The 57,671-nt window shown below is 47.2% G+C and carries 48 protein-coding genes and 1 pseudogene (1 of these 49 running past the window's edge); 31 read left to right on the top strand and 18 right to left on the bottom strand.

What is annotated here, in order from left to right:
- Positions 1–116 precede the first annotated feature (116 nt).
- The 3 genes from NIES2104_RS32115 (at position 117) to NIES2104_RS29895 (ending at position 2,818) form a co-directional block, all read left to right on the top strand.
- Positions 117–656 carry a hypothetical protein gene (locus NIES2104_RS32115; protein WP_156427169.1) on the top strand — a complete coding sequence of 180 codons (540 nt, stop codon included), beginning with the start codon at positions 117–119 and terminating at the stop codon, positions 654–656.
- 193 nt (positions 657–849) lie between these two features.
- Positions 850–1,683, top strand: a complete 834-nt coding sequence (locus NIES2104_RS29900) for a hypothetical protein (protein WP_059002624.1) — start codon at positions 850–852, stop codon at positions 1,681–1,683.
- A 646-nt stretch (positions 1,684–2,329) separates the two neighbouring features.
- Entirely contained in the window at positions 2,330–2,818 is a 489-nt protein-coding gene (locus NIES2104_RS29895; RefSeq protein ID WP_059002623.1) for a helix-turn-helix domain-containing protein, read from the top strand.
- Positions 2,819–2,993: 175 nt separating this feature from the next.
- On the opposite strand, the gene NIES2104_RS29890 is transcribed toward NIES2104_RS29895, so the two are convergent.
- Entirely contained in the window at positions 2,994–4,055 is a 1,062-nt protein-coding gene (locus NIES2104_RS29890) for an IS4 family transposase (protein ID WP_059002385.1), read from the bottom strand.
- A 175-nt stretch (positions 4,056–4,230) separates the two neighbouring features.
- Here NIES2104_RS29890 and NIES2104_RS33890 point away from each other — a divergent pair, with 175 nt between their 5' ends.
- The 12 genes and pseudogenes from NIES2104_RS33890 (at position 4,231) to NIES2104_RS29850 (ending at position 10,860) form a co-directional block, all read left to right on the top strand.
- On the top strand, positions 4,231–4,578 hold the full coding sequence (locus NIES2104_RS33890) for a thioredoxin domain-containing protein (protein ID WP_370561232.1): 348 nt from the start codon (positions 4,231–4,233) through the stop codon (positions 4,576–4,578).
- Positions 4,526–4,786 (top strand): hypothetical protein, encoded by a 261-nt coding sequence (locus tag NIES2104_RS33695; protein ID WP_263971085.1) that lies wholly within the window; start codon positions 4,526–4,528, stop codon positions 4,784–4,786. The genes NIES2104_RS33890 and NIES2104_RS33695 overlap by 53 nt, the downstream gene beginning before the upstream one ends.
- A 101-nt stretch (positions 4,787–4,887) precedes the next feature.
- Entirely contained in the window at positions 4,888–5,244 is a 357-nt protein-coding gene (locus tag NIES2104_RS29880) for a helix-turn-helix domain-containing protein (RefSeq protein ID WP_059002622.1), read from the top strand.
- A gap of 113 nt (positions 5,245–5,357) precedes the next feature.
- Positions 5,358–6,272: a pirin family protein gene (locus NIES2104_RS29875; RefSeq protein ID WP_263971084.1), complete on the top strand. Its 915-nt coding sequence runs from the start codon at positions 5,358–5,360 to the stop codon at positions 6,270–6,272.
- Positions 6,273–6,376: 104 nt separating this feature from the next.
- Positions 6,377–7,102 (top strand): LLM class flavin-dependent oxidoreductase, encoded by a 726-nt coding sequence (locus NIES2104_RS29870; RefSeq protein ID WP_202815250.1) that lies wholly within the window; start codon positions 6,377–6,379, stop codon positions 7,100–7,102.
- Positions 7,056–7,397 (top strand): hypothetical protein, encoded by a 342-nt coding sequence (locus tag NIES2104_RS33690; protein ID WP_202815249.1) that lies wholly within the window; start codon positions 7,056–7,058, stop codon positions 7,395–7,397. The genes NIES2104_RS29870 and NIES2104_RS33690 overlap by 47 nt, the downstream gene beginning before the upstream one ends.
- 247 nt (positions 7,398–7,644) lie before the next feature.
- Positions 7,645–7,716, top strand: a pseudogene (locus NIES2104_RS33885) (AraC family transcriptional regulator); the annotation flags it as partial.
- A 30-nt stretch (positions 7,717–7,746) separates the two neighbouring features.
- Positions 7,747–8,706 carry a CPBP family intramembrane glutamic endopeptidase gene (locus NIES2104_RS29865; RefSeq protein WP_059002621.1) on the top strand — a complete coding sequence of 320 codons (960 nt, stop codon included), beginning with the start codon at positions 7,747–7,749 and terminating at the stop codon, positions 8,704–8,706.
- Positions 8,707–8,951: 245 nt separating this feature from the next.
- Positions 8,952–9,746, top strand: a complete 795-nt coding sequence (locus NIES2104_RS29860) for an alpha/beta fold hydrolase (RefSeq protein WP_263971083.1) — start codon at positions 8,952–8,954, stop codon at positions 9,744–9,746.
- 283 nt (positions 9,747–10,029) lie between these two features.
- Complete coding sequence (locus tag NIES2104_RS33880; RefSeq protein ID WP_202815255.1) at positions 10,030–10,248, top strand: nuclear transport factor 2 family protein; 219 nt, start codon at positions 10,030–10,032, stop codon at positions 10,246–10,248.
- Between the two features lie 34 nt (positions 10,249–10,282).
- Positions 10,283–10,570, top strand: coding sequence for a hypothetical protein (locus tag NIES2104_RS29855; protein WP_059002620.1), 288 nt, complete (start codon positions 10,283–10,285; stop codon positions 10,568–10,570).
- A gap of 17 nt (positions 10,571–10,587) precedes the next feature.
- On the top strand, positions 10,588–10,860 hold the full coding sequence (locus NIES2104_RS29850) for a hypothetical protein (RefSeq protein WP_192843688.1): 273 nt from the start codon (positions 10,588–10,590) through the stop codon (positions 10,858–10,860).
- Positions 10,861–11,370: 510 nt separating this feature from the next.
- Here the strand turns inward: NIES2104_RS29850 and NIES2104_RS29845 are convergent.
- The 4 genes from NIES2104_RS29845 to NIES2104_RS29830 form a co-directional block, all read right to left on the bottom strand.
- Entirely contained in the window at positions 11,371–15,018 is a 3,648-nt protein-coding gene (locus tag NIES2104_RS29845; protein WP_082690193.1) for a glycerophosphodiester phosphodiesterase family protein, read from the bottom strand.
- Between the two features lie 77 nt (positions 15,019–15,095).
- Positions 15,096–19,115 (bottom strand): phytase, encoded by a 4,020-nt coding sequence (locus NIES2104_RS29840; protein WP_072218279.1) that lies wholly within the window; start codon positions 19,113–19,115, stop codon positions 15,096–15,098.
- A 425-nt stretch (positions 19,116–19,540) separates the two neighbouring features.
- The gene (locus NIES2104_RS29835; RefSeq protein ID WP_059002618.1) at positions 19,541–21,577 is read right to left on the bottom strand and encodes a DNA/RNA non-specific endonuclease; all 2,037 of its coding nucleotides are present in this window, start codon (positions 21,575–21,577) and stop codon (positions 19,541–19,543) included.
- An 88-nt stretch (positions 21,578–21,665) separates the two neighbouring features.
- Positions 21,666–22,919 (bottom strand): Na/Pi cotransporter family protein, encoded by a 1,254-nt coding sequence (locus NIES2104_RS29830; protein WP_082690192.1) that lies wholly within the window; start codon positions 22,917–22,919, stop codon positions 21,666–21,668.
- A gap of 495 nt (positions 22,920–23,414) precedes the next feature.
- On the opposite strand from NIES2104_RS29830, the gene NIES2104_RS29825 reads away from it, so the two are divergent.
- On the top strand, positions 23,415–25,793 hold the full coding sequence (locus tag NIES2104_RS29825; RefSeq protein WP_082690191.1) for an alkaline phosphatase: 2,379 nt from the start codon (positions 23,415–23,417) through the stop codon (positions 25,791–25,793).
- Positions 25,794–25,901: 108 nt separating this feature from the next.
- Here the strand turns inward: NIES2104_RS29825 and NIES2104_RS31445 are convergent, their stop codons facing one another.
- Both NIES2104_RS31445 and NIES2104_RS33680 read right to left on the bottom strand, forming a co-directional pair.
- Positions 25,902–33,182, bottom strand: a complete 7,281-nt coding sequence (locus NIES2104_RS31445) for a choice-of-anchor I family protein (protein WP_082690190.1) — start codon at positions 33,180–33,182, stop codon at positions 25,902–25,904.
- A gap of 342 nt (positions 33,183–33,524) precedes the next feature.
- Positions 33,525–33,659, bottom strand: a complete 135-nt coding sequence (locus NIES2104_RS33680; RefSeq protein ID WP_263971081.1) for a hypothetical protein — start codon at positions 33,657–33,659, stop codon at positions 33,525–33,527.
- Between the two features lie 245 nt (positions 33,660–33,904).
- Here NIES2104_RS33680 and NIES2104_RS29815 point away from each other — a divergent pair, with 245 nt between their 5' ends.
- Complete coding sequence (locus NIES2104_RS29815; protein ID WP_059002616.1) at positions 33,905–35,050, top strand: glycosyltransferase; 1,146 nt, start codon at positions 33,905–33,907, stop codon at positions 35,048–35,050.
- Position 35,051: 1 nt separating this feature from the next.
- Here NIES2104_RS29815 and NIES2104_RS29810 read toward each other — a convergent pair whose 3' ends face one another.
- Positions 35,052–35,753 carry a hypothetical protein gene (locus NIES2104_RS29810; RefSeq protein WP_059002615.1) on the bottom strand — a complete coding sequence of 234 codons (702 nt, stop codon included), beginning with the start codon at positions 35,751–35,753 and terminating at the stop codon, positions 35,052–35,054.
- A 178-nt stretch (positions 35,754–35,931) separates the two neighbouring features.
- On the opposite strand from NIES2104_RS29810, the gene NIES2104_RS29805 reads away from it, so the two are divergent.
- On the top strand, positions 35,932–36,171 hold the full coding sequence (locus NIES2104_RS29805) for a hypothetical protein (RefSeq protein WP_059002614.1): 240 nt from the start codon (positions 35,932–35,934) through the stop codon (positions 36,169–36,171).
- Between the two features lie 16 nt (positions 36,172–36,187).
- Here the strand turns inward: NIES2104_RS29805 and NIES2104_RS29800 are convergent, their stop codons facing one another.
- Positions 36,188–36,946 carry a PIG-L deacetylase family protein gene (locus NIES2104_RS29800; protein WP_059002613.1) on the bottom strand — a complete coding sequence of 253 codons (759 nt, stop codon included), beginning with the start codon at positions 36,944–36,946 and terminating at the stop codon, positions 36,188–36,190.
- Between the two features lie 732 nt (positions 36,947–37,678).
- Here NIES2104_RS29800 and NIES2104_RS31440 point away from each other — a divergent pair.
- The 7 genes from NIES2104_RS31440 (at position 37,679) to NIES2104_RS29765 (ending at position 43,563) form a co-directional block, all read left to right on the top strand.
- Positions 37,679–38,227: a hypothetical protein gene (locus tag NIES2104_RS31440; RefSeq protein ID WP_059002612.1), complete on the top strand. Its 549-nt coding sequence runs from the start codon at positions 37,679–37,681 to the stop codon at positions 38,225–38,227.
- Positions 38,228–38,416: 189 nt separating this feature from the next.
- Positions 38,417–40,405 (top strand): NAD(P)-binding protein, encoded by a 1,989-nt coding sequence (locus NIES2104_RS29790; RefSeq protein WP_059002611.1) that lies wholly within the window; start codon positions 38,417–38,419, stop codon positions 40,403–40,405.
- Positions 40,405–40,653, top strand: coding sequence for a hypothetical protein (locus NIES2104_RS29785; RefSeq protein ID WP_059002610.1), 249 nt, complete (start codon positions 40,405–40,407; stop codon positions 40,651–40,653). The genes NIES2104_RS29790 and NIES2104_RS29785 overlap by 1 nt, the downstream gene beginning before the upstream one ends.
- 142 nt (positions 40,654–40,795) lie before the next feature.
- Complete coding sequence (locus NIES2104_RS29780; protein WP_059002609.1) at positions 40,796–41,104, top strand: AzlD domain-containing protein; 309 nt, start codon at positions 40,796–40,798, stop codon at positions 41,102–41,104.
- A gap of 79 nt (positions 41,105–41,183) precedes the next feature.
- Entirely contained in the window at positions 41,184–42,092 is a 909-nt protein-coding gene (locus tag NIES2104_RS29775; RefSeq protein WP_072218278.1) for a DMT family transporter, read from the top strand.
- 105 nt (positions 42,093–42,197) lie between these two features.
- A complete protein-coding gene (locus NIES2104_RS29770) occupies positions 42,198–42,824 on the top strand; it encodes a helix-turn-helix domain-containing protein (RefSeq protein ID WP_059002608.1) in 627 nt (208 codons plus the stop codon).
- Positions 42,825–42,966: 142 nt separating this feature from the next.
- Positions 42,967–43,563 carry a hypothetical protein gene (locus tag NIES2104_RS29765; RefSeq protein WP_225895350.1) on the top strand — a complete coding sequence of 199 codons (597 nt, stop codon included), beginning with the start codon at positions 42,967–42,969 and terminating at the stop codon, positions 43,561–43,563.
- 102 nt (positions 43,564–43,665) lie between these two features.
- On the opposite strand, the gene NIES2104_RS29760 is transcribed toward NIES2104_RS29765, so the two are convergent.
- The 3 genes from NIES2104_RS29760 to NIES2104_RS29750 form a co-directional block, all read right to left on the bottom strand.
- Positions 43,666–43,998, bottom strand: coding sequence for a GNAT family N-acetyltransferase (locus tag NIES2104_RS29760; protein ID WP_202815248.1), 333 nt, complete (start codon positions 43,996–43,998; stop codon positions 43,666–43,668).
- 212 nt (positions 43,999–44,210) lie between these two features.
- On the bottom strand, positions 44,211–45,239 hold the full coding sequence (locus tag NIES2104_RS29755; RefSeq protein WP_059002607.1) for an adenosine deaminase family protein: 1,029 nt from the start codon (positions 45,237–45,239) through the stop codon (positions 44,211–44,213).
- Between the two features lie 51 nt (positions 45,240–45,290).
- Positions 45,291–45,743 (bottom strand): MarR family winged helix-turn-helix transcriptional regulator, encoded by a 453-nt coding sequence (locus NIES2104_RS29750; protein WP_192843687.1) that lies wholly within the window; start codon positions 45,741–45,743, stop codon positions 45,291–45,293.
- A gap of 156 nt (positions 45,744–45,899) precedes the next feature.
- Between NIES2104_RS29750 and NIES2104_RS29745 the strand changes: the two genes are divergently transcribed.
- The 6 genes from NIES2104_RS29745 (at position 45,900) to NIES2104_RS29720 (ending at position 52,242) form a co-directional block, all read left to right on the top strand.
- A complete protein-coding gene (locus NIES2104_RS29745) occupies positions 45,900–47,066 on the top strand; it encodes an HlyD family efflux transporter periplasmic adaptor subunit (protein WP_263971080.1) in 1,167 nt (388 codons plus the stop codon).
- A 9-nt stretch (positions 47,067–47,075) separates the two neighbouring features.
- A complete protein-coding gene (gene devC, locus NIES2104_RS29740) occupies positions 47,076–48,257 on the top strand; it encodes an ABC transporter permease DevC (RefSeq protein ID WP_225895349.1) in 1,182 nt (393 codons plus the stop codon).
- A gap of 9 nt (positions 48,258–48,266) precedes the next feature.
- The gene (locus NIES2104_RS29735; RefSeq protein WP_059002605.1) at positions 48,267–48,758 is read left to right on the top strand and encodes a DUF2721 domain-containing protein; all 492 of its coding nucleotides are present in this window, start codon (positions 48,267–48,269) and stop codon (positions 48,756–48,758) included.
- A 27-nt stretch (positions 48,759–48,785) separates the two neighbouring features.
- Positions 48,786–49,535 (top strand): DevA family ABC transporter ATP-binding protein, encoded by a 750-nt coding sequence (locus tag NIES2104_RS29730; RefSeq protein WP_059002604.1) that lies wholly within the window; start codon positions 48,786–48,788, stop codon positions 49,533–49,535.
- 348 nt (positions 49,536–49,883) lie between these two features.
- Positions 49,884–50,819: a sigma-70 family RNA polymerase sigma factor gene (locus NIES2104_RS29725; protein WP_059002603.1), complete on the top strand. Its 936-nt coding sequence runs from the start codon at positions 49,884–49,886 to the stop codon at positions 50,817–50,819.
- Between the two features lie 367 nt (positions 50,820–51,186).
- The gene (locus tag NIES2104_RS29720; RefSeq protein WP_059002602.1) at positions 51,187–52,242 is read left to right on the top strand and encodes an AI-2E family transporter; all 1,056 of its coding nucleotides are present in this window, start codon (positions 51,187–51,189) and stop codon (positions 52,240–52,242) included.
- Here the strand turns inward: NIES2104_RS29720 and NIES2104_RS29715 are convergent.
- The 6 genes in view from NIES2104_RS29715 to NIES2104_RS29690 are tightly spaced (at most 36 nt apart) and all read right to left on the bottom strand, a layout consistent with a single transcriptional unit that may run on beyond the window.
- Positions 52,219–53,154: a sigma-70 family RNA polymerase sigma factor gene (locus tag NIES2104_RS29715; RefSeq protein WP_059002601.1), complete on the bottom strand. Its 936-nt coding sequence runs from the start codon at positions 53,152–53,154 to the stop codon at positions 52,219–52,221. The genes NIES2104_RS29720 and NIES2104_RS29715 overlap by 24 nt on opposite strands.
- 5 nt (positions 53,155–53,159) lie before the next feature.
- Complete coding sequence (locus NIES2104_RS29710) at positions 53,160–53,867, bottom strand: DevA family ABC transporter ATP-binding protein (RefSeq protein ID WP_059002600.1); 708 nt, start codon at positions 53,865–53,867, stop codon at positions 53,160–53,162.
- 8 nt (positions 53,868–53,875) lie between these two features.
- Positions 53,876–55,069 (bottom strand): ABC transporter permease DevC, encoded by a 1,194-nt coding sequence (gene devC / locus NIES2104_RS29705; RefSeq protein WP_059002599.1) that lies wholly within the window; start codon positions 55,067–55,069, stop codon positions 53,876–53,878.
- Entirely contained in the window at positions 55,066–56,244 is a 1,179-nt protein-coding gene (locus NIES2104_RS29700; RefSeq protein WP_059002598.1) for an ABC exporter membrane fusion protein, read from the bottom strand. Before NIES2104_RS29700 ends, devC (NIES2104_RS29705) begins: the two co-directional genes overlap by 4 nt.
- Positions 56,245–56,280: 36 nt before the next feature.
- Entirely contained in the window at positions 56,281–56,685 is a 405-nt protein-coding gene (locus tag NIES2104_RS29695; protein ID WP_059002597.1) for a hypothetical protein, read from the bottom strand.
- A gap of 13 nt (positions 56,686–56,698) precedes the next feature.
- On the bottom strand, positions 56,699–57,671 hold the 3' portion of the coding sequence (locus NIES2104_RS29690) for a cytochrome P450 (RefSeq protein WP_059002596.1). It continues 299 nt past the right edge of the window; 973 of the gene's 1,272 nt are visible here — the last part of the coding sequence; the start codon falls outside the window, past its right edge; it ends in the stop codon at positions 56,699–56,701.

Below are 57,671 nucleotides of genomic sequence, written 5' to 3'. Positions count from 1 at the left end.
TGAATCATCAGCAAAACTGTATTTACGAAACGAGAGAAGAGTAACGTGATGTCTTCTGCTACTCGCATCTCTAACGGATTGACTTCTCAACAAGTATTCAACAGGATTTTGGTACGATGAAACGTCGCTTAGCTTTGACCGGGGGGTTAGTCATTCTGTCTGCCCTTGTCTGCGCTCCCAGAGCATCTGCTCAATCTGTAAACGTTGATGCCAGTGGTACGATTGCTGCTTCCTGTCAATTTGGTACACCAACTACAGGAACATTGGGTGCCTATTACTCCAGCGGTGAGGGTAGGCTAACAAGTTTTTCAGGCGTGGCACCAGCCGCCGCCCACAGCACCGTCACTATTACCTGCAATGGTCCAACGAATTTGACAATCGCGCCCCCAAGTCTTGTTACAAAGCCAGCGGCTTACACAGGTTCGCTAACCAACTGTTCCGTTGCTGTAGTGCCTACATCTGGTACCTTTGGATCTAGTACTTACAATGCGTCCTCTTGTACTACTCCCACTACTACTAGTGGCAACTTTGTGACAAACGCAGCCGGAACAACAGGTGACTTGAAGGTGTCGCAGCAGGCTACGCTAACAACAGGAGGCGCACTACTCCCTCCAGGTGTCTACACCATGAGAACCACTCTGACTGCTGTGCCCTAACAGCCAGTTTTTCTGAATAACTACGAACGAATCAACCGTTTGCATTAACTACTCCCATGCTTCAGTGTATGGGAGTAGTTTTGCTACAAGCAGTAATCCATCTTCTCATGGTAGATTGCTACTACCCGTTGGGCATACTGAACTTGACAACTAAACACCCCCTTATTTCTCATCTTAACTTACGGCTGTTCTTATGCCTCAATCGCTACTCAAACAAACAACAGTTAACCTGATTCACTGGAGCCTACCCCTAGCAATTCTATGGGGAGGGGTTGCCAAAGCCCAGGTTGGGCTGTCACCAGTAATTATTCAGACCACCGCTAAGAACGGTCAAGCCCAAACCAGCCTTCTGGTAAAAAACAATGGCAATGAGCTGTTTCGTGCTCGTATCTATGTTGAGCCATTCACCTATAACAAAGAGCTAGGGTTTCAGACGCTACCCTCTAGCCCTAGTGATCTGACTCCCTACTTACAGTTTTCGCCCCGCGAACTGTCCATTCCCGCCGGAATTGAGCGCCGAGTTAGCTTAGTTCTTCGGCTTCCACCCAGTCTCCCCGACGGTGAATATCGGGCAGTTATTTTCACCGAAAATCTTAAAGAATCTGTTTTCACAGGTACAGATAATCAAGGCTCCACGTTCAAATCCGTTGTCGCTGCCCGTATTGGGTCAACAATTTTTATCCGCAAAGGAGATGTGAAACCGAACCTTGCGCTTGCAAGTGCTCAATGGAACAGTAAAGAGAAGAAAATTCAGTTGCTCATCAAGAATACTGGTAAAGCCTCTGCTTACACAGATATCAATTGGGGCGTGAATCAGGGCGGCAACATTCTTAAAGCAGGTGTCATTCCTTCAATTGGAATTGTGCCAGAAAGTGAACGGCTAATTTCAATCAAGAACACTCCCGACCAAAAATCGATCGACCTTGCTCCGGGCAAGTACCAAATCACAGGAAAGCTATCCTGGGGTGAGCCGAACAAAAAAAGCGAGATGCCTTTTAGCCTAGAGTTAGCAATCCCAGCTAATTAGGTGTTAGACGACGGCTACAATTTACGGTAGCTCTGCTTCATGAAGTGTTTGCGACAGCTCGTAGAAGCGTTGCCTTCAGCTAGGCAGAGCCACCGAAGCGTTTTGGGAGAGTTTGAGCAAGCGTTCTAGTTGGCTCCATTCTTTAGTCACATTTTTCTTAACAAGCTTTCGAGCTGTCGCGTCCCGCACTTTTTTGGCTCTTACGCACTTTAGGTGAAGTAGGGTGTTGAGCAGCCTGAAACTCAATAGGTGCGTCAAGGCAATCAGAGATCGCAACTTTGCTTCACCAAAACTGAGTATGAGCCACTTTTTGTCGTCGATCCCGCGCTTCGCGTCGCGTGGTTTGATCGGTTGAAACGCTTGCTGTGTTTGAGCTTAAGCGATGTAGTATGCTGTTTTCTCAGCGTTCCGCGCTCTGCGTCGCCAAGATTTTTCAGCCTCGTCCCGCGCTCTGTGTCGTGTGTGCCGACTTTTCGTGCTGAAATTTCACGCTCTGTGTCGTGTGAGGATTGATCGTCTGAGGTCGATCAGGATGTCAAACCGTTGAAGGGCTTGAGGTTGTGTAATTAATTTGCCACAAAAAGTAACGCGCTCCGTGTCGCATGAGGCGTAGAATCAGGCGTGTTCTGAGTTTGGGCAGAATCGGATGAGTGATTCACCCCCGGAAAAGTCAACGGGTCGATCGACCGCTTCCGCTGTGCAATTGTCACTGCCAATCGCCCCAATCTCGCTGCAAGAAGCTGAGGGGCAATGGGAGATTGTGTCCCCTGAGTTATCGATCGAGATGCAACAGCGAATCGAAGTGATTCAACAATTGATCGCAGCACAAGGGACTGAACGTTACGGCAAACTGCAACAACAATCGGCAAAGCAACTAGGGATTACGGTTCGCAGCCTCCAGCGATTGGTGAAACGGTGGCGAGAGCACGGATTGTCAGCGCTATCAAAACAATATCGCGTCGATCATGGTGCGGTCAGAATCAGTTCAGAGTGGCGCGACTTTATTCTCAGAACGTATCGAGAAGGCAATCGTGGCAGTTGCAGCATGACTCCAGCGCAAGTGACCCTGCGCGTCCGTGCCCGTGCCCAAGAATTAGGGGTCGAGGACTATCCGAGTCGTACCACCGTCTACTGAATACTCCAACCCCAAATTGAGAAACAGCAAGCGAAGCAATCTCTGGGATGGCGAGGCGATCGCTTATTAATTACGACTCGCGAGGGGATTGAACTCGCAATCGAGTGGAGCAACCAAGTGTGGCAATGCGACCATACGAAGATCGATGTTTTAGTCGTGGATCAAGGGAGAATTCCTAAGTACAGGACAAAAATTGTAGAACTTGCATAAACTCGCTCATCTTTTCATTCAAGTTGAGTACAATGTGACGGAGATGATCGAAGCCATAGCGAAAGATACTTTTGGCTTTGCGACCATGCTCTTTGAGCTTGAGCGGTGTGTGTTGATGCAACCACTCTCCAACTAAGAACGCCCAGCACAAGGCTAATGAGAGCAGCGCGAGTAGCTTGCTCAATCGCTCGGCATCGGTCAGGTGGGTCGATTCCAAGCAGAAGCCACGGGTCTTGAAAATGCCGAATAGCGTTTCAATTGCCCAACGCTTGGCGTAATCGGCAATCGCAGACTTGGGAGCGCTTTGAGTGGCAACGACAAGGAGTTCGCCATCGGCTAAACGGGTTGCCGCAATGTAAACCCAATGTCCCCACAGACGACGCTTGTGCCGCAGAATCTTCGTCTGACCGATTTGCACATCAGCAAAGAGAGTCCGAACCTTGCGACTGATGCGACCATCACTAAGCTTGTGATTTTCGCGAATCCGAATGCGAAATCGGGTGAGGGGGTCTTGCAAGAGATAGCCAAACCAAGCTTTGCCGATAAACTCTCGGTCTGCGGTGAGACAGGCAACTTCGCGATCTCCAAAGCGTTCAAGAAACTGATTGAACAGTTCCATGCGTTCAGTACTGTTTGAGTTGCCTCGCTTATCGAGACAACACCAGACCAATGGAAATGCGACTCCGTCATGGACGACTCCCAGCATCAGGATGTTGAACACACAAGTGCCAAACTGCCAATCGGTTCGGTCTATCGATAGCACCCACGGTTCTGGAATTGCCATCAGGGCGACAACGGCTTGGGCGATCTCGACATAGTCCATCTCGTAGTCTCGAAAAAACCGTTGCAGTCGCTTGTAATGAGAATCTGTCTGAGTCTTGCCACTGAAGGCAGTTGAGAGTTCGCTAAAGTTGACAGTCTTGACCCGAAACAACGCAATCAGAAAGGCGGCAACAAAGCTCAATCTTGCACCGTGCCAAGCGAGGTGGGGACGCAATTTTTCTCGAAGTGCAGTAACCCGATTCATAGGGGTTTCGTGTTTTGGAATGTGGTAATTCTCATGAAATCCCGCCCCGTCAACTATTTGCAAGTTTTTGTCCCGTACTTAGATTGAATTTATACAAATAGATAGGCAGCGATATGCAGTCAACTCATTCAGCAAGTTAATTACGGGGTTTCATGCCTGATACAGATTGAGAAAAATGAGCAACGATCGTGGTCACAGTTCCTTACTTATACCCCCTTCAACCCAGGATTGGATTCAAGGTGTGCTAAGTGCCAGGGTTGTGCTGGTGATGTATGGAGACTATCAAGACTCCAGAAGTGCAGACGTTTACAAGATGATTAAAGTCATCAAACAAGAACTGAGTGCTGCTGGAGAGGAGTATTTATCCTTCATCTTCCGTCATTTCCCGCAAGCACAGATTCATCCCCAGGCTCAACGGGCCGCCCAAGCCGCCCAAGCTGCCGCTGCTCAGGGACAGTTTTGGTCGATGCATGGATACTTTATATACTCATCAACAAAAGTTAGAGAACGGTTATCTGATTGAGTACGCCAATGATTTAGGGCTTGATATTCCTCAGTTTCTCAAAGAGTTATCTAAACAAGTGCATCGCGATCGCATCAATGAAGATATCGAAAGTGGATTGCACAGTGGAGTAACGACTGCTCCAGCCCTGTTTATCAATAACATTCGATATACCGGACGCTGGAAAATAACAGACTTGATGACAGCCATAATTGCTGCAAGTTACTAAGCTCTATTTATATCTGACTTGTTTGTTAGTGCTAGTCAGCGATCAAATGCGCGATCGCTAGCTTTTGCGTGTTTTGTTGAACAAATTCCCATTTTTGAACCATGCTAACAATCACAACGTCAACAACTGAATTCAAGCACAAAGGCTTAGCGCGCACCCAATTACAACAATTACTCGACTATATTCAGACTCACCTTGACCGGGACTTGTCACTGGTTGAACTTGCAGAAGTGATCAACAGTAGCCCGACTTACTTTGCCAGTTTATTCAAACAGGCGATGGAAATTTCACCGCATCAGTATGTGATTCAACAGCGAGTGGAACGGGCGAAAACAATGTTGTCGAAAACTAATTTGGCGATCGCAGATATTGCCCTACAAGTAGGTTTCTCCAGTCAAAGCCATTTGACGCAGCACTTCAAGCGATTCACGGGAAAGACTCCCAAGCAGATCCGCTAGCACCATAAGAGTCTGAAAATTTGTCCTAGGGATCTGAAAGAAGTCGAACCTTGGAACTCATTACATTTGAAACAGAACTAAGATTGTATCTTTGTCCACAACGTCAACTAAGAATGGATCGTACAAAAATGAGTATTCAGCAATTAATCACGCCCGAAAAGCACAACTTAGGTGGGTTTAGTGTACAGCGCATCTTACCGAGTGAAACCCTAAAAATGGTTGGACCTTTCATCTTCTTTGATCACTTAGGTCCAGCTATTTTCCCGGCTGGAAAAGGTGTCGATGTTAGACCCCATCCACACATCAATTTGGCGACGGTTACCTATTTGTTTGAAGGAAGCCTTCTGCATAGAGATAGTCTAGGTACAGTACAAGAGATTTTTCCGGGCGAGGTGAACTGGATGACAGCGGGCAAAGGTATTGTTCATTCTGAGCGATCGACCGAGAGCTTTAGAGAGAAAGAATCTACTCTTCACGGCATTCAGACCTGGATTGCCCTCCCCGAAATCGCTGAAGAAGTTGAACCCAGCTTTTCACATTATCCGGCGACTGATTTACTGAGGTGGATTCAAACAGGCACCAGCGCGACCTTGATCGCCGGTAGCTACCAGTCTCACCAATCACCCGTTAAAACCTACTCTGCTACCCTTTACCTAGCGCTCGTTTTTACGGAGGGTAGTCAATTTCAGCTAGCGCCAATGGAAGGTTTAGAAAGGGCAGTTTATAGCGTCACATCCGGCCTATTCGTAAATGGAAAGCCGTTAGAGCCATATCGTCTAGCCGTTTTAGCGCCGGATGAATCAGTAGATATCCGTGCAGGGGCTGAGGCAAAAGCAGTGATTATCGGCGGGGCACCAGTGGGCGATCGCACAAAGGACTGGAACTTTGTGTCGAGCCGCTCAGCGCGTATCGAGCAGGCAAAACGAGATTGGCAAGACCGCCGCTTCCCAGCAGTTCCCGGTGAAACTGAATTTATTCCGCTCCCTGATCATTCAGATCACGGTAGTAGCGCGACCCCTCTGAGTTGACGATGCTTAGGCGTTCTTTGCTGAACGAGAGAACAGCAGCTTAACTAGGCTTTCTACTGTTTTGGATTAAGTCTATTTCATTCGCAAAACGCTTGGGAAATGATATGGAAGTTGGAATTGACAGTTTTGCCTCGGTTGGAACGAGTGAAAATGGTGAAACGGCGGATGCTACGCGGTCTGTCGCTGAACTGCTGGAGAGAATAGAGCAGGCAGATCGCTCCGGCTTAGATATCTTCGGTATCGGCGAGCATCATCGGCATGAATTTTTAGATTCGGCAAACGCGGTTATTCTCGCCGCTGCCGCCGCACGCACCGAGCGCATCCGTCTAACCAGCGCGGTTACGGTGCTGAGCGCGGCTGACCCGGTGCGTGTGTTTCAACAATTCGCCACGCTCGATTTGATTTCAAAAGGTCGTGCCGAAATGGTTGTCGGGCGCGGCTCGTTCACCGAAGCCTTTCCGCTATTCGGATTTAGTCTCGTCGTAATCGCCGAGATTTTCGCTGAAAAGCTCGAACTCTTGCTCAAAATTCGGGACAATGAAACGGTCGATTGGTCGGGCAAATTTCGCCCCGCGCTGGAAAACCAAGCAATTTATCCGCGTCCGCTGCAAAAGCCGTTTCCCATCTGGATCGGGGTCGGCGGTACGCCGCAATCTTTCCGCCGCGCCGGAATGCTTGGACTGCCGCTCGTGGTTGCCATTATCGGCGGCGAAACGCACCGCTTTCGCGCGCTCGTCGATTTATACCGCGATGCCGGAGCGCGCCGGGTACGCGCCCGAAACGTTGAAAGTTTCATTGCATTCAATCGGTTATGTCGCCGACACGACTGAACAAGCCGTTGAAGAATTTTTTCCGGGCTACGCCGAAACCTTCACTAAAATTGGCAGAGAGAGAGGCTGGCCGCCCGTTACGCGCGCCGCTTTTGACGCGCAGCGCGGCGCAACCGGCGCGTTACTGGTCGGCGGTCCCGAAGAAGTGGCGGAAAAAATCCGTCGTCACAGCGAATCGCTCGGCGGCGTTTCGAGAGTAACTTTTCAAATGGACAACGCGCAGATGAACCACGCCCAACTGATGCGCTCTATTGAACTGATTGGAATGCAAATGTCGCCACTCTTGAACGATTAAAATATGCGGCATGGTTCAACTCAAGTTCCGACAGGGTAACACTAGCTCCATACGCCTGCTAGCGACCCTAGAACAGACGTGTTTATGCAGCACTGCTTTACCAGCTCACGCTGCGTTGTATTCCTGTATGACTTCGACAGACTGACGCAGCTTTTCAGCATAAGCATCACTACGGCGATCGCCATTTAGCTCAGCGTTAGGAACATCCCGCCAATCGAATCCGGTAGGCTCAGCAGCAGCAGATGGTTTCTCCCATCAAAGCCACTTAACCCAACAGTTTAAGCGCCTGACTGGAATGACCCCAAAACAGGTTTACTAACTCGATCGCGCATAAGTCAAGGAGACGAAGATGAAGTTTAAAGCAATCAAAGGACATCAGAGAAGCGGAACGGCAGTGAAAGACGCGACTTACGTGGATGCTGCCGGGTGGGGGAAGTATCGGTGGTGGCGGTATGTTCTGGGGCTGATGATCATCCTCTTTGCATGGATGATCGCCGCCAACGTCGCGAGTGCGCTCGTCGCGATCGCCCTCGGCGGTCAGGAGGGTGCTGCGGCACTCGGTCGGCTGGATTACGCTGCGTTCGGTCCCGTGGGGGGCTTCGTCGTGTCCATGGCGGGTTTTCCGGTGTTCCTCGCGGGAATTCTCATCGCCGTCACCCTCATCCACCAGCGTCATCCCCGAACGCTCGTCACGGCGCGGGAGCAGATCAGTTGGCGGCGCGTCGGTCACGGCTTCGTGGCTGGGTTCGTGCCCTGGGTTCTGCTCGGCGGGCTGGGGCAGTACCTCCTCTATCCCAATAGTTTCTCCTTCAACTCTGACCTCAAAACGTTTGCGCTCTTCGTGCCGATCGCACTGGTCATCACCGCAATCCAGACGACCATCGAGGAGCTGTTCTTTCGCGGGTACATCGTGCAGGGTGCGAGTTTGATTTGGTCGAACCGCGTGTTTCTGGCGATCGTCTCAGCCGTGATCTTCACCCTGCCGCACGCCACCAATCCAGAGTCACAGGAGGGTGGCTGGATCGGAATGTTCGTCGGCTACTTCGTCGGCACGGGTCTGCTGTATGCGATCGTTTCATTGATCGATGGCACTACCGAGCTGGCGATCGGCGCGCACTTCGCCAACAACATTGCGTACTTTCTCTTGTTCAACTGGTCTGGAAGCTTCTTTGCCGCGCCAGCCCTGTTCAGCATCAGCGAGTACCATGCGAGATTCTACGACATCATCTCTCTCGTGCTGAATCCCATTTTCTTAGTGATCGTTTTCTGGGTGTTCAAACGCGATAAGGCATCCGAACCCGTTTCCTAGAGCGATCGGATTGGTCGTCGGTGATCTTGTCAGTTCATAAAACTACCGTCAAACGTACTGAACATTTCGTCATTACATGCCCAACCACGCCCCACTTTGGACAGAGATAGGAGTTGCAGCTCTTGCACTTCCAGCGATGCGGATTGAGATCCGCGTCACTGCAATCACGAGCTAAAACCGATAAGGACGGGCTGGGAGAGAGACTGCTCCGTTAAATCATCCACTTGAACAAAGGAGCGATTCAAATGTCAGAGAAAAATAAAGCAATCTTGGAAGAGGCAAACACGGCGATCGCTTTGTGGAGGAATGATTCTATGTCAACTTTTGTCTTAGTTCATGGCTCCTGGCATGATGGTTCTGCTTGGAAACCAGTCATTGACCAGCTAGAAGCAAAAGGACATCTAGCTTTTGCTCCCACGATCGCGGGTCATGGGAAAGGCGTAGATAAAAATGTTAACCATGCTCAATGTACGCAATCGATCGTCGATTACATTGTTGGCAAAAACTTAACCGATATTGTCCTATTAGGTCATAGTTTCGGCGATACAGTGATTGCGAAAGTTGCCGAAGCGGTTAGCGATCGCGTTAAACGGCTCATCTTCTTCGATGCCTTTGTTCTCAACGATGGAGAGAGCCTTAGAGATAACTTTCCACCGCATCTTCAAACATTACTCGACGAGCTAGTTAGAGAGTTAAACGATCGGACGGTGATGCTACCTTTTGAGATTTGGCGAGAAACGTTTCTCAACGATGCTGACCTCGATTTGGCTAAATCCAGTTACGCACAATTATCGCCTGAACCGTATCAACCGTGGATTGACAAGCTGAACTTGAAGCAGTTTTACTCGCTGTCCATCCCTAAAAGTTACCTCTACTGCACAGAAGACAACGTTCTGCCTCAAGACGAGTGGGGATGGCATCCCAAAATGTCTAGCCGCTTGGGGCAATTTCGGTTCGTGCAAATGTCCGGTAGCCATGAGGTGATGTTTTCTAACCCGGTTGGTTTAGCCGAAAAGATTATTGTGGCAGGACGGGACTAGCAACAGGATGGTTTCATCTCAAAACAAACGAGTTGCCGTTCTTTGATAAGTAGAAAAATAGCTTGAACACCGTTGAGTGACTCAATTGACAACACGCAGAGAAACAAGGAGAAATTATGGAAACTAGACAAATCACCGTCCTAGAGCGACTGCAACAAGCACAAAACGCACAAGACCTGAAAGCGCTCTTAGCCTGCTTTGCACCCAACTTTCAGGGCAATCATCCACTCCATCCTGAGCGAGGGTTCGAGGGAATGAGGATGTCCGTAAGAATTGGTCTGGCATCTCCCACGCCATCCCAGACTTTCACTCAGAGTTGCTCCGTTCGGCAGTTGAGGGGGACATGGCTTGGGCTGAGTGGTTCTGGTTCGGCACCCATCGGGATGGGACGCAGTTTGGGATGCGCGGCGTGACGATTCTTGGTATACAAGCGGATCAGATCGAGTGGGCACGTTTGTATATGGAACCTGTATCAGCCCGCTCAGGCAACAATAAAGCGTAATGCTCAACTCTACAAATTTAAGGTGGTAGATAACATGATTCAGTACAAAGATTTTGCGCCTCGGATTACTGAGCGAGGACCTTTCGGTGGAGCTGCCGAGTATGAATCCTTCTCTGAGATTGTGAGTGCGGTCAATCAGTGGATCGACATGACGACGATTCAGGTGATCAGTGTTGAAACTGTTGTTTTACCTGATCGCATCGAAGGCACCAGTGATGATGTTTATGGTTTGACGAGCAGTAATAGTTTTCATCCAGTCATGCTCTCTCAAGGCGTGACAATCAATTGCTTTCAATGCGTGCGCGTTTGGTACAGAGAATGAGTTTGATCGGAGAAACCATGAAACGATTTATTTTGTTTACTTTTCTGTATCTGGCACTGGGAGTTTGTCTGAGTGTGATCGATACCAGCAATGAGCCAGCCCAGCGAATTTTGTCGCAGCTTTATCGATTCGACTATCTGCGGTTGAGGCACCAGTATCATCGGTGTTTTGCAGGGAATGAAGATGTCTACTGCTTGGTTCGCAATACTGGAGCGAAAGCGCCATTGCTATTTGCGAGTGGAGTTCTTTATGATCCAAACATGCACCAAATTTATCAAGCAAAAGGATAGAGACTGAACCGTTCAGTAAGCTGGCGATCAGTCAAAAATGTGCATCTGTGAGGTATTCGCTGAGCGATCGCGATCCGATCAATGCAGCCGTAATTGTCTACCTGTTCAAACAAGATAGAGAAAGGTAGGGTTAGTAATAGTCTTAAGAACGGACAGATAGAGTTCGGGATAGAGTTGGATCGCTGTTTCGTCTGCGTCTTCACTAGAAATGTTTGAGAAGGTAGATGTTGAAAGGAACTGAGCAATCCGCACTCGAATGGTGTGGTGTCGAAACTATTTCACACCTAACGAGAGACCAGGCTTTTTCGCCCGTCTCCGTCTAACTTAGATGATGAAGGGTGAACTGATGGAGAATCGCTAAAAGCTCTGCCAAGTTTGAACCACAGCAATTTGATTTTGAAAATTACAAGCGAGGTCAAAGATAGAGTTTGACATAGACCAAGATCCAGAATTACGCCGATGTAGAGATCGGCTAAACATGAATCGAGTTGAACCAGTCTCAAAAGCGATTTATGCGATAAGCAAGTTCGCGCTGGTCATCGAGCCTGTCTGAACGTTTGATAACGTCGTAAGTAATTCACTGCTACTTATTGCACGAACTAAAGGACTATCGACAGTCGCACCTCGGTTTTGCAACAGTGACCGTCCAAAAGTTAGTCCACCAGAGCCAGCGATCGCTGGCTCACGATCAAATCCGGCTGCACCGACCCGCGAATCGAGATTTAGGGGCTGGTCAAGTTCTAGGAGAACGATCTCAGTGTTATCGATCGCAGGAGGACGACCCACCGAGAAAGGATAGTTGTTGTCATTGGCAACCAAGATTGTCTTTTCATCGATCACGAGCAGATCTTCGATCGTCTGAAAGGGCATTCGGTAGATAGTATCTCCGTCACCGCTTAGATCGTTCGGGTCTTGGATGTTCAATAGATTGGCAACTTCCACCTTGTCAACGAAGCCATTTGCATCTTGTTTAGAGAAGTCGAGCTTGAAGACCTTCTTGAACTGTGCGCCAGCAGCCTGACCATTATCCCGCTCAATCACAAGGTACTCATTTTCATTAACCACTGCTAAATCCCCGATCGCATTGCTGGGATTGTCTAGCTTGTAGTAGCCGAGCAAGCCGAGAAACTCACTACCTGATGAGTCAAATTCATGAATCCGCAATGTACCCGCTGGATCTCCGACGACTGTTCCTTCGAGTAAGGGATAGATGCGGCTCTTGTCGGGATTGATTGCAATGCCCTCGAAGCCCTGAGAGCGGTTGAGGTTCGCCACAATCAAGTCACCATAATAGGGCTGATTCGGATCGCTCAGGTAAGGCGTATTGAGGTTGCCGTTAGGATTTGCATACCCAGTCCCTGCTAGATAGTCGTTAACAATCACAGAACGTCCGGTACGAGAAAAGTCGGTGAAGAAGCCATCAACTCCCAAATCAATGAACTGACGATATTCCGCAGTCGGATCGCCGTTGTAGCTAGTCGGTAGAAAGAAAGGCTCGTTTCGCAGCGTGTAGACATGAACAAACAATCCAGCCTGATGAGCATCGTCGATTAGAGTTGTCGGAGTGCCTGTGATGCGATCGCCATCACTAATGATGCTATCGCCGTTCAAGTCATCCGCTTGACCATTGTTATCTCGATCGACGGTCGATAGAGGAACAATCCGCTGCTTATTGGGACCAATGCCAGCCGCATAAGTCGCAATCTCGGCTAAACCTGTTGGAGTCGATAAATCGGTGTAGGTGCGAGTGTCACCGCTAACAACAAAATCGTAAGGTCGCCCAGCACTGCCAAACAGTTGAATCAAAGGAATGTCCACATCCGCAGCAGGCATGATAGTCTCGTTGAGTGCCTTCAGATTACCGACCTCAAACGACTGAATAAAGATGCGACTTGGATCAGTGAAGCTAGTTGACTGGAGCGTATCGATTAGCAGTTGGCTTGTATTAAACCCTTGATCTAGAAAGAAGGTTGGGTGCTTCGTTTCTGGATAGATGCCGATCTTGCGTCCGGTGTCTGCTTCAACTTGCTTGACTAGCTCGATGACTTCTGCCAGCGTTGGTACTTTCAAGCCATCTTGGTCGAAAGCAGTGCTTCTAAGGGCGGGAAGACGTTCGATCGCATTCAATTGCTTCACTTCTGCGAGGGTAAAATCTTCAGCAAACCAACCGCCAACGAGATTGCCATCGAGCCGTTTCACAGTTAATCGATCGACAAATTCGGGACGCAGGTAAACATCGGTGCTGGTGTCGGTTGTGTTCAACACCGGATTGCCGTTTGCATCACGTCGGATTGTGCCATCTGCATTCAATTGCACCACACCTAACATCGGTTCGTGACGGGCAATCAATACCCCATCTTTCGTGACCACCAGATCTGGCTCAATGAAATCGGCTCCGTCAGCGATCGCTTTTTTATAAGCTGTGAGGGTATGTTCTGGACGATCGCCGCTGGCTCCCCGATGTCCCAAGACGAGCGGAGTTTGACCGTTCAGCGTGTTAAATTCAGGTTTGCTCAGAACCTCTGGATTTTGCGGAGAACGAACAAACTCGCCTGTAATCTGATCGCGAACAAGATCCCCAGTGCCAGGAAAATCAGTAAAAAAGCCATCAACTCCTAGTTGAATAAACTGGCGATATTCGAGTTCAGGATTGTTGTTATAGTTAGATGCCAAGAAGCGATCTTCGTTGCGGAAGGTGTAAGCATGGACGAATAAACCCTGCTGGTGAGCATCCCCGATTAAGCTAGACGGCTCAAGCGTAATGCGATCGGCATCGTTGATCACGCCATCATTGTTCAAATCATCGGGCTGACCATCATTGTTATTGTCTACATTTTTCACAGAGACGATCATCCGCTTCCAGGGACCAATCCCATCGGCGTAAGTTGCAATTTCTGCTAAACCTGCGGGAGTTTGCAGATCAGCATAGGTGCGAGTGTCCGCAGTGATGGTGAAATCGAACGGACGAGCATTCGCATCCTGATACAACAGAGAACCTGTTGTGTAATCTACATCAAAAGCATCGAGCAATTGCACCAAAGGAATGTCCGTTTTGGTGTTCAGTTCTTTAAGATTGCTTACTTCAAACGACTGAATAAAGACGCGGCTTGGATTGGTAAAGCCTGTACGCTCCAAGGTTTCTAACAACGGTTCTTCTAACGACAGACCGAGTTGATCATGATAGGTTGGATGCTTGGTTTCTGGGTAAATTCCAATCTTCTTGCCCGTTTCCGCTTCGACCTGCTTCACTAAGTTAATCACGTCTTCGAGCGTCGGAATCTCGAACACTTCGTTAAAAACCTGAGTGCGGTAGCTCTGAGGCATGATTGCTCTTAAAGTCTTGATTTCTTCTAGCGTGAAGTCAGAAGCGAAAAATTCGTTTTCGTAGAGGACACCATCGATCGTGCCGCTGCGCCGACGATCGGCAAATTCGGGACGGTTCGCTACATCAGTTGTTGTGCCTAGTGTTGGTTCATGACGGGCAATCAACACCCCATCTTTGGTCGAAACGAGATCAGGTTCAATGAAGTCTGCACCGCGCAGAATAGCTAATCGATAGGCTTCGATCGTGTGTTCTGGCAGTTCTCCACTCGCTCCCCGATGTCCGATGACTAGCGGTGCTTCTCCGTTGAGCGTGGGGATGTTGAAGTAGTTTGGAGTTGCCACAGGTGCGCTCAGAACTTCGCCAGTGGGATTGGTGTTAAACACAAAGGGACCAAATTCTTCTCCAAACCAGAGTGAACCATCTTTAGCTATCACAAACGCTTCGATATCGAAATCGGCTCCAGTCAGCAGGCGCTCACTGGTTTCATCATTCACAATCTCGAAGGGAATTCGACGATGCGGATCAGCGAGTTGAATCAGGTTGTCAAAGTTAATGCTAACTGTGCCATCGCCGTTTTCACCTCGAAAGTTCGGATCAACTGGATACACGCGCAACAGAAAATCAGCACTGTTGTTCTTCGCCCCGTAACCGTTGTCGGGCATAAACCAGAACGTTGTCGGAGTCGCAAATTGAACGCCACTAAATCCTTGCACAGGTTGTCCAGGAAAGAGTCCGGTGCGTCCGTTTGCCGAAATACCCTGACCCGAATCAGGACCCGGAGCAAAGGTATCAGCAGGAATCGATGCAAAGCCTTTTAGAATTGTGGTTGCCATAGTTTGGTAGATGAGCAGTGAATGTTTGTGATAGATAGGAGAAGCTTGATTACTCGTGGTGAGCGATCGCAGTCTACTTAGATGGTAAGCGGGCTACTTGTAAGCGTTGGTCGTGCATCGGAGGCACTAGCAAAGAGATCATTGCTGTTTGCTGCACGAATCAAAGCATTGTTCGATAACAGTCCACTAGAGGATGCAATGCTGGTTTTCTCGCTCGAAGCGAGTCCGCTCGTCACTTCAACGGTAAAACCAGATCGAGTTCCTACAGAGTTTGCTGTCTTGAACTGTCCGATTGCTCGATCGCCTGCAACATCAGTGACGCGGTAAAAGTAAGAAGTTTCAGGATGCAAATCAGATAGATCAACTTTGACGGGTAGATAGGGATCAGCGATCGTGGCAGTTTTTGTGCCTGCGATCGTGCTGAAGTCTGCTGAAGTGGAATATTCAAAAGTAACAGTGCCTCTAAAATTGCTGCTGGCAAGTAGTACGGTTGAATGCTGAGTTGTATCACCGCTTGCAATTCCGTTTAGTGACTCGACTTGCGGAGCGCGAGGATTAAAGCTCGTTGTATCAATCTCTAGTGGATTCGGAAAACTGTTGGCAATATTCTCCCAAGGTACGAACTTAAAGTTAGAGTTAATGTTTTCTAGTTCGCCATCATCTTCGACTAGCACAGCCGGATCGTTAGAACCATCCTGAGTGACAAACAAGCCAAAAGGAAAGTTAGCGCCAAGCGGTAGATTGATCACATCGGCTCCATCAGATTCCTGCACACTGTCGATACTGCCGTTCGCCCCAACAGCAAACCGTTCAAGGAACTGATTAAAGCCATCACGAGTGTAAACTGCGAAAGTATTGTCCCCTTGGCTAGAAGAGAGCAGATAGCCTGTTCCATTTTTGCCGTAGTAAATTGTGAGTCCTTCGACATCATCGGTTAGGTTCGCCCCACCGAGTTCCTTAACTGTATCAATCAGAATTCCGGTGTTGGCTCCATTCGGTTCGGCTTCATACTTCCAGATACCGACATTCTCCTGACCGATGTAGAGAAAACCCGTTTCTTGGTCTACGACCATGCCTTCGAGTTGGGGATCAACATCAGCGGGGGCAGGAACCGTAAAGTTGCGAACGCGATCGATTCCAATTGTGCCATTTCCTCGATCGATAAGCTTGTACTGTGCCACATCTCCGGTTTCGCGACGATTGACAAACACAAATGAATTATTGCTCACCGGACTGCGATACACAGCGATTCCGTAAGCACTACGCTCATCTGGCGAGTAAGGCGGCGCAAACGGTTCAGACTGAAACAATGTTCCAATGCTGCTATCTGTGATGTCTTCTAGATACTGACCATTGGTTGCATTCGGATTAATTTTGAAGATCGCTAACTTGTCGTTGTTCCGATCGGTTGCGATCGCAATATCAGTTTTCACTCCACCTAGCTCGAAGTTGTATTGCAGATCCACATTGTTGTAGCGGATGTTCCCCGGATTGATCGATTGCACGAGAGCGCCACCCAAGTCATACACTCGCAATCCCCCATTTTTCACCGCAGTCACAACTAAACTCTTTCCAGCATCGATCGCATTTACATAGATAGCGGGATCATCCGCATCCGACTCTTGGATTTCGTCATCAAGCAGATCGGGGCGAGTTTCCACAGTGGGCGAAACTGTCGGAACAATCTCAGCATCCAAAGCAATGATTTGAGTAAACTGAGTTGGACTGAAATTATTGTCGCTCGTCACAATGAGCGATCGACGACCATCCGGCAACCGAGGACCAAAACTAATGCCTTCAATGTTGTCAGTTCCGGTCGCAAGTTCTAAATCATCAAAGTTGAGCAGCAATCGCTTCTGGACAGGTTGAATCTGTTCTAGAAGTGCTGGGCTGAGGGTGTTGAGCGAGTCGTAAAAACTAATATCGGTTGCACCTTGGAGACCAATTTCATAGAGTTTGATCGTATTGCCTGTGTTGCCAGGAGTTCCAACTGCACCTGTGGAAAACGATCGCTCTAAAGCTAGAAACGTTCCTCGATCGTCGATCGCTAACAGATCGACTAAACCATTGGTCGCGAAACCGTTCTCTGGATTGGGCGACAAGGCAACCGGATCAGTGATGTAAAGATATTCTTTTTCAGGTTGTCCGCTGATGAGATTGTATTGCACAATCCGATTGCGGCTTCCAGTTGTTAACGAGGCAACAGAACCATCTTGCACCAAAGCATTCTCGGTCGCGGTGAACAGAAAGGTCTGATCCGGCGTAATCGTCAAGCTCTCGAATGCCAGATTGTTCCGCACCCCAGACAATTGAATTTCTCCAGCATCTAATTGCCCATTTCCATTCGTGTCTTGAATCACAGGTAGGAACTTCGCGGGAATCGGCAGGGCGCGAATTTGTTGTCCGGTTGTGAGATTGAACTCATTGACAAAGGGATTCAGCACTCGATTGGCGCTGACCTCACCTTCAGAAGAGATAAATACCGTCGCGTTTTTAGTAAAAGCAATGCCTTCTGGATCGAGCGAATTTGCTGCAAAGGGATTACCGTTCGCATCCTTTAGTTGAGTGACATTTGTAAAATTGACATTGCCGCGATCGAGTTTGCCATCTTTCAGATCGATCGTGGCAGTGTAGAAGCGGGCGTTTGAAGAGCGATCGTCAGAAATCGCATAGTATTGATTGTTTTCCGCATCGTAGACGATTCCAGAAAGTCCACCCACAGCTACCGGAGTGCCGTTAATACTGCCTGCGGCTCCAGACGGTGTAAATCCAGTGGGAAAAATGTCTTGCCCTGCGAATTCAATTTCAATCCCAGTGCTTCCGGTTGAAATTGCACCGATTTGCACATCGACAAAGACCTGCCGATGATCAGAACTGGGAAACCCATTCCATAGTGCAGGATTGAACGTTCCCACTAGCGGAAAGAGCGGAGCAGTGTCTAGCGTCCAAAATACACCTGAGTTAACGATCGACAAATCACCCGAAGGCAACACATAATCCGCCCGCAGATTTCCCGGAGAACCATCAGCAAAGTCTGCGGTATCAAAGGCGGGATTCCCGCGCTGAGTCAGGTTACTTTGCCCCTGGAGTGTTGCCTGTTGCACAGCACCGGGACTTGTCGGAATAAAATTTGTATTGATATTAGGATTTTGCAACAGTTGCAGAATTGCATTGCGATCGCCCACTCGAAACGCATCGCCATCGTAAGCTTCGGCATTTTGGTCACCCATAATCACAAAGCTAGAACCTGTCTGCAATCCTCCAGTTCTGCCTTGATCATCATAGATATAGTCACTCTGTCCCGCGCTCACATAATCTGCCCAAAAGCGAATCTCATCATAGTTCCGCTTGCCGTTCCGGTCTTCGGGTCCATCAAACACCGGAGGAGTCGGATGGCTTGCGAGAACATGAACGGTTCGACCCTCGATCAAAATCGGCACATCCCAATGACTCTTAGAAGAAAGACGTAGAATCGCCTGTTCTTCTGGTGTGTAGAACTCAGTAAGATTTTCTTTAACGGTCGTATCCGGGTTATCTACGGTCGGATCATTGGTCAGCAAGTTTCCTGGCATATCTTTCCAGAGAAACGTTTGGAACGTGCGGACATTCTCCGCGTCGATCGGGTACTTCGACAGCAACACCATGCCGAACTGTCCAGGGAAATTTCCAAATCCAAACGCATCATCCCCGTACCCTGACGCACCGACCCCATCGACGATCGTGGTTACAGCAGCACCATTATTGTTCAAGTCAAATCCGGTCGGAATTCCTGTATTAGAAGGCGCAATGTAAAAGTAGGGATAATTAACCGGAGCTGCATCACTTTGAGAAACTGATAGAAAGTTCTGCTGAAAAAGTTCGACTGCTCGTTCTGGATCAGGGGTAAAGAAATCAAATTCATTAATCAGCAGTACATCAGGGTTTGTGCGCTGAATAATCTCTGCGACTGTTTTTGCCTGCTGAATTCTCACCGCTTGCGGCGTAGATGTGCCTCGACTATCAGAAATCACAGGGTCAGAGAAATCATGAATGATTTGACCCTCTGCGGCACGATTGAGCGACGCATTGAATTGGGAAAAACGAACAGTTTCAGACATAACTTTTACAGGTGAATGACAGAACGGAGGCTTTCTTGCTGTCTAGAAGAAACGGACTGTGATCAAGTTAAGTTAGTCAAACGAGTGAATCGCGATCGATAAAGAGCGGAATCGCACAAAGCCCAAAAAGGCATAACAAACCTCAGCCCTTCTTGAAGAAAGGGTGTGAAAAATTCTCTAGAAGGTTGCTTTCTAAAACTTGCGCTCAATGGCTTGACGCTTATCCTAGAATGTACTGAGACTTACCGACAGCACTCTAACATCAACTTTCTGTGGAACTCATGTTTTCTGGATCACAGCAACACTAAATATTTGTATGTTGATTGAATGAGTTAATGAAAGCTCTGTACGATCGTATTAATCATGAAGAGAAGAATAAAGCCTCGTTTGCTGAACGCTGCAATCTTTCTCAACGAAATTGATGATTAAGCACGGCGGGGATGCTCAATATCACTGAATCCTCGGAGTCCCTTACCTTTTGGCGACCCCTTGTAGACATCTGCTTGACGAACGGCATCCGCAAACTTTAAGCCTGTTCTCGTTTCAATTTCAGCCACAGGAACTTGAAAGTGATTAAATTCTCCAACTGGTAGCCGCTCGAATGGAATGTGATCTACAAACTTCTCTTGACTCACCACATACGCACTCGAAAAGAGTTTTTTTGCTCGATCGACGACTAAAACAATCTTCCAGAAAAATTGAGGAACCTGAATTCCTCGGTGAGTCACATCATTTTGCTGAAAGATTGGACCCGTAAAGACCGTTGCCAACAGATCTTCTTGATCTGTGTTGGTGAGAATAAAGTTCTCTAACCCCTGCCACAATTCTGCCGATTGATTGAACTCGAAGTATTGAGGGGAGCAATTGGTAAAGTGAAAAGTATCACTGTTTGCAAGTCTCGCTTCACGCTCTTCACCCCAGATTGGGTCTTGCCGACGCACCAAATGTCCACGATCGAAGAAATTTCCACCTGCTTCATTGCCATAAAAGCGATTACCAAGTTGAAAATCTTCAGGAAGACGCGGATCAAAGAACCATTCATCTTTTCCGCGTTCTAATCCGACCCACTGCTTGCCATCGATATTCACCGCCGTCACAAATGCTAAACGGCGAGTTTCACACATGACGATCGAGAAGTGTGTATAGTGCAGAACATTGTCTTGCGTTCCTGCGATCGTAGCAACTGGACCAAATGCCAATGCTATTGGAGTTAATTCTGGTAAAGGAACATTCACGCCTAGAAAATTAGGATCATAGCCTTTGCGTCCTTGATAGTAGCTGAGTGGGCGAATGCTACCATCAGAGCGATTAGTTTGAGAACGCTGCTGTTTGCGCTTCTCTAAGCTCAGACCACTCTCCTGAAGGGGATCAGGGGTTGAACTGACAACGCTTTCGCGTGGCGTTGTTCCTGGAAAAACTCGAATTCCTCTAGCATCTTGCAGCAAGGCTTGAATTAAACCGGAGGCAGAACCATTCAAATCAGATTGGTCTTTGCTGATGCGATCGAGAATTCTGCTGGTGCGGACTCCCTGATTCGCTACCCATTTGATTTTATCTTCGCTCAGTTTCTCTGCGGCTTCTCTTGTGACCCATTCACCGCCTGTTAGTTGAACTTCCTCAACTCCATCTTGAGTACGGCTTTCGACCACACTTTTATGATGGACTGCAACGACCTGCCAGTTATCATTCAGCACCGGAGATCCAGACGAACCAGGAGCCGTATCGCTGGCATACCAGAGAAAATTATCTTGCAGTGCATCTTGAGCATCACCGATTTTCAGCACTTTATTTTCTCGAATTGCAATCTGCTTGGGTTGTCCATTCGGATGCTGAATCACGGTGACAAATTCTTCGGGTTCTACTTTGTGCAACGTCGGATCGAGCCTTAAAAAGCCGTAGTCGCTCAGTGCAACTTGCTGATCTTCTGATTGTTCCGCCACAGCAACTAGCGTAAAATCTAGCTCAGCGTCCGTAACGAAAGCTTCTTGAGGGCTAAGCTGAAAAGTCTTACCATCGCGAATTCTGCCATTGATATCCATCTCATAGCTAAACTGCACCGATGCACGAGTTGCTTCATCGATCGAGTGAATCACATGATGATTCGTGATCAGTAGCCGAGGAGAAACTAGAAAACCAGTCCCCCAACTGCCATTCGACCCAAAGATATCTCCGACCCAAATTCTGCACACGGCGCGAGCCGCAAGGCTCCCTTTTTGTAGATAGTTCACGGGCAGAAGATCGTTGCGTCCTAACACACGCTCTAAGTCAAAAGAAGAGACACCAGAGCCACTGGCGGCGATATTATCAACTCGTCGAGCGAAAGCCGCGATCGAATCAGTGGTGCGATCGCGGCTTTCAACTTGAGCGAACAGCGGGTTTTCGGGTGAGGTTGGCTTCTGACTACGCAGGGCTTTGAGTTTGTCAAGAAACTGATCGTTGTAGGTTACGGTTTTGAGGGACATTGAAAAATTAGCTCCATTGCTTGTAGAGTTTCGCCTCAAACATAAATTTCCAAACTCTAAACAACCTGACTTCGTTGTGACAGTAGTTTCACTGTTTACGGGTAACAGAAGCTGAGGTTTGTTGTTCGGTGTTAGATTGATGTTTTTGCAACTGGCGTTCTAGTCGTTGGCGATCGACTTCTGTAGCGGGTACAAGGCGCTCTAGAAATCGAACAATCAATGGCAAAAAGCCAATCACGGCAACTACACCAAAGATATTGAACATCATTTGAGCATTGGCAATTTGTCGTCCAACATCTGCACCAGAAATCGCTAGGGTGAGTTGAGCCAATTGAGGAGCTAACAGAATGCCAATTGTAGCACTGACAAGATTGAAGAGCAAGTGAAACACACCTGTCCGTAGCGCATAGCTTCCGCGTCCGATTGTTGCAATCAGTGTATCTGCACAGGTTCCCACTTCTGCCCCCAGCATTAACGCAATGCCAGCAGGTAAAGCAATCAAGCCCGAACTCGCCAGCGTTACCACGATCGCGACGGTTGCTGAGGACGATTGCACAATCACGGTGAAGATGGCACCTACCAATGCTCCCAGTATTGGAGTCGTTCCTAACTGCTTCATCAGGCTCAGAAAGGGCGGGTAGTCTCGAAACGGCTCCATCGCGGCATCGATCGCTTCTAAACCATAAAACATCAAGCCAAATCCTAACAAAATAATACCGATCGTCTTCTGCCGCGCCGTTCGACCCAGAAATAGTACCAACAATCCCGCAAACATCAAAATAGGCACATAGAGTTCAATGTTGAGTGAAATAATCTGTGCGCCCACAGCAGTTCCAATGTTCGACCCCAGTACAACGCCGAGTGATTGAACAAAGGTCAGAATTCCTGCACTCACCATCGCGATCACAAGAATGATTGTGACCGACGAGGATTCTAAAAACGTTGTCGCTACAATTCCCGTGGCAACCCCAGCAAATCGATTGGTGGTAAATTTGCTCAATAAGTTTTTCATGCGTTCTTCACCCACGTCCTCCAGTCCTTCAGCTAGGCGTGTTACTCCGTAGATGAATAGCACTAATCCTGCAACTGCACCCATTGCGATTTTGAAGAAATCAACTACCTCAGCCTCTTGCTCTTCGGGCGTTAAAGGTCCAGGCTGTGCAAGATTTGTTGATTCAGACTTGGGTTGCTCTTGTGCAACTGCCGACGAGAGCACAGGTAATGGATTTAGAAATGGAACGTGGTCGGTGAATAAGGGCGGAAAAATCAGTAGAGTTAACGTTACTAGAGCAATACTCAAATAGTTGAACAGTTTTCGATTCAATCGCTTCAGAAGAAACATGACTATTTCTCACACTTTCAATAATTATGCAAGCAGAAAACGAGTAAACATAAACTAAGCGAGCGAATACGAATAGAATATTGAGTAAGACGATACTTGATCTCTTCTAAAAGATACATCTCATAATTCCTTTCTAGACAGAAACCTAAATTTATTTTCTATTTAGCCTGCCTTAATCTAATTGAATTCTACAAGAAAGGCTTCTAAACATAGCTTTACCTTTTCTATTAGAAATTTACACTCATACAACTGAATCGCCTAATGGCTCTTCAGCTCTCACTTTGAGCGGTATTCGATTTATACTCTTAACAAGCTCCATCTTGAAAGATAATCACTACTTAAACTAGCTCATCCTTCCTCTTAACTTTGACAGCTTACGAATTAAAACAGCACAGATTCTTGCAGCTAAATTGCTTCTGAAACATCAATATTTCAGCAATTCACTTCAAGACTTTGCTTTTTATTTCTTTATTTCATTCACCGGATTGGTTAGGTATGGCAAAGAATGTAATCCTTATGATTGGGGATGGTATGGGTTGGGAAATGGCTCGTGCTGCTTCAATTTATCAGCAGATTCAGCAGGGCAATCGAGGCAACACGCTAGATGATTTCTATACTTCTGGTTATGGCAGCAGCCTAAATTTTCAAAACCTTGAAAATAAAACCCTAGCCACAACGTATGGCACGACGATCGCAGATCAAAGAGGAACCTTCAGCACCGGAAACTCCGCCCTGCTGAACAACAATGAGCTAGGAGCCACCCTATTCCCCTCAATCAATTCTCCGACAGCATCGAACCCCCTTCGTCCTGGCTTTGAGTTTGACCCAACTTTCAATCCCGGAACAACCGCAACAGGTGGAGCAAGAATAAATCAGGGAGCAGTAGGAAATTTAGTCGGTTATGATCCCAGGCGAGGCGGTGCAGTTCCCTGGGACGCGGCTTATTATGGTGGCGAACTGCCTGTGGGTTTTGAGCGTGAATACATCAAGTACAGCTATCCCGACTCTGCTAATACCGCCACAACGCTATACACCGGAGTCAAGAGCTACAACAATGCGATCGCGGTTGACATCTACGAGCAACCCCTCGAAACTCTGCTTGTAACGGCTGCACAAAACAACAAGTCCACTGGATTAGTTAGCTCGGTTCCGATTGACCATGCGACACCAGGAGCCGCCGCTGCTACAGTTAATCGACGGGCAAAATACGATAGTGAATTTCCTGACATCGATAGCATCCTGCAACAGGAACTCCGAATCTATCAGCCCACAGTTTTGTTAGGTGGTGGACACCCACTCTCGAACACGCGCGATCCATTACCGGACGGAGTAGAGCCGCCCAATACGTTTGAGTTCATCACTGATGACACTTATCAGTATCTGAGAGATAATCCAACCGCTAACCGCTATGGTTATACCTTTCTAGAACGGGGAGAAAATGCGGCTGGAACTCTTGCCGATACAGCCACCAATCTTGATCCCAATGCAGGCGATCGCTTGTTGGGACTGTATGGTGCAAGAGGGCAAAACGGCAACCTACCAGTTAGCACTGCTAACGGGGACTACAGCAGAACCGGGTTGGATATGTTCAGCGTCTTTACGACACAAGGGCTAAATCCTGATACAAAACGACCGTTATTGCCGGGTGAAACGGACTTTGAATTTATTTCTCGTGAAGTCAACGAGAATCCAACGCTACAACAGTTATCGAAAGCAGCGCTTGACGTTCTGGGCAAGGACGAGGACGGCTTCTGGTTGATGATTGAGGGTGGTGACATTGATTGGGCTGCTCATGATAACAACATCGATAATCTCATTGGAACCGTCATCGATTTTGACAAAGCCGTTGGCTCGGTTGTGGAGTGGATTAACGCTAATGGAGGATGGGAGGAGAACTTGCTGATTGTGACTGCCGATCACGATCATTACTTCACGCTGAATCCGAACTATCCATCTTTACTACAAACAATCAGTGCCAAAGCTTTAACTGACATTGATGATCCCGCGATCGCTGGTAATTTCTGGGGATCTGATCCAAAAGTGAAATATGGCTGGGGCAATCACTCAAATCGTCCGGTTCCGGTTTATTACGAAGGAGCGGGTTCTGAGGCGTTGTCTAGCTTTATCGGGCAGGGCTATGAAAGCTATGGATTTGAGATTGCTGGATTGCCGGGTGTTGTGGATCAAAGCCAACTCTATAAAACCATGCTGACTGCAATCACTGGATCAACCGATCGTCCTTTAGCCAGCGGCACAATCTTTGGCGAAGAAGGCGATGATCTGATTTACGCAGATGTCACAGACGATACTATCTTTGCTGAAGAGGGAACGAACTACATCTATGCCAATCGTGGAAACAATACAGTTTATTCTGGCGCTGGCAATGACCTGATTTATGCAAGCTTTGGCGATGATTCAATCTATGCTGGCGAAGGCAATAACAGCGTTTTTGCGGGTGCTGGGCGCAACACAGTGTTTGCGGGTGCGGGTGATGATTACATTAGTACAGGAACGGGAGATGATCTGATTTATGCGGGAGATGGAGCGAACATCATTCAGTCAAGTTTAGGTAACGATACGATTATCAGCGGTTCTGGTAATAGCGTGATCGATAGCGGAACGGGCGACGATCGCGTTTTTGTCAATGGCGGAAACAATCGATTCGTGCTGAATGCTGGAGCAGGTTCGGTCACTATTTATGGTTTCACACCAGACTCAGTGTTTAATCGAGGCATTGGATTGTCTGCTTCGGGTAGTAATCCGGCTCCTGGGCTGAGCTTCAGTGTGAACAATGGAGATACGTTGGTGAATCTAGGGGACGACTTGCTGGCAACTCTCAAAGGTGTGCAGTTGAATGAATTGCCGATTGCCTAAATCTGCGATCGTCTTTCCCACTCTCTAAGATTTTTCAATTGTTCTCAAAGCTAACCTCTAAGGGAGCTAATAAACTGTTTTCCTTAGAGGTCAAACTTGCAATCAGAGTTACGGAACCATAGCAAAACTAGACCGTGTAATCGTGTTTGCCTCAACGCCTGTGAGAATTGCTAGCACGTCTCTAGATCGCGTTAGGCTGATCATAGTGCCAGTCGAACCAGATGAGATGGATAGTTGCTCAAATCGCAAATTGTTAGATAAGCCGAGGCGATCGACACCGACTTGGAAATCTGCGATCGTATCAGTTCCCGAACGGCGAGCAATCACGAAAGTATCGCGACCCGCATCCCCGCGTAAGAAGTCATCGCCTAAACCCCCATCGAGCAAGTCATCCCCATCGCCGCCGAAGAGTGAATCATTACCGCGATCGCCGAAGAGTGAATCATTGCCGAATCCACCTCGCAGAAGATCATTGCCGCTCAGTCCAAAGATTCGATCGTTTCCTCCTTGAGCATTAATCACATCATCCGAGTTATTGAAGCCGCTCACGGTGTTGTCTAGATCATTTAAGAACGTGACGGTGTTGCGGTTGAAGAGACGATTTAGGGTTGCATCTGCGTCAAATACATCGAAGCTATCTTCAATCTGAGTCTGTCCTGTAAATAGAATGTTGCCTAGATTGACCGAGGCTCCTGTTTCTGTTCGCAGATTGTCCAGTTGATCTAGCTGGAAGTTCTTCAGAGTGGCTTTTGTACTGCTCACACCCTCGAAGGTGATATCTAAATCGTTGCCGTTCTGAGTAAGCAATAGATTACGAGCTACTAAATCAGCACCAGAGAACTTTAGAGTGTCTGTCTCTGATTGAGTTGCAGCACTAGGGGTCACTCCTCGACCCACACCGCCAAAATTTGTAATCGTGATTTCATCACCCAGTTTCACCTCAAAAGTTCGCTGTCCTCTAGATCCATTTGGAAGTAGCGTAAAGCGAGAGATCACTGGGTCATGATCGCTGATTTGGTCTGCAAATTCTGAGTTGATGTGAACTACATCGAACTTTGCGTCTGCACCAAATAAATTGCGGCTGACCAAAATATGGTCTAAGACCTGAGAATTGCCGTCGAAAATGTAAGTGTATTGTTCATTCTCAGGCAGTGTGTCAAATAGATTGACCAATGCCTCATCACGAGTGAGAACCTGCAATGGCGGCGAGAATTGGAAATCGTTTAAGTCTCCAGCAACGACAACATTGGCATTGGCATCTAGCGCTAAAATGCGATCGACAAACTCACGAACAATCTGAGCTTGCTGCAATCGTTGTGCTTCGGTGGTTAATGTTGGTGGTTGGAATCGCCCAAAGAGTGGTTGATCGCCGCCTTTTGAGTTGAAGTGATTACCAATCACAAATACCTGATTCCCACCATTGAATAGAAACTCACCCACAAGTGGTTTACGAGAACTATTGAAGGCAGGATCAGTCGGATCAATGCGTCCAGGGCTTGCCGATAGTTCAATACCAGAAGCACCACTGATCACCGTTGCATCTACTAGAGAGCCACCACCAGCACGATCGACAAACGAAGCGCGATTCGGGTTGAATAAGAATCCTACTCGAATGTTTCCGCCCGGTTGTCCTCCGTCTTGATTGTTGACCGGATCGATTTGGCGGTATTCGTATCTCGGACCTCCAGCCGCTACGATCGCATCAATCAATCGCTGATAAGTAAGACTAGCATCCACGATTCCATTGTCCGCTGCTCCGCTATTGTCCTGAATTTCCTCAACACTTAGAATGTCCGGGGTTTTGAGATTGTTCACAATGCGATCGGCGAGTGCTGCAAATTTTTCCGCACCACTAGCAGGACTCAAGTTCTCAACATTGAACGTTGCAACCGTCAGTTGATTCTCGTCGCCTTGTAAAGCTGTCGTTTCTCGTGTTAGACCGCCAGAAATGACGCTGGGTAAAGCTTCTGTGTTCAACAGTTTGAAGTTGCCGAAGCTATAATCTAGAACGCCTTGAACGGGAGCAGAAAAGCGATCGCCCACATTGACATTTGGCGGATTGCTGACTAAGACATCATCAATGATGATTCGTTCTGGATTGAAATCATCAGGGCGAATATAAATCCCACCACGAGCCGTCCGAGAGCCTGCATTCGCGCCGTTGTCCGCTAGAACTGCAATTTCGCCAAAATCAGTGGTGGGACTGACTGCAACCGCGTCATTCACCTGTACGCGCATTCCTTCCAAGCTTTCATAGAAGTCAATTCCATTCGTGCTTGGATCAAAGCGAGAACCTGAATTTTCTACACTACCACCAACAGCACCGCTGCTAATGACTTGATTGGGCGGAATTCGTCCACCTGCGCCAACGATCGTAGAATCCGGTAAAGAATTGCCACTAGAAGCGATTCGGAAGGTCGCGGTAGCATTACCTGATCCGCCGATTTGAGTTGTAGTGAGATTTGCGCTTGTTGCTCCACCAGGACGAAACTCGCTCACAACTCCATTGACGAGAACAGAATCGCCCACTGCGATGACAGGACGAGTATTCGTGAACACAAAGACCCCTTCTGAAGTAGCAGGATTGCTATCGGGAGTAGGATCTTGAATGTAGAAGCCATTGCTGCGGATTGCCGTCACAATACCCGCTACATTGTTAACAGTTTTGCCTTCAAGGGGCGATCGATGAGCAGTTCCTTGAATGTCGCTAATTCGAGTCGGAGGAGTGAATTCAAAGATCGAAGTGGTATTACTAATCTCGTTCGTTACAACTAGCAACGGCTTTCCGTTCGGGCTGTTTTGAGCAGAGATGAATGTCAAACCTTCAGGACCAGAATCAGTGCGACCAGAGGTCGGATCAATCGTAAGGTCACGAACATTAACATATTCTACGAAAGCAGGCTTACGCGGATTTGTAACCTCATAAATCATCACGCCACCGATGCGCTCTAAACCAATGAAAGCATAGATACGATCGTTAATCGTTTCAACCACAACCGCTTCAGGTTCAGGTCCTTTGTTGTCGCTGCGATTGTCAAAATTATTGGCAGCATTATCAGAGTTAAAGTTTCGGGGCAATAGATTTGCGGTAATCTGCTCGAACTGATCGCCGCTATCAAACACAAGATTTCCGCTCGTATCGCGAATGGAAAACGATCGACCACCGAATACTTCAATTCGATCGAACAATCCATCTCCGTTGATGTCATCTGTTGCATTCGTGACGTTCAAGCGTCCTAAATTTGCATCCAGCTTCAAATCAGTGGCATTCGGGAATGCAGTTTGATCAAGGCGATAGTTACTACTACCCACACGCACTTCTTCAGTGAATCCAGGATAGTCACGCGCATCCCCTTCATTGGCAGTAATCACAAACGTTTCACCATTGACGGTAAAACTCGCGATCGCATCCGGTTGATACATTCCAAAGACAGGCTGATTGCGAATGTTAATGCCACTATCACGATCGCTGGGATCTAATCTATTGCTTTGATTAAAATCAATGATGCCAAGCTTAATTGTAGAAGGAACCGTTGCACCTGATAAAACACCATCTTTTGCAGTGCTACCACCGACTCCAAAATCATTGTCGTTGATCACTGCGATCGTGTCTGCATCAATTCGTGCAAGTCCCTCTAGTTTTTCAATGCCTGTGTAACCTAGAGCCGCAGCATTCGTCACTAGGCGTTTATTAACAGGTCGAAGATTTGCGGTCGTTAATTCTGCAACAGTTAATTGCTCGATCGTTTTTCCGCCAACGTTGCCAAGTCCATTGATGTTAGCTGCACCTTTGAGATCAATTTCATAGAGCAACTTGTTCGCGTTTGTACCACTGCGATCGTCGCGCTCAACTACTAAGAACTTGCCGTTACCAAGTGAGACAGCATCCCCGATCTTGTCAGTTCTAGCGTTTCCACTGCCGCTAATATCATCCAAGATGTAGAGGTATTCGCCCGTGACAGATTTCGTTGAGATATCGAACTCTAAAATTCTTAGATTTCGGGAATTTCGAGAAGTACTATCGTTTGCGGTGTCGGGATTGTCGATCGCGCTTTGAATAAACGCATAAAGCTTGTTGCCTTCGAGTGCTACAGCTTCAAATCCCCGATTGTTTCGACGTTGGGCGTAGACCTCTGGTAAAACAGGTGTTCCAAATGTACCATCAGAAGTCGGAGAACCTTGGGGAATAAAGCGATCGATTAGTCGCCCTTGCGGGTCAAAATGATAGATAGCTGGACGATACTCATCCACGAGCCAGAATGTACTATCTGGTGCAACAGCAAGCCCTTCAAAATCGCCTCCCAGTCGATCATCTTGTAGGCGGTTGCCAAATAGATCGATCGGCACTTCATCTGTGAATGCAGTTCCTGTGGCTCCCGCTTGAATGTTTGGCAAGCCTGTGAGCGGTGTGCCATCGGGGCGACTTAAACCAATGCGCTCTGTGAACGTAATTTCACCCGAAGCCTGATTTAACTCAAATCGAATGAGTTGTGGCTGGAAATTCGGCAGTGCAAACGGGCGACCCTGATCGCCAGGTTCACCATTCGGACCGCGATCGGTATGTGTAATAAATTTGAAATTGCCATTTGCCGCAATCCCTTCAAAGACCAATCCAGAAAAGCCACCCAGTCGGATGTTTTGTCCGGCTGTTGTTTGAGTGGGATTGTTCGGATTGACTGTTGCGGTTGTTCCGAGAACAGGAAGGTCTTTGAACTCATAAGTTTTCAGCGTTGGTAAACCTTTGCTATGATCCTTCAAACCCAAAGGGAGAAGACTTGTTACTTTCGATGTCGCAATATCAACCACTGCGATCGCATTATTTTCCTGCAACGTCACCCAAGCCGTTTTATTATCGCCTGAAATTGTGATGTACTCAGGCTCCAAATCTTGCGCTACGGTTGCATTCGGTCCTGTGATGCGAATACCTTTTGCTTGTAAATCTGCTTTTAGAGCATTAAAACTCTCGAATCCCGCAGTATTCACGGTTGCATTCACGACTCCATTACTCAAGTCGATAATGCTAACAGAACCAACTGGATCAACCGAATTAGCTTGATTATAGCTATTCGGTTCGCCCTCATTTGCCACTAAAACCTTTGTTCCATCCGGGCTAAACGTCAGCATATCTGGCAATGCGCCAACGGTGACAGCATTTTGGAAAGTGCCATCTGCTCTGAAGAAAACAACTCGACCGGGATCAGTTTTAGTCGTCGCTTCAACTGCGATCGCAACCAAACCATTGCTTACAGCAACACTATTTGCACCCGCACCATAGGCTGAGAGATCAATCTCCTGTGCCAGAGTCGGATTGTTCGGATTGCTGATATCTAGCACCTGCATCGTTGACCGACCAGACACGACAAACAAGCGTTTCGTGCCTGCGTCGTAAGCAGAAATTTCTGAGCCAGTGCCTGAAAATGTTCCAATCTTCCGGAGTGCGCTTGTAGCACCCGAAAGATTGTTTGTGAACTCAGCGGCAACCCCTAAATTCCGAATGCGTGAGTCTGCGATCGGGCTAACATCAGCGGCATTAAAAGTGTCGATCGCTTCTAAATATTCCGCAAAAGCATCTTGTTCACTTCCGTTCGCCGCAAAAGTCGCTTCCCCAGTACGTGGAACATTGGCGTTGACTAGATCTAACCGATTGGCAAGTGTCGGATTTGCTGCAACAATTTGCGGGAATGGATAACCATCGCCTCCCGTCGCTGCGCCAGTTTCGCCGACTAAGAAGTTCAGCGTCACCATGCGAAACGTGCGATTCGGGTCGCCGACAATCTGCCCATCTAGAACGACTTGATCGATTGGGTTGCCGTTCTCATCGGTGATTGCAAGAGAACGAACGCGATCGCCAACTGTTGTTGCAGTTCGAGCCGTTCGAGCGGGATCAAAGCTAAATCGAAATCCTCCAACCTGTGGGAAAGCTCCAGGAGTTGCGCCAGAACGAACACCAGAAACGCCATGCTCAACTAACTCTTTAAGTTGTGCGGCAGTGACGGTTACTAAGGTTAATCCATTGTTAAAGCGGAGGGAATTTTCGATATCGAGTTGAGAAATTTGTCCTTCTTGTTTTCCAGACAGCGGATTCGCAGCAGGAGGTAATCGATCGACAGCTCCCGTTGCTCCTCCTGCACCGCTGACTTGTCCAATATTATCTCGAATGCCGCCACCGTTTTTGAGCGAGATCACAACACTCGAATCGACCTCTCTGGCAACAAATAGATTTGCATCCGCTGTCAGGTTGCCTAAGTTCGTCTCCTGAGTCCGAACATCTTCACGAGTCCCATTAAGAAAGACACTGGTACTTCCAAAGATAGTGCGATCTTTAGGCACAACCACTTGATCTCGCAGAGTTTGAGCAATTGCTACAACTTCAGGATCAGGTGTTCCCGGATTGGTGGCAATCAGTGCAGAAACATTTGCATCATCTGTTGCGTAAGCGCCATTAATTACAGAATCAAGTTTAGATAGATCAATATTGCCTTGTGCATCAAATTCAGCAACTAACCGTCCTACATATTCATAGTTCGCAGCGGTGTTCAGAACTAACACTGATCCCGTTGGAGACTGTTCAATCAATGGATAAATTCCACCTGCGGTATCTCCGGGACGAATGCGATCGTTGTCATCTGCCAGCAATGTGTGAGATCCACCCGCAATGATAATATCAACGTTTGACAAGCGTTTTGCTAGCTCTCGCTCAATGAACAACTGCTGCATATGCGCTAACACAACAACTTTGTTCACGCCTGCACTGGTCAGATTATTCACTTCCGTTTGAATAATTTGAGTCAAGGCATCAAGCTGTTCCGGGGTTGGTGCTCCAGCAAAGGGTTGAGGCGTAACAATAATGTTTTGCCCTGGTGACGAAATCGAGGGCAGTGTGGGCGTTGTCGCTCCAATAATGCCAACTCGTTCACCGTCGATCGTCACAACAACGCTCTTCGCGATGCTATTCGGGCGAGGAGCTTGTCCGTCAGGGACAATAAACCGATTCAGGTTCGTGTCTCTCGAAAAATCTAAATTTGTGCTGAGGTAGGGAAATTGGCTTCCTCGATAGCCTTGATCAGCGCCGATTAAAGTGGAAACGGTGTTAGGTCCGAGATCAAATTCATGATTTCCAAACGCCGAAACTTGAAAGCCAATCTCATTTAAGATGCTGATGTCTGCCCGCCCAACGCCTTCGCGACCCAACACTTGTCGCAGTGCTGGGTCACTCGCTGCCGAAAAGAAGGGACCAGGAATATAGTTATCACCCGAAGACAGAAGAAGTGTGTTTGCGTAGTCGTCTCTTAGAGCATTAATAACGGTTGAAAAGTTGACTGCATCCGTAATTGCCGGAATACCAGCTTCAAAATCAGAGGCGTGCAAAATTTGAAGTTGAAATGCCATCGTTCGTGTCTTGGGTTGAATGTGTGCGGACTTCAGAGCGCAATAGCCTGACAGATCACATTCATCTCATACAAACTTTAAGGAATTGCTAACGTCTCTTTAATGCTCTGTGCAATTACTGAAACCTCACTTCCGCTTGATGTTCATAAAGACTCTGTGAACTTCGCAATCTTCTCTCTCTAGATGGATGAAAGGGAGGCGCTTCAGCATTGAAAAATGTGCTGAGTTAATCGAAGATTAAAAGATGACCAGTGCAGCTCGTTTAATTACAATCGAAGTGACTTTATATGATTCTGTGGCTGCATCCGAAGAAGCGATCCTGGTAGCTTTGAACAATCACGGCTATCCATCAGTTGGATTGTGACTGAGGTTGATGTCGATCGACAAATTGCGATCGTGGATGCGCTCATTCTCGGTCAAACCGAGACGAATCAGGAATAATTTTGGTTTGTGGCTTTGATGTGATCTGAACGACACCAGAAATGCTGCTAACTATGCTTTCGGTAGCTTTTGATAAAGCCTGAGATTAGCCGCTCAACTTACGATCGCTTTTTCTTAACTAATTAATTAAATGAACTTAATGTTTTTTTTACTACAGCGTTTTACGCTTGGGACAGTCTTTATAATGCTGAAGAGTTGTTCAAAATAGCAGTTATGGTACATGCCAATCTGTTGAGAGGAAAGCTCTATTCTTTTATGGCTGCTCATTCACAGCGCGTTTCATGACTTCAAGATTCGAGCAAGGTTCCCAGAATACTCATATTGCTATTTTTGTTCCCTCACTTGCGATCGGTGGAGCACAGCGAGTTGCATTGAATCTTGCTCATGCCTTGGTTGATCGGGGCTTCAACGTTGATTTAGTGCTGCAAGAGGCAGGTGGGGCATTTTTAAACCAAGTCGATGCGCGAGTCAGAATCATTAATTTTACAAGCCCTGGTATTGTGGGCAGATTTTGTGGACTGAAACAGTATTTTCAGCGCGAACAGCCGACCGTTTTACTTTCCATTCTCGACAACATCAACGTTGCTTCCTTTGCCAAACACGTATCTGGTGTCTCAACTCGCGTCATTGTTAGCCTACACATCAACTTGCCCGAACCTGTTGAAGACTTGAAGACCTGGATCAAGCCTTTTCTGATTCGCTATTCCTACCGTCTGGCAGACGGAATTGTTGCAGTTTCTAGCGGCGTTGCCAAGAGCATTGCATCGATTACAGGAATATCACTACAACAGATTCATGTGATCCCGAATCCGATTACGATGCCTTCTATAGAACTGAATAAAATATCGCATCCTTGGCTTGAGCCTGGACAACTGCCAGTCATTTTGGGGGCTGGACGACTAGTAAAAGACAAAGATTTTGGCACCCTGATTCGAGCATTTGCGATCGTGCGTCAGCAGTTACCCTGTCGTTTGATGATCTTAGGTGATGGGGAGCAAAGACCGCAGTTAGAAGCGCTGATCCGTCAAATGGACATTGATTCCTGTGTTGCCTTGCCAGGATTTGTCGAAAATCCCTATCCGTATATGGCAGGAGCTTCCGTCTTTGTGCTTTCGTCTGTGATCGAAGCGTTTGGCAATGTTTTAGTTGAATCAATGGCAGTCGGAACGCCAGTTGTGGCAACAAATTGTGGAAGCGGACCGACGGAAATTCTAGAGGCTGGAAAGTATGGACGGCTTGTATCGATCGCGAATCCAAACGAGCTTGCCGAAGGGATTCTCGCAACCCTTCGCGACCCGCTCAACGCTGAACTACTCAAACAACGCGCCAAAGCATTTGCGATCGAGCGGATTATTCATCAATATGTTCAAGTCTTAGATGTTTCAACCCAACAGGAATCAAAAAAGCAGCTTGTAGACTACAAGTGAATTAATTCTTTGCATAAATCAGTAAGCTTTCGTACTGATCAATCTGCTTAATTTTTCCTGCTGCTTCAAACGTTTGAACGATCGATTTAGCCGCTTGCCACTTTTGCGAACCTAAATAAAAGAGAATTCTTCCCTCTGGATTCAGTTTATCTAAAAATAATTGCAGCAGGGTTGCATCATTTTGGTGAATGAGAGAAGCATTCTCAGGCAGATAGAACTCACACAAGTGAAATAAAGTCACAAGGTCGAAAGTCGGCAGCGTATGAGCCGTCAGGGTGTAGATGTCAGCAAATAAAACTTTGTAGTATTTCGGGAGTTCTGTGTTCTTTAACACCAATTGAACATAGCTCTGATGTTCGGGAGCAGATGCGGTGATGCCGAAAATTTCATTGGGTTGATCAAATTGTTGATTCTGAAGCCCCACGAAATGATGCTCTCCGGTTCCGAAGTGAAAAATACTTTTGCTCTGAATGTTGTGCTGTTTGAGATATTCAACAAACTGAATATCACACGGACAAGAATCAGGTTGGAGCACCCACGACGATCGGGCTTGATAGAGCGACATCCCAATTCCATTCGGCAAATCTGGGCGCTGAATCTTTGAGTAATATAACTTTCGCACGATCGGATTCCGAGCCGCAGATCGACGCAGAGATCGAACAATGCCGTTAAACCGATCAGAATTTGAATCGTCTACAGTCATAGTCTTTTGGGTAAATGCTGAATGAAATCTGAACACATTGCAATAGGGCAATATTAAGGTAAATCATTTTGCTTTATATGTTGTCTAGATCACTTGAATCTATCTCTTCTGTAAGATGTAGCGCGATCGCACAACATCTAAATTTTGATTTAGAACTCTTACAACTGGTAAGCATACTATGAGCGATAGTGTTTCTAACAAGAAAGATATTCCCTTTCAAACTCCTAATCCAACTGAGTTAAAACAAGCTGCAAAAAAAGACCCTTTGCAGCAAGAATACTTGAGTTCTAATGAAGCCACAGTTGCAGATGTTCCACCGCAAGGGCAGAATGTTGACCAACCTGATCCTCTAGACGATGAGAACTCTGAGGCACGTCAAGCAAATCAAGTCATTCGCACTAACATCTCCGGGCATTAATAGCGAGTATTTTCCTTTATAGTTTTTGCATCGCTTGAACAAAAAATAACTCTGTTGAACTCCGATAGGGATTAAGAAAACCAAAGGGCAGAATTGATAGCTGGGATTGATAAATCCGAATTGCTCTCTGCTTCTCTGTACTCACAGCCTCAATGTTCAAGCGATGGACACCTGCCAAATCTTGCCGTTTTAGCTGTGATAGAAATGGACGCTCCCAAAACAGCCAGATCGGATATTGGAATCGTGTGATTTCAGAGGAGACTGCCGCGGTTGCAGTGTGGGCGAGTTGACAGGCTGCCTCGTGATCCTGATGTCCATCTTTAGCATGAGGAACATAGATTTCCTCAGCCTCATAGTGTTTTATCAACTGCTGCAATTGAGTGACTAAATTCTGCTGATCAGATTCGGAAAGATCCTGTAGCTTACCATCGGGATAATTGAGAAAATAGAGATCTGAGGCTGAAACACCTAAGATATTCAAAGCTAGGATCGCTTCTTGGCGGCGTAAATTGACTTCATATTCGTAATTCGTGAACGATGTACAAGTTCCGCCCCCATCCGTGAGAAAGACAACTGCAACCCGAACGTCCAGTTGGCGCTTCAGTGCAATCAACCCACCACAGCCCAACGTTTCATCGTCTTGGTGCGGAGCAACGATCAGGCAAGGTCGATCGCTCACCGTCATCTCTCGACTACTGTAATGCCTGAACCAATACGACAAACTATTGAAACGCAAGGTTTGAGCGAGACGAGTCAATTTCTTAATCATCAGCATCAGCCCTGGTTGAACGAATAGCAGTGTTTAATTCTCCTGCAACCGCAGGCATGGCATACAAAGCTTCTAGCAATTCAACTGGAGACTGAAATGGGTAGATCATTTGCAAAACCCTTTTGCGGAACAGGTGAACGAATCAAAAATGTGAGAATGGCTTTGACAATTCCTAATTTTGAAATATTGATTGCCGCAATTTTATAGTCTTTACTAAGCACTCATACATTAGGCTTTGAGGGTTAAGATGTGCCTAATGCTTGTTCAAGAGTACTTTAAGTTAGACTAGATTTTAGAATTGTTAGAGTGTTGTGTTCGTGTTTCGTAGCAACATAGCGATCGTTTGCAAAGACTGTAGAGTAAAAAAATCTTGGCTCTTCGATCTCTAGGGCGTGTTTTGAAACCCTTCGCTTCGATCGCTCTCGCCCCGAATTCCACTCCGAAGCAGATTAGCAACGCAGTGAGGAGGCTTTAAAACAATCCCTTACGGCTTTCTGTATCAAGAGAGAGCTTACTCAAGTACTGATGCCAATTGATACCTGTTTATTCCTTTGTATGTTGTGCTCTTTCCAACGCAAACGAATACAGCAAAAGTTGCTTCAGTGATTTTTGTAAATCTGTAATTTTTTTCTGTAAATACGGTATTCTGTAAATGCGCTTTTCTGTAAATACAGAACAGTACTTCTTTAGCGTCGTAGCGCAAAACATAGATACTTAGGTAGACGAGCGAATAGAAACATGGCAAGGAAAAAAGTCAAAGTGGATGCACCTTCTGAAACACTTTCTACGGAAGACATTGCTCAAGTCCAAAACGAAGCAGTCACACCGGTTCCAGAAGTAGCCCTTCCAGTCGTAGATCCTGGCATTACTGAAGAACCTGGAGCAGAAAAATCAGCCCGTATTGCCAAGAAGAGCGCAGCTAAATCGCGATCGACTGAACCTTTCGCTGAGGAAACGACTCCCGTTGCTAACAGGTTGGTCAAAGAAAAAGAGCAGGTTGCCGAGCTTACTGTGGCGGAAGAGTCGGTGGCAGAAAACCAGATTCATACTGCTGGGAAAGCAACGAACCTGCAAACGATCGAGCCTGTCACTGAGGAAGCTGCTCCAGTTACTAAAAAGGCAGCAAAAGAAAAAGAGCAAGCTTCTGGAAAGGCAGTCAAGATGAAGCGGCTTACCTTAGACATTCCGAAACCGCTACATAAAGCGATCAAAGCGCAGGCTGTTGAAGAAGGAATCTCGATCGTCGATATGCTAAGAACGTTGCTGGAGCATCACTACGGAAAATAAATTCTCAGCATTCTAACCTTCTCCAACTGGTGATAGCCGACAAGATCAGAATCGTGTGGTCGCGATCATTACTTGCCCGAACAGAAGCGGTATTGAATCAAAAAACAAGCTAAGAAAGCTGAATTTTTCTTTGACATCACCCAATCGTTGTTCTTAGAATAGAATCAAGCAAATCGCAGCCGTAAAGCTATGACCGAGAACATCCAGCCTGAAGCGTCTGAGTTTATTTTGGTCTGCGGTTTAGGTAGTTTGGGGCAGCAGTGCGTTCGCTACCTCAAGGAATTTGGGGTAAGGGTGATTGCGATCGAAGAAGCTACAAGCAAAAGCTGGGAAATGGCGGAACTACCGACGCTGTTAGATGATTTAGTCATTGGAGACTGTCGGCAACTGGACGTACTTCAACGAGCGAAAATTACCCAATGCCACGCAATTTTATTAGTAACAAGTAGTGAAACGGTGAATGTGCAGGCGGCTTTTGTGGCGCGATCGCTTAATTCTACCGTTCGCCTCGTGATTCGCTCTGACCAGCAAAACTTGAATCAGCTTTTAGAACAGCAACTTGGAAACTTTGTTGCCTTTGAAGCGACACAACTGCCCGCGCCAGCATTTGCTCTAGCTGCACTCAAACAGGAAACGGTTGGATTGTTTCGCTTAAGCAATCAACTCGTGCGGATCGTGCAGCAGCAAATTGTACCAGATCACGCTTGGTGCGATCGCCGTAAACTGTATGAACTCAATAGCTCTACTCGAATTGTTCTGTCCTGCAATCAATCTGCCTTTCATGATTGGGATCGAGAGCGAATCATTAGCGCAGGAGATACGATCGCTTACGCTGAAGTGGCTGAAATCCCACAGCAAAGACGGCACAAAAAATCACAGCAGAAAATAGATTTTTCAACTGTTGTAAGTTTATTCAAAAATCAAAGTATCAAACAAGGATTACAACCGATCTGGCAAAGTAGCAGCCAAACTCAGAAAGTCGCGATCGTCTCAGGGGCAACGATCGGCTCATTAACCTTACTCGGAACGCTACTTTTCTGGTGGCATTACCCGAACCTCACACTTCAGGATGCGTTCTTTACCACTGCGATTCTACTGCTCGGTGGCTATGGTGACTTATTTGGGCAAGTCAGACTAGAGCTACCGATCCCGCTAGGATTGAGGGTCTTTAGCTTAGTGCTGGCGATCGCAGGTACTGCTTTTGTCGGTGTTCTCTATGCGCTCTTGACAGAACGCTTACTTACTGCCAAATTTCAATTGCTCAAGCGTCGTCCACCCGTTCCTAATGATGACCATATTCTCATTGTTGGACTGGGGCGAGTAGGGCAGCGCATTGCTACTCTACTTCAGGAAATGAAACAGCCTTTAGTCGGCATTCACAGTACCGCGATCGAACCCACAGTTTTACCAACGATGCCGTTGTTAACTGGCAAACTCACCAGTATTTTAGCCAAAGCAAATTTACGCACTGCCAAGAGCCTGATTGTTTGCACCGATGATGAAGTCGCGAATTTGGAAATTGCATTGACGGCGCGGGAACAGAATCCAAGACTCAATCTAGTGATTCGCATTTTTGATCCACGCTTTGGGAACAGTATTCGCCAACTCCTTCCCTATGCAAGAGTGCTGGGCGCTTATCGCTTGTCTGCGGCAGCATTTGCAGCAGCAGCATTTGGTGAGACCATCCTGAATCTGTTTCGCCTAAATCGACAAACCGTATTAGTCGCCGAATATCAAATTACTGAGACTGATACATTGCACGGACATCTGCTCTCAGATGTGAGCTATGGGTATGGTATTGTGCCCATTTTGTATCAATCTGCCCAACTGGAGCCAGAGCAATGGATGCCTTCGGCTGATCTGCGTCTGGGAAATGGCGATCGCTTAGTTGTCATTGCCACAATGGAAGGCTTACGCAATGTAGAACAAGGGAAAATAGCAGCGAAGACTTGGCGAGTGCGTGTGACTAAAGTTCTGACGAAAGACGCACAGTTTGATAGCATTATGGCGATCGCACGAATCACAGGCTGCGAGATTGAGATCGCTACTCAATCGATGAAGACTCTACCTACAATGCTGCCCGTGCTGCTCTACTCTCATCAAGCGCAGCGTCTTGTACTGCAACTCAAGCGGGTACAGGCGATCGCTGAAGCGTTCCCAGATGTTTCATTTTCTTGATGAGTTATACTTTGGTTCATGCCATTTCCGTGCAAGTCTGCCAGGGACAGCAGCAAGGCAAAGTCGTATGGATTGGGTCTGATGCAATTCCACCAACGCAGATTCAGTCGCTCTACACCTTTCCCGCCAAGATCCAGATCGATCGTCAAACGTTGCAGGTGGGAGAGCGTTCGATTCGATTACAGTCGGGAATGTCGCTGGTGGCGAACGTCAAACTGCGAAGATTCTGCCTTATCTCACCACCGTAGCGATGAGGGGGGCGGTTTTCGTTGCAGGAGTCACCTCATTGCTGACGCACTCATTTCCACATCAATCAGGACTAATGATATCAGCGATCGTAGGGGTCGTGGCGGGATGTGTGATCGAGCGGAAATTCAACCGAGGTGAAGCATGAACGAAGCAGCGTTGATCGTAGGAATGGCATTGCTGACTTTCAGCTTGCGGTATGCGCTATTGGGGATGAGTGGGCGGATTTTACTATCGCCAAAATTAAGGAATGCGTTGCGCTATGTGCCGCCAAGCGTTCTGAGTGCGATCGTGGTTCCAACCGTGGTGATGCCAGTAGACGACACGGTGCTGAATGCTCGGTTGATGGGTGCGATTGCAGCGATCGTCGTTGGTTATCGAACGAAAAATCTCTTGCTGACTATCCTGGCAGGGATGTTGGTATTTTTTCTTTGGCAATGGCTCGTTCGTTAATCCTGACCTATTGCTGAAAGAAGTCGCAAGATGTACGACTTTGCGTTACGCTGAGAAGCCGATTTACTCAAGTGTGAAGATGGGTTCATCCTCGCGTACTTTTGCGCTCGTTTCTGGGTGTTTCGCTGCTTTGGGTTGGGGATTGACGGGCACATTCGTCAAACTTCTCCCCCATTTCACAACGTTGGAAGTTCTAGCACTTCGATTAGTGGTTGCAGTTCTGGTGACACTTCCAATTCTGGTCATCAATCAATCCCTAAGAATTCAATTTCTGAGGCTGATTCAAACTCGAATCGGGCTAGGGTTATCGAGTTTGATGGTGTTTTACTATTGGTTCGCAGTACGAGCCTTTCAGCTTGCACCTGTGAGTGATGTCGTTTTAATTGTGGGACTTTCGCCGCTGATCGGGTTGGCGATGAAAGTGGTACTGCGAAAACCTGTGGCGATTCGAGAAGGTGTTGGAGCCTTCACTGCGTTCTTTGGGTTGGTGCTGTTTGTTCTACCAAAACTGCAAGGAACTGGCGATCGCTCAACCTATTTAACCGGGTTGTTCTTTGCACTGCTTTCGGCTTGTGTCTCACTCGGCTATGTGTCTTGGTTCAAGCATTCTGCTAGTCAAAACAGCAGTTTGAATCCGGTTGCAGTGGCATTCACAACATTTCTATTAGGCTCGATCGTGATTGCCCCGATCGCAGTTGTTTCCTCACCGGATTGGATGTCTCATCTGGGCACAACAAATGCAGGCTGGATCGCGTTAGGACTTGGAACATTATCTACAGTTGTCCCAACGCTCTGTTACAGCTATGCGGCAAAACATCTTTCGCCGATTTTAACGACAACCTTAAATCTATTAACTCCGATTTTTGCTGCGATCGTTGCAGTTCTACTTCTAAAAGAACCATTTCCACTGTTGAGCCTGATGGGAGCCGTGCTGATTATCACAGGAATCTTGTTGCTGTCATCGCCTCAACCTGGAACGAATCGGTAAACTTCAACGAATCGAGAACCGGAATAAGGCGAACGTGGGAAATTAACTCTCACTTAAACGAAAATATGACAAAAATTCTGCACTTGCAAGCCGGGTGAACTGCTATTGATTCCAGCTGGTGTTCAGTACTCATCACACTGGTATGGGGCGGGCGACTTTTCCCTACTTGGCTTTTCTCCCAAGTTTTTTGAGCAGATTGCCCAGGAGACTGTTCGACTGAAACGAGTGGAATTAATTCCACAAGTCGGAATTCGCGATCGCTTAATCGAACAAATTGGACTCGCACTGAAAGCAGATATCGAGGCACAGTACCCAGCAGGTCGAATCTTTGGTGAATCTTTAGCGACTGGGTTAGTGATTCATCTACTCAAGCAATATGCAGTCTGGCAACCTCGTGATCGCGATGATAGTCAATTGTCCAAACCTCAATTGCAGAAAGTATCTGATTACATCCTCGATCGTCTCGATCAAGACTTGAGCTTGTCAGAACTGGCGAATGTCTTAAACCTGAGCCAGTACCATTTCTCTCGGTTGTTCAAACAGTCAACAGGTATGGCTCCGCATCAATACCTCACACGCTGCCGGATCGATCGTGCCAAGCAATTATTACTTAATACGCAGATGTCGATCTCTGAAATTGCCTTTGCCGTCGGCTTCAACAATCACAGTTCGTTTACGAGGCTTTTTCGTCAATTGGTCGGAGTGACTCCCAAAGAATTTAGAGCAAGTTGAGCAAGAACCGCACAGAGTTGAGCAAGTTCCGTCAAGCATCGGGTAGAGCAACACCGCTACACTCAGCGTACTGCCACTGAGAGACAGCCAATCCAAAAGGTGAGCTTTCTCTTAGGAAAATCCTTTGCTCAACAGAACAATTATGACAACACTCAAAACGGGTGAAAAAACACCAAAATCTGGAACCGCTCAAAAGGACAAGAAACCTTTCAAACTGAGCCTGCAACAAAAGAACTGGGTGCTATCCTTTCACATCGGCTTTGCAACTTTGTGGACGGGCGCAGTTCTTAGTATGTTTCTGATCGCGTTCCGAAACAAAGACACCGCCAATCCTGATATTTTGTTTGCGCTCAATTCCGTGATTAACCTGCTCGATGATTTTGTGGTGATTCCGTCTGCGATCGGCTCAGTCATCACGGCAACGAGCTTGTGTTGGCAGACAAACTACGGGTTTTTCAAGTTCTACTGGGTGATTACAAAATGGGTTCTCTCGACTGCCCTGATTGTCTTTGGAACGTTTTGTTTATTTCCTTGGGCAAATGAAGCGACGGCGATTTCGAGTACAGCAGGACTGCGATCGTTTCAGAATCCGATCTACTCGTTTGATGCGATTGGTGTGCTTCTCGGAACGCTAATTCAGGTGCTATTTCTATTTGTCATTGTTGGAATTTCTGTGCTTAAACCTTGGGGCAGGCGTGCTACGAAAGAAAAGCAAGCAAAACCATCCGCTGCAAGTTAAGGTTTTGCTGATTTCTCCTGTGAAATTTTGCGCCACTACCGACTCCATTGAAGATTCTGAGTTCTTACCGCAGCACTTTCTTCAGGAAGAGTCGGCGATGTCCTATCGGAAAATCTGGTAACTCACCAAACACAGTATAACCAAGCTTCTGATAAAATTCCGGTGCCTGAAAGCTAAACGTATCCAAAAATAGCTATATTCACAACCGCGTGCGATCGCTTCTTGTTCTGCTGCCGCTAGGAGAGAAGACCCATATCCACCGCCTCGGTGAGACTCGCTTATCCAAAAAACATCAATATACAACCACTGCCAATAGATTGAGCCGATTAGCCCACCCACTATTGTCTCCTGAGTATCTCGTAGAAAAACTGCTAACTGTCGAAAATTGCCGTCGCCTGCCCGATGACTGTTGAATTGAATGAGCTGTTGAACCATAAATTCAGTCTCATCAAGCTTTGGGTTCTCAGTGACCTCAATTTTAAGCTGCATCTCCATTAAAGTTGCTGGTGTGTGCAAAGAACTCTCTCATTATAGAATCGAGCAATCTCAGTTCCCTAAATATCTAGCCCACTCGAACAGCCGGAGATCTGCCGAACGTTTGGGTAGAGTATCTTGAATTACGGAGTGACTCTCAAGGTGTTTCCGGTTCAAGCGTAAGAGTTGGTCGTTAACCACTCGTTAAGTTCGGCAAGGATTGACGATCGCTCTGCTTCACCTAACACAGCGTGGTGTAAAGCATTTTCAGTCCAGCGTTTGAGATCAGTCAGTGTGGCATTTCGCTCCTGAACTAAACGTACCATTTCCTGAGTGAGATTGCAGCCAAAGAACGTGGGATCGTCAGAATTGATGGTGACTAATACCTCAGCAGCGTCTAGCTCAAAAATTGGGTGAGATTGGTAAGAGGGGATGTTGCATAAGCGCTCGTTTGAGGTCGGGCACAGTTCAATCACAATCTGAAGATCGCGCAGTAGTGCTATCACTTCAGGATCTGCGATCGCGCTCAATCCATGTCCAATTTGTACCGCACCGATTTGAATTGCCGATTGAATACTGTCTGCGCCTGCCATTTCCCCGGCATGAACTTTCAGCTTTTTACCTGCTTCCAGCGCGGGAGCAAACACCTGCTGAAAGAGTGCCGCCGAATGTCCCGGTTCAATTCCATGTAAGTCGAACCCAACAAACAGCGGAGTCGGTAAGATGCGTTGTACCCAATACGCTGCCTGATCGATGCCTTTATCGCGACTGATGCCAGCAAACCAGCGCACAATCGTGCCTTGTGCTCTAGCACGTTCAGCTTCGATTGCAAGACTTTCTAAAACGGCTTCAAAACACTGTCCGAACTCTTCTACTAACCGCACGTTGAAGTTGATTTCGGCATATCGGATGCTTTGTGCGATTAAAGCGTCTAGCACTTCTCGAATCAGTTCGGTATAGCCTGTCGGGGTTCTCAACCAGGCATGAGTGTATTCGCGAAACAATGCACCAAATTCGGCAAAGCTGGCAAAACGGAAGTGGGGTTCATACCAAATGGGAGTTTCGGGAAGGATGGTTCCGTAGTGTCGATCGAGTGCTGCTCGGACTGCTGACCACCGCGGCGCACCATCTAAATGCAGATGTAATTCTGCTTTGGGCATTTCCACAACTTCGGGAATCGGGCGATTCCAACTGTCGGTCATGATTCACCTCCTTGAACGGTTGCTCAGATTGATTGACGCGATCGTTGAAGTTCATTTGCTGTTAGCGCTTCCTCCAAATTCAGCTTCAATATTCTTGATGCAGCGTAGTATGTATTGATTAAACTGCTCTTTTTCTTTGTTGCTAAAGTCAGCGAACACTTGTGCTTCGATTTGTTCTGCAATTTGATCGCCCTTCTGTAACAGTTCAGTCCCTTGAGTGGTGAGATAAGCATTGAATGCTCGTCCTTGTTCCGCTGATTGGCGTGTAATTAATTCTGCTTTTTCTAACCGTTGCAGCATGGTCGCGACAGCTTGCGGTGTCACTCTAGCATCGCGGGCAATCTCCGCTCCCGACGCTCCGGGATGTTCACGCAAAAAGCGGAGGACACCCCACTGAGCAGAGCTTAGACCGAACTGAGACAGCGCCGCATAGAACGCAGTTTCGATCGTGACGTAAGCGCGGTAGAAATTGAGGATTTTGGTGTAGGTCGGACGTGAGTTCACAGTGAGCTTCAAACCAATGAAAGGGATCTGTTCTTATTGTGGACTGATTTTTTCAATATATCAACTTGTTGACATCCTAAAATAAATATGTTGATATAAATATATTGATTTAATGCTCCACATGCAAATCTACCTTTCTCAACCATGATGAACCGTTTGTCTTTATCCAAGTTGCCGAAACGCTGGTTGATTCCACTACTCATTGGAGCAACCACGATCGTTGGAGCTTCCACATTTTACGCAGTTTCTCAGTTTGCGCCGAACCGTCAAGAACAGACTGAGCAACCGCCGCCCCCACCACGTCAAGTGGCTGCTCTCGGTGAGCTACAGCCGTCTTCGGAGGTCGTGAAAGTGTCTACTTCAGCAAGTCTGAGAAACGATCGAGTGGCTCAACTGTTGATTAAACGAGGCGATCGGGTCAGCAAAAATCAGATCATTGCCGTGATGGATTCACGCGATCAGTTGCAAGATGAAGTGCGGAAAGCCAAAGAACAAGTTCAAGTTGCTCAAGCGAAATTAGCACAGGTGAAAGCCGGTGCTAGAAGGGGCGAGATTGAAGCCCAACGTGCCGAGATTGCTCGATTACAAGCAGAATTACAGGGCGAGATTGCGACGCAGCAAGCGACGATCGCAGAGCGCCAAGCCACGGTGAAGAACGCTCAATCTGAATACGATCGATTTCAACAATTACGACAAGCAGGAGCTATTTCTGCGTCACAGTTTGACCAAAAGCGATTAGCACTGCAAACGGCTCAAGCTCAATTGAATGCGACCCTTGCCACGCGCGATCGCACCGCTGATACACTCCGAGTACAAATCCAACAAGCGCAAGCGAACTTAGAGCGGATTGCTGAAATTCGCCCCACCGATGTGCAAGCGGCTCAAACGGAAGTGAATAGCGCGATCGCAGTGCTGCAACGTGCCGAGACTGATCTCGAAAAGGCTGAGATTCGATCACCCATTGTAGGCAAGATCCTCGATGTTCATGCAAGAGCCGGAGAAATGGTTGGTGATAGTGGCATTGCAGATCTCGGAGCAACCGACACGATGCAAGTGGTCGCAGAAGTCTATCAAAGTGATGTGGAAAAGATTCGAGTGGGACAAAACGCGATCGTCGAAAGTGACTCGCTAAGTGGGGAGCTTCGAGGAACAGTTTTCCTCATTGAACCACAAGTGCAGCGTCAGCAAGTCACCAGTGGAACGCCTGGAGAGAACTTAGAACAGCGGGTGGTGCGCGTGAGAGTCCAACTCACGCCCGAAAGCAGCCAACGAGCGGCAGCACTCACCAATTTGCAGGTGAAAGCTCGAATTTTACTCGATTAGTGCAGGTGAATGATGCTATCTAAACTTTCTAAGCTCTTGCGTAAAACTCCGTTAGCTTGGCTGCAAGTCAAACGCGAAAAGAATCGGCTTGCAGTCGCACTCGCAGGTATTGCTTTTGCAGATCTATTGATGTTCGTTCAGATGGGCTTAAACGAGACGCTTTACAATTCTGCCGCAATGACTCAGGATTCTCTGCATGGAGATCTGTTTGTCATCAATCCGATTTCTGAGGCGTTGAATTCACTGAAACCGTTTCCGAGAGAGCGATTGTATCAAGCCGCATCATTTGAGCAAGTTCAATCCATTTCAGGATTGTATTTTGGTCGGGCGACTTGGCGAAATTTGCAAAATCCACAGCAAGAACGAACCGCATTGACGATCGGAGTCAATCCCACAGAAAACGTATTTCAATTACCAGAAATTGCAAATCAGATTGAGGCGATTAAACCGCTCGATCGCGTTTTGTTCGATCGTGCAAGTCGGGCTGAGTTTGGCGATATCAATGCGGTCTATCAGCCTGGAGGACTTGTTTCAACCCAAGTTAACGACAAGCAGCTTTGGGTTGCAGGACTGTTTACGTTGGGGGTTTCATTTGGCTCAGACGGCACGATGATTACCAGCGACTCGACGTTTCTCCGGTTGTTTCCTGAGCGCCAAGCCGATCAGTACGATGTCGGTGTGATCCGACTAAAACCGGGTGCAAACCTTGAGCAAGTTCAAGCGGCGATTCGGGCTTATTTGCCGCAAGATGTTCTGGTGCTGACGCGCAAAGAGTTTGGAGACCGCGAAAAACAGTATTGGTCATCAAGTACGCCGACCGGATTTATCTTTGGATTCGGAACGGTGATCGGGTTCATTGTGGGCATTGTGATTGTTTACCAGATTCTTTACTCTGATGTTTCGGATCACTTGTCTGAGTACGCCACGCTGAAAGCAATGGGATACAGCGATCGCTATTTGGTCGGAATTCTGATTCAAGAGTCGCTCATTCTAGCGGTACTAGGATTTATCCCTGGATTTTTACTGTCTACTGGGTTTTACGTGATTGCGGCTTCTGCAACCCTGCTACCAATTGACATGACGTGGGGACGTGCCACGCTGGTTTTACTATTAACGATCGCGATGTGTACGGCTTCGGGTGGAGTCGCACTACGAAAACTCCAGTCTGCTGATCCGGCTGATATCTTTTGAGGAGTGTTTGTGAGCATTGAAGCAGTCGCACAAAGCATTCAAATGATTATTGCTCCAACGGTGATGGTTTCCACCTGTACGCTCGTGCTGAACGGGATTTTGGGGCGCTACGGTGAGATTGGGAATCGCATCAGAGCTTTAGTTCGAGAACGAGCAGAGTTCTTAGCAAGCAATGATGTCCCGGTTCGTCTTTATGATCAAGCGGTTTCGATGATCGATCGACAACTGATCAATCTCGCTCATCGTCATCGCTTGCTGCAATACACCGCTTTGATGATTTACGGCGCAATTTTGTTGTTCCTTTTATCGATGTTTGTGATTGCGATCGCGAGGCTATCTGATGCAATGAGTGTTGCTACGATCGCGCTGATCTTGTTTTTACTAGGAACTGGCTCATTATCGCTCAGTGTAATTTTGACAAGTTTTGAGGTTCATGTATCGCATCGCGCCATTCACACCGAAATGAAATGGATCATGACATTAGTGAAGGGTGGAGTCTAAACCGTTTGATGAATTAGGAAAATCATCATGTTTCAATCTGATCAAGTGGTTCAAACTCAACTGATTCAACCTTCGCCTCCCGCGATCGTTGCTCAGAATCTCAATCATTACTTTGGAGAAGGCAGTTTGCGAAAGCAAGCATTGTTTGATATCAATTTGGCGATTCAACCCGGTGAGATTGTGATCATGACAGGTCCTTCGGGTTCTGGTAAAACAACGCTGCTGACGCTCATGGGTGGATTACGATCTGCGCAAGAAGGAAGCCTCAAGATTCTAGGGCAGGAGATTTTAGGAGCTAACAAAAAAGACTTAACGCGGTTGCGATCAAACATTGGATACATCTTTCAAGCCCACAACTTACTTACGTTCCTAACGGCAAAACAGAATGTGCGAATGTCGCTGGAGCTACACGACGATCGCTACGAGGGGCAAAACTTAGATGAACTCGCATCTGAGATGTTGAGAGCCGTAGGACTGGGTGAACGCATTGACTACTATGCGGATAATTTATCGGGCGGACAGAAACAGAGAGTCGCGATCGCAAGAGCGTTGGTCAGTTATCCCAAAATCGTCTTAGCAGATGAGCCGACTGCCGCACTGGATAAGAAATCGGGTCGAGACGTAGTTGAGATTATGCAAAGACTCGCGAAAGAGCAAGGTTGCACCATTTTACTTGTGACTCATGACAATCGGATCTTAGATGTTGCCGATCGCATTGTTTACATGGAAGATGGTCGCCTTGCTGATCATCCTGATGCGGCTGCAAAAGTTCGATAGCTATCGACTGTTTGAGGATGGCTGTGAGAATGAATTTGTCAAGCAATCACTTGAAGAGCCACGGCAATTGATTCTCAGTAGGACAAATCTCCCACTGCAGTGAGTCATTTGCACCAATTAAACTTTGGGAGTATTGCTTCATGACAACAGCAAACTCGTTTCATATGATGATTAGCGTTCGATCAACTGATTTTTCCGCATATTAAATTCATGAGTTTTGCATTGTTACCTAAGCTCACGAACCAACAAACCTTGTTGCTCGTCGTTGCAGCAGCGGCAATCACAGGTGGGATTGCTCACTATGGCATCTCGCAGTAATTAATAATTCTGAACTCTGGAGGTATAACGATGGATTTAGTTGCGGTTTATCTCAATCAAATTGGTCGAATTCGCCGTCTGACTCGAATTGAAGAAGTACAGTACGGGCAACAAGTTCAACAGTTACAGTCCTTGCTTCAGGTGCGCGATCGCTTAACGAAAGAACTTCAACGTTCACCTACTCAACTCGAATGGTGTACTGCTGTCCATCTTTCTTCGTCCGATTTGCTGAAAGCTTTGATGACCGGAGAAATTGCTAAACGACGCATGATTGAGGCAAATTTGCGCTTCGTGGTCAACATTGCCAAACACCATACTGGGCGCAACCTCGACTTACTCGATTTGATTCAAGAAGGTAACATCGGGTTGCAGAAAGCGGTTGAGAAATTTGACCCCACTAAAGGCTACCGCTTTTCAACCTATGCCTACTGGTGGATTTGGCAAGCAATTACGAGAGCGATCGCTCAAAAAAGTCGTGCGATTCGGCTTCCGCTGCAAACACTCGACCAAATCAATAGAATCAAAAAAGCACAGCAGCAGATCATTCAGCAAATTGGAAAACCTGCCTCTCTTGAAGCGATCGCTCAACAGGTCAATCTTCCGGCTGAAACAGTGCGATCGTATCTTTGTGCAGCTCAACCGTTGCGATCGCTCAACGAAACGATCGATCCTGAACATGAGTACGAATTAGAGAATGTGATCGAAGACGATCACCCTCTACCCGAAGTCTTGCTGGTTGATGTGTGCTTGAAAGACGACTTAACACAACTTCTGGCAACCCTCCCATCTCAGCAACAGAGAGTATTGTCTCTACGATTTGGATTGGAAACGGGAGAAGAGATGAGCTTAAGGCAAGTGAGTCAAAAACTTCAGTGCAGTCTCGAAACCGTCAGATTACTCGAAAAGCAAGCAATTTCGACACTACGACAGTGCGACTCACACCTAAAAGCTTACATCAGTATTTGATTTTTCAATTACCTCAATAGGTCTAAGATGTTTCACCGTATTTCAAAACGGCTTGGTTGGCAGTGCCTGATTGTCATTGCAGGTTGTTTATCGACAATCGGTTTAGCAACTCCAACTCAAAAGTAAATACATCAACGCACTGAGTTTGGTGTTTGCAGAAGGATTCGTATCAAATCATTTACACTATCGCGGCTACTTGACTTCAGCCTCTGTAAAAGGCATGAGCCGAGCCAGAGTCGTTTACCGCTTCAATTTCTCGAAGCTTTTGACCAGACTCAATTACCGATTTCAGCGCAAAAAGCTTGCTCGATGCCCTAGTCTTTCAAAGTGAAGCGCTCTGTTCAACTCTTTTACACCCTCAATACAAATGACCTCCTTAATTCACTCCCTTTCTCACAGATTCAGTCTTGGACTAACGTTCCCTATTCTGCTGTTAAACGCCGTACTCATTCTGTGGTTAGGTCAGCTTCTGCAACCGATCACGAATATTACGATCGCGTCAGGCTTAATTGCTTTTCTACTCAACTATCCAATCACCTTTCTGGAATCGCGCCAGATGTCTCATCGTTGGGCAACCATCGTCACGTTAGCGTTGACTTTAGTACTGGTTGGCGTATTCGGATTCATTCTCATTCCACTGGTAATTCAACAACTGGATGAATTCATCGATCGACTCCCGACTTGGCTAGAGCAAGCAAAAAATCAGATTCAGAACTTGGATCAACTTCCGATTACTCAGTATCTTCCCGTTGATATCAGTCAGCTAACCGTTGAGTTAGCCAATCAAATTGAACAATTTCTTGAAACACTCCCTCGGCAGATTGTCACAGCGACGATCGAGACGGTAAACAGCGCGGTAAATCTGTTGCTGACGATCGTCTTAACGATCTTTTTTCTATTCAGTGGCAGAAGCCTGTGGGCAGGAATGATGAGTTGGCTGCCTAGTGCTTGGAAGGTCAGAGAATCGATTCATCAGAGCTTCCAAGGATATTTTTCAGGGCAGGCAACGATTTCAGCGATTCAAAGTGCGGTTCTGATGACAACGTTTTTAGTGTTGCAAATTCCGTTTGGGCTTTTATTTGGATTAATGATTGGCATTGCAAGTTTTATTCCGTTGGGCGGTGGTTTTACGGTGACTATCATTAGCCTCCTGCTTGCTTCGCAGAATTTTTGGCTGGGGTTGAAAGTCTTAATTCCTGCCCTGATCTTGGGACAAATCAATGAAACGGTGATTGCTCCGCGACTGATGGGAGGACTTACTGGACTTAATCCTGCGATCGTATTTCTCTCACTGCTGATTGGCGCAAAATTCGGGGGGCTTTTAGGCTTAGTGTTGGTGGTTCCAATGGCTAACTTGACGAAGCGGTTGGCGGAAAGTGTTCAAAGGCGTGAGCATTCCTCAACCGACAATGTACTCTTGTAACCGTGGTTTGTGTTGCTGTAGCGTTTTGATTGCTGCTTTCTCCAGTAATCGTACTGTTTCTCGACTACAGTTCAAACAACGACTCGCTTGAGCCAAACTTAATGCTTGACCGTCTTCTAGTCCAAATCTCAGCGTAATCACTTGACGCTGCTTTGTGGGTAGCATTCCAAGTAAGCTGACGAGATCTTGCTGTAGCATTGAGCGCGTGACCTCATCTTCTGAATTTGAGGCTTCATCAGGCAGCAGATCGCTCCAACTGCCTTCTTGGTCTTTGCCGATCGACTGATCCAGCGAAATTATAGTGCGGTTAGCCATCAACAACTCTCGAAGCTTCAACATGGAGATTGATAACTCCTGGGCAACTTCGTTCAAGGTTGCCATGCGACCGAGTTTTTGCGCCAAGGCTTGCTGAGTTTTCTGAATCGCGTTGAGTTTTTCAGTGAGATGAAGGGGTCGTCGAATCGCACGGCTTTTAAGCGCGATCGCTCTAGTAATCGCTTGCCGAATCCACCAATACGCATACGTCGAAAATCGATACCCCTTGCCTGGATCAAATTTATCAACACTTCGCTGTAAGCCGATATTGCCTTCTTGAATCAAATCTTGAAGTTCGAGGTGGCGGTGCTGGTAGCGTTGTGCGATCGAAACAACTAAGCGTAAGTTTGCTTCGATCATTTTACGCTTCGCTCGTTCACCGTTTGAAATGACTTGCTGTAACTGATGACCTGACAGATTGGCTGCATTCTGCCATTCTTCTAATGTTGCTGCTCGTTCTAATCGTTGCGACAACTGCTGCTGAATCTCATATAGCTTCTCTAACTGTTGAACCTGTTGCCCGTACAGAATTTCTTCTTCAGGTGTTAAACGTGCCGCCCTGCCAATCTCGTTCAGATACAGCTTTGTTGTGTCCATTTGCTTCAACTCTCTAGAGCCTTCACCAATTTGCCATCTTCCATGTAGACGATGCGATTGGCAACATCGAGAATGCGGTTATCATGCGTCACCATCAGAATCGTGCAGCCTTGTTCCTTAGCCAGTTTTTGCATCAGGTCAACAACATCGCGACCGGATTGTTTGTCGAGTGCAGCAGTCGGTTCATCAGCTAGAACAATCTTCGGACGACTGACTAAAGCACGAGCAATGGCAACCCTTTGCTTTTGTCCACCGGATAAGCTTTCTGGATAATACTGTGTTCGCTGTTCTAAACCGACCAGGGATAGCATTTCGATGGCTCGATCGCGCCGTTCTAAACGCGAGTAGCTTCCGTGAACTTCCAGCCCCATCATCACGTTTTCTTGAGCCGTGAGACTGCTATGTAAGTTGTGTGCCTGAAAGATGTATCCACAGGAGCGACGTGCTTCTACCGCAACTTGTTTTGCTGCCCCGACTAATTCTGTATCCAAAATGCGAAGACTACCCAATTGAGGAGAGCGTAGACCACCCATCAACGAAAGTAAAGTCGTTTTTCCAGATCCTGATGGTCCGGTGAGAATGACAATTTCACCTGATGCGATCGACAAATTGATCTCAAACAAAGCTTGCTTTCGCAATTCACCTGTACCAAAGAAATGATTCAATTGCTCAACGACGATCGCAGACTGAACTGCTCTAGATCCTTGATTCATGAGTTCTCTTAGAAACTATCCGCTGGGTCAGCCGATCGAGTTCTGCGCGTGGCAATCATGCCCGATACCGTACACATCACTAACGTCAGCACAAAGACCAGAACAAACCGCGTCAAGGTCATACTGATTGGTAAAGCTGCCACATTGCGAATGAGAGCGTATTGACCCAATGCTAAAGCAAGACCGGGAACAAATCCCAGCGTTGCTAGAATTACAGCCTCTTCAAACACGATGAGCAGTAAATAGCGATCGCGGTATCCCATCGCTTTGAAGGTGGCATACTCGCTCATGTGCTCATTCACATCCGTTGAAAGGATCTGAAACACAATCACAATGCCAACCACAAACGCCATGATGGTTCCAAAGGTGAAGACAACCCCGATCGGAGTCGTTTTCTGCCAATATGCTTTCTCTAACTCGACGAATTCCGCTTTCGTTGACGCGATCGTATCGGGTGGCAAAATTGCTCTGATTTGAGCCAGCACTCGATCTGGGTTTATACCCGGTTTAACTTTGACTAACCCTAATGTGACTTGTCCAGCACTGCGTTGTGGAAAGAATCGCAAGAAGTTCTCTGAACTTGTGATTAGAGTTCCATCGGTAGCAAAAGAGGCTCCGAGCGCAAACAAGCCAGCAATCCGAATCGTTCGACGACCAATCTCGGTTTCGATTTTTTGCCCTTGGTTGGATTGTTCGATGACTTGGCTGTAGTCGCCGCGCGTTAAGCGATCGAATAAAAACATATCCGGTTGTTTCAGCTTGTCGAGATTCTGATTGACCTCTGGAAAGTTCAAGACAGGACGATCGAGACTTTGCCCCACCAGTGTTAATTGAGTTCTACGGCGAGTTTGGGGATTTCTCCACACAACTCGATCGACATACAATGGCTCAGCAGATTGCACACCTGGGATTGATTGGACTTGATACAGCCGACGACGCGGTAAAGTGTCTGCTAGATTCAAATCCCGATATTGAGCGCTGCGAATCACAATGTCCGCATCCATGCCTCGATTGAGTAAGGTATTGCTATCAAACAACGCATCTTGAATCCCTAACTGAGCAAACATCAGTAAGTCTGCAAACCCAATTCCAGCCACTGCAACGAGTAATCGTCCTTTGTTTTTCTTTAGTTGCAGCCAACCGAGCGGAGTACGATCGCGTAAGAACTCCCAAGAGCGACGTTTGAACGAGAGAATTGTCATTGCTGAATCTCTCCAGTCACCTGTAAATTTGTCAGTCCAGCGACTTTCTGCATTGAATCCGAATTAAGCTGCACTCGCACCTCAACGACTCGCGCATCGATGTTTGCCGAAGTATCAGAATTAATGACGTTCTGACGTTTGACCTTTACACCAACTTCGCTCACCGTGCCGAAAAGCGGTTCAGAAAAGCTATCCGAAAATAGTTTTGCGGATTGTCCCAGTTTTACCTTCTCGATTTCAGTTTCATAGACCTCTATCAGCGCAGTCATTTGCTCGGTATCCCCTAATTCCACAATGCCTTCTGGCGCAATCAATTCCCCAGGACGAGTGTGAACTTCCAGCACGACTCCACCTTTCGGAGCGCGAACTGAGGCTAAGTCAAGCTGTGATTTAGCTTGTTGAACAATTGCGATCGCTCGATCGACTTGTGATTGTGCTGCCTCAACATCCACCGGACGCACTTCTGCAATGCGATCGAGGGTTGCTTGAGCGGCATTTAGTTCCGGCGATCGGGTCGATTGAATTCGCTCTAACACAACCTGAGCTTCTTGTAGATTGCGTTGAGCCGTGGATAACGTTAGAGCGCGATTGTCACGGACTGAGGCTGAAACCGCTCCTTGCTGATAAAGCAGATTAAACCGTTTTGCTTCTGCCTCAGCGTTCTGTAATTCTGCTTGAAGTCTCGCGACGATTGCCGATTGCGCTTTGACATCTCCTTGACGCTGTGCTGCTAATCGTTGAATTTCAGACTGTTGAGCATCCACCTCGCCTTGTTTCGCACCTGCTTTCACCACAGCTAGATTTGACTGAGCGACTTTCACTTGTTCCTGAGCTTCCGTGAGTGCTGCTTGTAGGCGATCGTAACCATCGAGAATCGCAATAATTTGTCCAGCTCGAACGCGATCGCCCTGTTTAACCAGCAATCGTTCAACCCGATTCGTACTCCCTGATGATGCGGGCGCAGATAGTTTGATCACTCGACCACGTGGCTCTAGGTAGCCCAAAGCAGTGACGGATTGTAATTGGGGAGTGACTGTTGGTTGAGCCACTTGAGGCGCTGACTGCGATCTCCAGAACGTGTATCCTCCCAGTCCCCCCAGCAGCACAACAGCACCAAGCATTAAAAAGTTCCGAGCGGGTAGCCATCTTGCGCGAACTATCTGATTTTGCGTCATGTGCTGTTCCTAATCTTGATTGACATTTTGTCGTTACTAAATTCCTTCTTGCTTCCGCATCGCCTCAATAAATTCGGAGCCACAAGCGAGCTTTTGAGCAAGGCTGGAATCGGGTTCAATCACGCGCCAGAAGGGTGTGACTTGTTCCGAAGCTTTGCCTGCTTCGATTTCTTCCCAGGCAGCTTCAGCGACGATTCGAGCAGAGGTAGAGGTAGAAAGTGGACAACTGTTATCGCCTTGATGAGCTTGGGCGAGTTGCTGACGCAGTTGCGCGATCAACATTGATTGCCCTTCAGGAATCGTGTCGATAAACTCTTTGATGAGCTGTGGGGTTGGAAAAAAGAGAGTACCGCCTGCGGAAACTCCTGCCATTGGTTTTTCCATGATTTGAAGCTTGGGCTGTTTTTTCGCGTTAAGTTTTTCTTGCCATGTTTTTGCCATCTTCTTTCTCCAATTAGTCGATCGCCAGAATCATCTCTTGATATGAGCGGAGCATGAAATTTGGGGTCGGTGTAATCATCTGACCAGGTTCTAAGCGGAGACTAGGATAGTGTTGGGTAAGCTCCTCGATTACGACGCGCAGTTCGAGCTTGGCTAACGGTGCGCCCACGCAGTAATGAATGCCATGCCCAAAACTGAGGTTGCCCGCAGCATTCTGGCGATCGCAGTCCAAGCGTTCAGGCTTAGGAAACTGTTCTGGGTCATGATTGCCCGCTAGGTATGCAATCCACACCATAGAATCTTTGGGAATTGTTACCTCACCCAGTACAACATCATGAGTGGTACGACGATACAGTCCAACCGCCGGACCACCATGTCGTATAAATTCATCGACAGCAGTAGTAATGCGATCGACGTGTTTGCAAAAATAATTCCAAAGCTCGCGTTGATTCAGGAGACTATACAGTGTGTTTCCAAGAAGTGCCGCTGTGGTTTCGTGCCCCGCAAATACTAGATTACAGGTCAACCCCGCAATCTCTTCATCACTTAATGGCTCATCGTTGTTCTGCCGCGCTTCAATCAACCCACTGATCAGATTCTCGGCTGGGTGAGTTGCATAATACTTGACCTGCTTCAGCATATAGTCATAGTAGTCAGCGATGCTTTGTCCGATCAATTGTTGTTCTTCGATGCTCCAACCCGGCATCTGGGCGCGAATATAATCGATGCCCCAGCGCTTGATGTCGGGTGCGTCTTCGTCCGGGAGTCCCATCAAACGACAGATTGTGAGTAGCGGTAACGGATCGCAGAAGGTTTTGATTACTTCAACCCGCTGATTTGTTCTCAGATCAATGAGTAGCTGATGAATCAGTTCACGAATCTGCGGTTCTAAAATCGCAACTTGACGTGCGGTAAAGGCACGCTGGAAGTTACTGCGAAACCGAGCATGAATCGGTGGATCAGCATTGACCAGTGAGTACTGAAAA

The sequence above is a fragment of the Leptolyngbya sp. NIES-2104 genome (genome assembly GCF_001485215.1).
Lineage (GTDB): Bacteria > Cyanobacteriota > Cyanobacteriia > Leptolyngbyales > Leptolyngbyaceae > Leptolyngbya.
Note: the sequence above shows the minus strand (reverse complement) of the source record. Positions and strands in the feature narration are given on the sequence as shown.

What these genes read in the sequence shown, in the direction of transcription:
- NIES2104_RS32115 (WP_156427169.1), top strand. Translation starts at nt 117, where the DNA reads ATGAAACGTCGCTTAGCTTTGACCGGGGGGTTAGTCATTCTGTCTGCC.
- NIES2104_RS29900 (WP_059002624.1), top strand. Translation starts at nt 850, where the DNA reads ATGCCTCAATCGCTACTCAAACAAACAACAGTTAACCTGATTCACTGG.
- NIES2104_RS29895 (WP_059002623.1), top strand. Translation starts at nt 2,330, where the DNA reads ATGAGTGATTCACCCCCGGAAAAGTCAACGGGTCGATCGACCGCTTCC.
- NIES2104_RS29890 (WP_059002385.1), bottom strand. Translation starts at nt 4,055, where the DNA reads ATGAATCGGGTTACTGCACTTCGAGAAAAATTGCGTCCCCACCTCGCT.
- NIES2104_RS33890 (WP_370561232.1), top strand. Translation starts at nt 4,231, where the DNA reads ATGAGCAACGATCGTGGTCACAGTTCCTTACTTATACCCCCTTCAACC.
- NIES2104_RS33695 (WP_263971085.1), top strand. Translation starts at nt 4,526, where the DNA reads ATGGATACTTTATATACTCATCAACAAAAGTTAGAGAACGGTTATCTG.
- NIES2104_RS29880 (WP_059002622.1), top strand. Translation starts at nt 4,888, where the DNA reads ATGCTAACAATCACAACGTCAACAACTGAATTCAAGCACAAAGGCTTA.
- NIES2104_RS29875 (WP_263971084.1), top strand. Translation starts at nt 5,358, where the DNA reads ATGGATCGTACAAAAATGAGTATTCAGCAATTAATCACGCCCGAAAAG.
- NIES2104_RS29870 (WP_202815250.1), top strand. Translation starts at nt 6,377, where the DNA reads ATGGAAGTTGGAATTGACAGTTTTGCCTCGGTTGGAACGAGTGAAAAT.
- NIES2104_RS29865 (WP_059002621.1), top strand. Translation starts at nt 7,747, where the DNA reads ATGAAGTTTAAAGCAATCAAAGGACATCAGAGAAGCGGAACGGCAGTG.
- NIES2104_RS29860 (WP_263971083.1), top strand. Translation starts at nt 8,952, where the DNA reads ATGTCAGAGAAAAATAAAGCAATCTTGGAAGAGGCAAACACGGCGATC.
- NIES2104_RS29855 (WP_059002620.1), top strand. Translation starts at nt 10,283, where the DNA reads ATGATTCAGTACAAAGATTTTGCGCCTCGGATTACTGAGCGAGGACCT.
- NIES2104_RS29850 (WP_192843688.1), top strand. Translation starts at nt 10,588, where the DNA reads ATGAAACGATTTATTTTGTTTACTTTTCTGTATCTGGCACTGGGAGTT.
- NIES2104_RS29845 (WP_082690193.1), bottom strand. Translation starts at nt 15,018, where the DNA reads ATGGCAACCACAATTCTAAAAGGCTTTGCATCGATTCCTGCTGATACC.
- NIES2104_RS29840 (WP_072218279.1), bottom strand. Translation starts at nt 19,115, where the DNA reads ATGTCTGAAACTGTTCGTTTTTCCCAATTCAATGCGTCGCTCAATCGT.
- NIES2104_RS29835 (WP_059002618.1), bottom strand. Translation starts at nt 21,577, where the DNA reads ATGTCCCTCAAAACCGTAACCTACAACGATCAGTTTCTTGACAAACTC.
- NIES2104_RS29830 (WP_082690192.1), bottom strand. Translation starts at nt 22,919, where the DNA reads ATGTTTCTTCTGAAGCGATTGAATCGAAAACTGTTCAACTATTTGAGT.
- NIES2104_RS29825 (WP_082690191.1), top strand. Translation starts at nt 23,415, where the DNA reads ATGGCAAAGAATGTAATCCTTATGATTGGGGATGGTATGGGTTGGGAA.
- NIES2104_RS31445 (WP_082690190.1), bottom strand. Translation starts at nt 33,182, where the DNA reads ATGGCATTTCAACTTCAAATTTTGCACGCCTCTGATTTTGAAGCTGGT.
- NIES2104_RS29815 (WP_059002616.1), top strand. Translation starts at nt 33,905, where the DNA reads ATGACTTCAAGATTCGAGCAAGGTTCCCAGAATACTCATATTGCTATT.
- NIES2104_RS29810 (WP_059002615.1), bottom strand. Translation starts at nt 35,753, where the DNA reads ATGACTGTAGACGATTCAAATTCTGATCGGTTTAACGGCATTGTTCGA.
- NIES2104_RS29805 (WP_059002614.1), top strand. Translation starts at nt 35,932, where the DNA reads ATGAGCGATAGTGTTTCTAACAAGAAAGATATTCCCTTTCAAACTCCT.
- NIES2104_RS29800 (WP_059002613.1), bottom strand. Translation starts at nt 36,946, where the DNA reads ATGCTGATGATTAAGAAATTGACTCGTCTCGCTCAAACCTTGCGTTTC.
- NIES2104_RS31440 (WP_059002612.1), top strand. Translation starts at nt 37,679, where the DNA reads ATGGCAAGGAAAAAAGTCAAAGTGGATGCACCTTCTGAAACACTTTCT.
- NIES2104_RS29790 (WP_059002611.1), top strand. Translation starts at nt 38,417, where the DNA reads ATGACCGAGAACATCCAGCCTGAAGCGTCTGAGTTTATTTTGGTCTGC.
- NIES2104_RS29785 (WP_059002610.1), top strand. Translation starts at nt 40,405, where the DNA reads ATGAGTTATACTTTGGTTCATGCCATTTCCGTGCAAGTCTGCCAGGGA.
- NIES2104_RS29780 (WP_059002609.1), top strand. Translation starts at nt 40,796, where the DNA reads ATGAACGAAGCAGCGTTGATCGTAGGAATGGCATTGCTGACTTTCAGC.
- NIES2104_RS29775 (WP_072218278.1), top strand. Translation starts at nt 41,184, where the DNA reads ATGGGTTCATCCTCGCGTACTTTTGCGCTCGTTTCTGGGTGTTTCGCT.
- NIES2104_RS29765 (WP_225895350.1), top strand. Translation starts at nt 42,967, where the DNA reads ATGACAACACTCAAAACGGGTGAAAAAACACCAAAATCTGGAACCGCT.
- NIES2104_RS29760 (WP_202815248.1), bottom strand. Translation starts at nt 43,998, where the DNA reads ATGGTTCAACAGCTCATTCAATTCAACAGTCATCGGGCAGGCGACGGC.
- NIES2104_RS29755 (WP_059002607.1), bottom strand. Translation starts at nt 45,239, where the DNA reads ATGACCGACAGTTGGAATCGCCCGATTCCCGAAGTTGTGGAAATGCCC.
- devC (WP_225895349.1), top strand. Translation starts at nt 47,076, where the DNA reads ATGATGCTATCTAAACTTTCTAAGCTCTTGCGTAAAACTCCGTTAGCT.
- NIES2104_RS29730 (WP_059002604.1), top strand. Translation starts at nt 48,786, where the DNA reads ATGTTTCAATCTGATCAAGTGGTTCAAACTCAACTGATTCAACCTTCG.
- NIES2104_RS29725 (WP_059002603.1), top strand. Translation starts at nt 49,884, where the DNA reads ATGGATTTAGTTGCGGTTTATCTCAATCAAATTGGTCGAATTCGCCGT.
- NIES2104_RS29720 (WP_059002602.1), top strand. Translation starts at nt 51,187, where the DNA reads ATGACCTCCTTAATTCACTCCCTTTCTCACAGATTCAGTCTTGGACTA.
- NIES2104_RS29715 (WP_059002601.1), bottom strand. Translation starts at nt 53,154, where the DNA reads ATGGACACAACAAAGCTGTATCTGAACGAGATTGGCAGGGCGGCACGT.
- NIES2104_RS29710 (WP_059002600.1), bottom strand. Translation starts at nt 53,867, where the DNA reads ATGAATCAAGGATCTAGAGCAGTTCAGTCTGCGATCGTCGTTGAGCAA.
- devC (WP_059002599.1), bottom strand. Translation starts at nt 55,069, where the DNA reads ATGACAATTCTCTCGTTCAAACGTCGCTCTTGGGAGTTCTTACGCGAT.
- NIES2104_RS29700 (WP_059002598.1), bottom strand. Translation starts at nt 56,244, where the DNA reads ATGACGCAAAATCAGATAGTTCGCGCAAGATGGCTACCCGCTCGGAAC.
- NIES2104_RS29695 (WP_059002597.1), bottom strand. Translation starts at nt 56,685, where the DNA reads ATGGCAAAAACATGGCAAGAAAAACTTAACGCGAAAAAACAGCCCAAG.